The sequence below is a fragment of the Polynucleobacter sp. MWH-Jannik1A5 genome (assembly GCF_018881795.1).
In the GTDB taxonomy this organism is placed as follows: domain Bacteria; phylum Pseudomonadota; class Gammaproteobacteria; order Burkholderiales; family Burkholderiaceae; genus Polynucleobacter.
In genome coordinates, this window is record NZ_JACVPQ010000001.1 from 340946 (window position 1) to 396179 (window position 55234).

Consider the following 55234-nt stretch of genomic DNA (forward strand, 5'->3'; position numbering starts at 1 on the left):
AGCCAAAAGGAATTCTTAACCCAACAGCAACTGATTGCTGATACGGAACGCCATAGACTTCACGGCCCTTAGTAGTCCATATTTGCAATTGTGGGGAAGCCCGAGTTTGAGACTTTGCTAGGTCAACTGCTTTTTTAGCAACCTCTAACTGATCTACAAGGGCTGCAACGATTGGCAAACTAGAATCTAGTCCTGACAGGTTTTCAGGAACCTTAGGTAGCGGTTCAATATTTTTAGCAATGTCACCGAATTGAATTTTCTTGAGATACTCACTTCCTAATAAAGTACGCACCCTTTGCTCAGCATTAATTACGTTGGCCTGCGCTTCGACCAAAAAAGCTTCTGATGATGCGAGGGCACCATTGGCCTGATGAAGATCAGCGCGAGATAAGTCTCCAGCCTTAAATCTCTTTTCAACATCAAGAGCTAAGCTCTTTGCATTCTCATTTCTGCGTAGCGCTAAATCAGACTCAATTTTTGATTTCTGGTAATTCCAATAGGCATCCCTTACTTCAGCTGCAATTCTCAATTGGGATAGATAGTATTGAGACAAAAGCTTTTTATATTCAGCATCCGCTAAATTAATTGAGCTTGACCGCTCATTCCATAACCACAGGGGGATATCTAAACCCAGTATGGTTTCACTAGCGCCTTGATTGCTGTTAGTTCTATCGGTCTTTTGCGACACTTCAACCGAAGCTGGGCTTACCAAAAGGCTGCTAGCAATTTTTTGCTTAGCAAGCGCGGCCTCTACTCGATACTGATAGGACTTGTAGTCAGGTTGGCGCTCCCATGAAGATTCATAGAAGGACTTTAAGGTCGATCCACCTTTGAGCTCGGCATTAGCCAGCGCTATTGGCGATCCCAATATAAATACCAATCCAGTAAATTGAATGACGCAGCGACGAACTACGCCCGAATACTCTCGCAACATAAAAACTCCATTTGTTTGTTCAAAACAGAGTTAGCGAGAGGAGAAGAATTAGGTTAAGGCTCTCGCTAACTTAGGCGAGAGCGAGCCAATTGGGTTTTTCGGGGCGGTGAGGAGAAATATCGACTAAAAACTCTACTCGTGCATCTTCATAATGAAAGATGGTAGAGGTAACTGAAATGCTAAAAGTGGAATGCAATGCTGGAGAATGCGTCAAATGACAGACCCCACAATCAGAATCGTAGCTTGCAGAATCGCTAGCAGAGGCAATGCTGACTGGCTTCTCATGCTCGTGATGTGAAACATGAGAAGCTGCTGCCTGCTCTTCTTGGCAGTAAGCAGAAACCGTAGCATAGGATGTTTGTATCGATAAAGCTAGCAGGGCCAGAATTATCAGGATTTTTCTCATTAGCTAATTACAGCATATTTCTTCGTATTTTGCATTTAGAGCTTTTCCATACAAGTCAAATGGATTAATCACTCACATAGCTGCTGTAATGCCACAACCCCCTGAATACCCAATGACTTGGTGGAAGAGGCGGCTCAACAACTTCAGAAGGTCTCTTAGTGGCCGATAGCTCCCATTCCAAGTGTCGGTTAACCCGACAAACCAAGTGTCCGGAAACGCGACACTCCAACAAGACGCTGTCGAAACCAATTGATCTCCACCTTACGCCAACCAAACCCGCTAGACCAACCGCCGATATCACATCACTTTCTAAGCAGGTTTAAGCTAATGTTTTGATTACTGTTCAGCACAATTCTTAAGTCTTTTAATCCGTTGGTCGCGAGTTCGAATCTCGCCCGACCCACCAGTAATACCAAAAGCCACCTTCGGGTGGCTTTTTCATCTTCATATAGTTGCATAGCTAATCAATATCAGATATACTGCCCCCATGTTTGAACAATGCCTCTATTTCAACACTACTAGCCTAGCTCGTCAGCTAGAGCGGGAATGGACTAGCGCATTCAAACCATTTGGACTTACCCCGTCACAAGCCTTCATGCTCAGGGTCGTTCTGGATAAAGCCACGTTATTGCAAAGTGAATTGGCTTTGGAGATGAATATCAGCCGCCCCACTGCTACTAGAGGTTTAGATGGCTTAGAGAGATTGAGCTTAATTAAGCGGGTTGCCTCTGAGAAGGATGGCCGTGAACAAGAAATTCATCCAACCAAGAAGGCTGTGGATATGAGGGATGCGATTAATGCTGCCAGTGGTGCCGTTACCAAGCGCCTGAAGAAAACGTTAGGGACTGGGCATTTTGAAGATGTTGTCGGACAGCTTCGGGGTATTAGCTCTGCCCTGAAGGAATAGGGAATTTTTTATTTCCCTAATAGTTGCATAGCTAATTAGTTTTATTGAATTGATTTATTTACAAAGGAGAATTACATGCCAATCTTGAACGTAAAAGTCAGCGGACAAAAGAATATCGAGACCACTAAAGCCATTAATGAACTACTACTAGACCTTACACACCGTATTCTGGGCAAGAAAAAGGAGGTTACTGCTATTGCGATTGAATATGTAGATTTGGACTGCTGGTTTGTGGGTGGCAAGCTATTAAGCGAACAAGGCAAGAACAGCTTTTACTTTGACATCAAGATCACCGATGAGACCAATACAAAAGATGAGAAGGCTCAGTACATTAAGGAAGCATTTGAAGGTTTTGAGCGCATTCTAGGCAATCTTCATGAAGAGAGCTATATCTACGTACAAGATGTTAGGGCTGCTAGCTATGGGTATGGCGGTAAGACTCAGGAATATCGATATCATCAATAATTCAGCAAATACACTCATAACCCTCTGTAATATCAGGGGTTTATGACTAGATTATTGAGCATAATTCTCTAGGAAAATAGACCTAGAGTCACTAAAATAGATCCATGCCAACAAAGTTTTCAACCCAATCTCAGATCCGCCAATACAACGTTTCTAATGCTGTAGCTTCTGCTCGGATTGAAGGCATTGTTCCTACTAAGCAGTTAGAGCAAAACCTTACTGATTACGTTACTGGCAACAAGAGTATCGGACAAATACTGAAAGAAACCAAACAACGTTATGCCGCAAATCGACCCAAATGATGTCCGCAATAAATAAAAAAATTATCATCATTGCGGGACCTAATGGGGCTGGTAAAACTACTTTTGCCAAAAACTTCTTACCGCAAGAAGCTCATACATTTCGTTTTATTAATGCTGATCTTATAGCGGCTGGTTTGGCACCATTTAATCCTGAATCTGTTGCATTCAAGGCGGCTCGCTTGATGCTCAATGAGTTGGATGAATACACCAAAGCAGGTGAAAGTTTTGCATTTGAAACCACGTTATCCGGCACCCATTATCTACAACGCATTCAAGAGTGGAAAGACTTGGGCTACACAATTAAGCTCTGGTTTATTGCCCTAAGTTCTCCTGAGTTAGCCATCTCTCGAGTAGCAGAGCGAGTTGCACAGGGCGGACACAATATTCCTGAAGAAGTCATTCGTAGGCGCTATCGAGCAGGATTAGAGAATCTCCCAAAGTATCAAAAAGCTGTAAACTCATGGGTATTGCTTGATGGTGACTTAACGGAATTAGAAAAGATTGCTCAAGGCTAGAAATGATTATTCCAACTCCAGATATCCTCAATTCACCAGATCCTGACATATCAGGCTCCTACTTCGCTATTAAACGTGCTAGAAAAGCAGCGATAGACTTGGCAATCCAAACCAATACCGCAATCGTGACCACAGTTAATGGCAAGATAGTGCGGATCCCTGCCGCAGAACTCATTAAGCAGCGGCAACTTACGGCCTAAACACCGTTGGTCGCGAGTTCGAATCTCGCCCGACCCACCAGTTATACAAAAGCCACCCTCGGGTGGCTTTTTCTTTTACCGGAATCAATATCGTGACTGTTTGACGCAATAAGCAATCTATTGGACCGTAATGCGTGGTGGGGGGTGGCACACGCTGCAGAATCGTAAGCAACTTTGCATTGTTTATAGAATAAAAAATCATTTTTTTAAGCCATTATTTGTATATTATTGGCTAAAGCCTTCCCAAAGAATCAACTTTTGTCTTGCCTGTACGCAATTGAAAAGTCTAAGTTTCAGCTCTATTACTAAAACCCAAAATGATCCAGAAAGAAAATTTTTCGTGAATATTTTCAAAAAAACACTTAGTCTGTTCACGGCTACATCTTTGATGGCAGCTTCCATTGGCAATGCCATAGCTTGTACGTCTCTTGTCATCACCGACACAAATGGCAATGTGTATCACGGACGAACACTTGAAAACTCTGCACGGCCACCAGCATTGCTGACGTATATGCCTGCAGGCACAAAAATTGATTCAACTACCCCCACAGGTCAGCAAGGTATGACCTTTAATACAAAATATGCATTTATTGGTGCGGGCAGCTCTAAAGGCTATGGTGTTAAGCAGCAGCTATTTCTAGATGGTCTTAATGACCAAGGTCTCAGCTTATCTGGTAACGAGATAACTCCAACCACCTCGATGACTTTGGGATCGGATAATTCGAAGATTCTCTCCGGTCAACTTTTTAGCACTTGGGTGCTTGGAAACTTTAAAACGGTTGATGAAGTTAGGAAAGTTTTATCTAGTGGTGCCGTACAGGTTTGGTTACCAGATGTTAAATTGTTTGACAACCTTCCCGTCCCACTTCACTATGCAATTCACGATAAAAGTGGCGGCGCAATTGTGATTGAGTTTGCAAATGGCTTGGCCAATATCTATGACAACCCTGTTGGCGTTTTAACTAATGGACCTCATTTCCCATGGCATCTCGAAAACCTGAACAACTATACATTTAATAATGTTGATAAAAACACAGGGCAGTTAGGGAAACTGAAATTAGCCACAGCGGATTCCGGCAATGCAATTGCAGGCCTTTCTGCTGCGAATACCTCACAGGGACGCTTTGTTAAAGCAGCTTTTTATGCAAACTACGTAACAAAAGGCACAACACCGGATCAGGCCATCAATCAACTTGGCCACATTATGAATAATTTTGATCGTCCTGACGGTCTTACTGTTGATCCTGCAGGCAGCAAAGGCGATGGTGGTGCTAGCAGCAGTAAATCATCAAGCGAAGTTTCTGATTTCACTGTAATGAAAGATCTTTCACGCGGTAAATATTACATTCGTAGTATTAACAATTCCCTGAATTGGGCTGTAGTTGATCTAGCTGCATTGAAGAATCTAAAAGAGATTAAGGCACTCCAAGCGTATGGAATAAATAATGCCGGCCCTCAGGATTTATCTTCTTCATTTTTGAAATAATTCAAATTTAGGTGCATTAATAAAACCCGCTACGGCGGGTTTTATTTTGTCCACAAGGACTAGAGCAAATTTTGCAATGCTAATATGAGGCCTTGAGCAACCCATTGCAAACCAAACCTTATGATGCCTTTGAATAACACCCTACACTGCTTAAATGCCAACCTGATGCGGGGCGTTTATTTAGTACTCGCAACTCTTCTAATCTCGTTTGGCCCTAGCTTTTCAGTGCAAGCTCAAGATAAACCTGAAATTAAATACGCGCCTGTGAATGGCGTGAAGTTAGCCTACTACCTAAAAGGTAAAGGCGATCCTATGATTCTCATTATGGGTTACGCAGCCACCATGAGTGCTTGGGACCCCGCCCTTCTTGGCGAATTAGCAAAAAATAATCAACTAATCATTTTTGATAATCGCGGTGCTGGACTATCTACTGATACCAAAGAAAACAATACAACCATTCCTCAGATGGCAGATGATGCCGCGGGTTTAGTCAAAGCACTGGGCTTCAAAAAGGTAAACGTATTCTCATGGTCAATGGGCGCTCGAATTGGACAACAACTTGCAATCAGACACCCGGATTTGGTCAGCAAGCTTATTCTTTGCGCCCCAAATCCAGGTGGAAAGTATCAGATTGCTATTTCTAAAAAGGCTGGGGAGGAGCTCAATAACCCAAGCCTTTCCCCAATGGAAAATTTCGAGTTATTGTTCCCAATTACGCCAGAAGGTAAGGCAGCTGCCAAGGTTGTATATGAAAGGTTTATGGCAGCAAAAACAGCAGGAACCATCCCCGATGATTTTGTTATCTCCAAGGAAACCAAGGAGCGCCAAGTTCGTGCTCGCATCGCCCTTTGGAATGCCGATAACCAAAATTACAAGGACTTAAAGAATATTAAAGTTCCCGTTCTAGTTGCAGATGGTCGTGAAGACATCATCGACAACCCCAAAAACTCAGTTGTTATTGCCAATCAAATTCCTTTTGCTTGGTTGGCGTTTTATGAAGGTGGGCATGCCTTCTTATTCCAAAGTTACAAGAAACTTTCTGAAACTGTGAATATCTTCCTGCAAAAAGACTAACCAAATTGCCATGTCCAGGACAATCCAACATCTTCAAATCCGTTGGTCGCGAGTTCGAATCTCGCCCGACCCACCAGTTATACAAAAGCCACCTTCGGGTGGCTTTTTCTTTTCCTAATTAATCAAGCCCTAAGTTTTCGGAAAAATCACAGCGTATTTTTATAAATCTTGCCATCTTTCATGATGATGCGGAAATTCTTGGCAGGGTCAGCAATGATGTCTAAGTTTTGCGTAGGATCGCCGTCAACCAATAATAAGTCAGCATAAGCACCCTCTTGAACTACCCCTAGTTTTCCAGGATAGGGATTACGGATACCAGACATTGCCATCAATTGTGCGTTGTCATGAGTAGCCATTTTTAACGCCCTAGCCGGTGACATCCATTTTTTCAACTTAGCTAACTGTTTATTTTGCTCAACACCATAGGTTTCGAAGAAAAAATCAGAGCCCCACGCCATTTTGACGTTGTATTTGATTGCCCATTTAAAGACATCGCTTTCACCCATAACAACCTGATGTTCTTTATGACGCTGAAGTGGTGAGTATGTATTATCGAACTCCTCAAATACTTGGGTGCTAAGCCATACATCTTTATTTTTTAAATACTTTACTGTTGCTTCATCGAGCAGCTGCCCATGTTCAATAGACTTGACCCCAGCATCCACAGAGCGACGAACAGATTTTGTGTTGTATGCATGGGTTGAAACATAAGTACCAAGATCAGTAGCCGCCTCTACTGCAGCCTTAATTTCATCGGCCGTATATTCTTGCACTGTTACAGGATCACTTGGAGAAGCAACACCGCCTCCCGTTGCTAATTTAATTTGCGAGGCGCCATTGCGAATATTAAAACGAACTGCGGTTAGGACTTGATTTCGGCCATCAGCTAAAGTGGAAATTCGGTATACCTCTCCTATAGAAAGTGGACCACCAAAACTTCTTGGCAGAGCCTCAGGTGCACTATAGTCTCCATGACCCGATGTTTGGATAATCATGGTGCCGCTTGGGTAAACACGTGGACCCGGTGCTTTAGCAGCATCAAATTCACTTTTAAATTTAAACATCGGTCCACCCATATCTCTTACAGTGGTAAATCCAGACATGAGAGTAGCTTTTGAAGATTCATAAGCCTTTTGATCAAGCAATGCTGGTGTAGTGGCTGGATCAAAAAGCAGGCTTTGAGGCACACCGAGATACAAGTGAGCATGAGCATCTATAAGACCAGGCATTAAAGTACGACCATCACCAGCAATACGGGTGGCAACTATGCCCTGCGGAATTTCAATTGGCTTGCTAGATATAGTTTTAATGGTATTGCCAACAACCAGGACATTGGTTGGTTGAGTTAACTTATTGGCAGTGCCGTCAAATACTCGAACATTTTCATAGAGGGTTGCTGTCTGGGGCGCTGTTTGAAGATTGGTTTGAGTGAAACCCAAATTTGCATAAAGGGTGGCACAAACCGCGAGTAACTTAATTGAGAGATTCATAATTTAGCTATAAATTTAATGGTGAATACGTAATAATATCTGCAAATGTATACAATAAATTTATGATAATAAATACATAGATTAACCGGATGACCAATCGCGCACTCAATCGCACAGTCATTTTTTTGACTTTCAGGCTATTGATTTATATAGAGTTTTAAGAGCCATAACCTCTTTTAATCCGTTGGTCGCGAGTTCGAATCTCGCCCAACCCACCAGTTATACAAAAGCCACCTTCGGGTGACTTTTTCTTTTCTTCAATTTAAGGGGCAACCCATTGTTTTTTTAAGACCCGTCTAACTATTGGATCAAATGTAGAGAGCGGCTCACTTTTGTAATTGGGGTCAAAAGAAATTTCGTCGTACTTGGCGCAAAACTCTACCGTTTGCTCATAGGCAGGATCAGACTTGTATTGATCACGTTGATTGGGATCTACGCCAATCTTGTCACCATAAAAATATGTCTGGAATAAGCCATGCTGAACCAGCATCCAATAATTATTTCTAGAAATAAAAGGATGCAAAATTGAAGCGATCACCTCGCCATGATTAAATGGCGCCAAAGGCTCTGCAATATCATGGAATAGAGTCACTACGACATACTCATCATCGCGGTTGTCACGTAAGGCTCTGGTGGCAGCCTGGAGGCAATGGTCTTTACGTGTAATGTTATAGGCGGTATCTTTGGCTAGATCTTCCAACAAAGCATAAAGTCTGTCAGGAAGATTTGCCAAGGCTCTTTCGTGAACCCCGTTCATGACCTCAAAGTCAGCCGCAGTTCCTTGGTCCATTCTAGTGAAGTGCATTTTTTCCATGAGCGGCCTTTCAATCAATAAAATTAATAATTAGCAATATACCTAGATTCATATCTTCTGGGGAATTTTCGGTAGATTCATTCAATACCACCCCCAGTCGCCTCTTCTTCAAATCCCCATCTCTTTAAACACTTCCTTAGCCACGCGGAAACTATCAATAGCTGCAGGGACACCGCAGTAAATCGCTACTTGCATAAATACTTCGCGGATTTCTTCTTTAGTTATGCCATTGTTGATGGCACCACGAACGTGTAATTTCAATTCATGCGGACGGTTTAAGGCAGCAATCATTGCTAAGTTTAAAAAGCTGCGGGTTTTTCTCTCAAGTCCAGGTCGATTCCAGATTTCATTCCAGCAATACTCTGTGACCAACTCTTGCATTGGCATATTAAAGTCATCTGCATTTTTTAATGAAGTCTCTACATATTCAGCTCCCAAAACCTCTTTGCGTGTTTTTAGGCCTTTTTCAAATAGTTCGCGGTTCATGTGTTCTCCTATGTTTATCGATGAATTTAAAAACAATATACCCTAATCAAAGCAATCCTTTTACACGGAAAGCGGCAGCCATGCTGTACATAAAAAAGCCCCCAAACTTGCATTCGGGGGCTTTATTGAGAAATCTCATCTCCTTATTTCTATCGAAGCATCCAACTATTAGTGCTTATGGCTTTGCTTTCCCATGGGCATTGGAGAAGAGGATGCGCTTCCATTAATCATTTTTTGATGATCGCCCATCATCTGTTGGTGCATGGCGGGATCACAATGCTCATAGTCTTTTAATCCACCCATTTGATGAGTGTCGGCACCCTTATAACCAAGAATACTAGGGTCAGCCATGCCGGCAATCATAGCGATATGCCCAAACACCAGGAATAGAGCTACACATATCGCATGGATTTTCAGTCTACCCATTTGATCAAGCGCCTTATTAACAAACCCTAACTCTTGCAAGGCGATCCAAATTAATGGCAAGCCAGCAATCACATAAGTAAATACTGCAATGACATCAATCATCGTTCTCCACTCACCTGCTTTAGTAATGGGAATGATGGCATTGGTCACAATGTAGTAAATGATGCCAATAAAGTAGATGCCTACTGCTATCCCCGCAAATCGATTGAGGTAATAGACTGCCCCATCAAACTTACGGGTAAACAGTAGATATAACTCCGTAATGGCTAAGGTCTCAGCCAAAATGACCGGGATAGCCATAAAGATAATTAAATTCCAAGGCTGGTTAACAGCCAATAACTCCATGTAGTGAGTCATGTTCATTGTATTTCTCCAAAATAGGTGTGTGACTAGATGTCACAGATCAAGCTATGCGTGATGCAAAAAAATAGCTTAGGCTTTTGGAGGCTTATAGATGTAATTGATCATCGACTGAAGCGCCAATGAAGAATAATTTAAGGCGGAGCTTGCAGTGAAATCCACTGGGATCATTATTGCCATGGGTGCAATAAAGACCAATCCCAAGCAACATTGATAGCTATCTCCGTTACAAAGCGGCTTGCTATTGCTATCCGATGTATTGCTAGCCACTTCATCACAATGGTGTGCTGAGTTATCAACTGCAGCAACTTGATGATGGGCCTGGGAAACTGATGATTGAGAAGCAGGTTGCTCAATAGGCATCACTGCCGCATGAATCAAGCTGGCAAATAAGCTAAAGCAAAGAGCGATACATATCTTTCTCATTCTTTGATTCTATGCCTATTTGGTAGTTTTGTCGCTTGAGTAATATCGTCATAGCAGGCAGATAGAAGATCTATTACTCGCTTACTGGGTCAAACTAGGAACGGCTCCAGTAAGAATCACATAAAAACAATAGGCTGATCCCAGGATAAGCAACAGCCCAATCAAATACTGAGGAAACCGAATGGCTTGTTCAGGTAAGCCCTGTTTTTTGCCGGTCACCATTGATCTGACTAGATTCTCTTTTTGCAGCAAGCTCATGATGATCGCAGCAGCAATGTGGATGACAACTGCTGCTAAGGCTAAGCTAGCAATCGCTTCATGTGCTTCACCCATCAAATCTCCCAAAAACTCCTTCACACTGAAGTAGCCTGTGAGACCGATCAATAGAATCAGCAGCATGAGACCAACCATCACAATGCCGCCTACTGGATTATGCCCAACCGTGTTGTGCGGGTTGCTACTCAATAATCCCTTAGCATGACTCATCATTTCTGCTGGGCCCTTAAGAAATTGGGTAAAGCGCGCATATCGTGTGCCTATGAAACCCCAGACCACTCTAAAGATCACCAAAACGCATGCTGAATAACCAAACGCGTAGTGAATCATCTGTAGGCGCTCGCTCTCAGAAGTTAGCCATGCACCAGCAAAACAAATAACTAATAGCCAATGAAAAACACGCGTGGGGATATCCCACACTAAGATGGATTGTTTATTACTCATTTAGCGGGAATGGAAATACTTTTTTCGCTGAAGATACCCTCAGCTGCTGTGGTGTGACAGGCTCCGCAGTTGGCCGCGCTCTTAATGCCTGCCCTTTTCCAGACATCGGCTTTGATCTCATCATGCTCACGAATAAACCAGGGTGTTTTGGTAATGCGATTGTCTGGCGCCACTACGTTATATTTTTGTTTAGTGGCGGCATTCTTCTGCAGCCAGGATGAGATTTCTTTTTGATCCTTTGCGTCAAGACTTGCATCAGCCCCGAAATGTTTATTCAGTCCGCTCATGACGTTTTGCCAACTCTTCTCGCCAAGCAATCCTGGAGGGTAGGCCATATGACAACTAGCGCATTCAGACTCATAGGATTTGGGCGCATCAGATGGCATGGGCATCTTCGCTGCTATAGCTGGTGTAATTGCCAAAATAGCCATCATTAACGTAAAAAGTTTCTTCATTGGTATCTCACTTAACCGTCATTAGCCAGGCAAGGACATCTGCTTTTTCTTGAGCAGTGCAGTCACGCCCCAGGACATCATTACAGTTCCGCTTAAACCACTTATCCGCTTTCGCTTCGTCAGTAAAGCGCGCTGGATTAGCATTGGGGGATAAAGGCTTAATGACCTTGCCAGTCACAATGTGCTTAGTGTCGTGATTCGGTGGATTGTCATGGCAGGAAGCACAGCTCCACTCTTTGCCATGCTTCGCATTGAAAAACTGCTCACCTCTGACTGGGGAAGCTTTGCCAGATTGCGCTTCATAGGTCTTTAAAAGCTCCTGCGGAGTAGCTGCCTGTACTAGTCCGCTCAAACCCAAAGTTAAAGCTACTGTTAAAACTCTTAATATCGTTAATTCTGTTCTCATCCCTCAAGTATGCGCTCTTAAGATGACCGCCCAGAATACATCAGGAAATTACTCGGGTTTAGTAGGGCCCAGTAAAAAGCCACCCGAAGGTGGCTTTATTAAGCAACTAGGCACTGCTCAATCTAACTTACTTGATGTAGCGTGTATAGATCACTTGCGTACCATCACGTGAGCAACCTTTAGCAACCAATTCATCGTAGAGCTTCTTCGCTAAGGCTAAGGCAGGCAATTCTAATTTCACTTTGTCGGCCTCTTCCAATGCGATACCTAAATCTTTCAAGAAGTGCTCTACATAGAATCCTGGAGCATAGTCACCAACAATCATCTTCGCACCCAGATTGAGCAACTGAAAGCCAGATGCAGCACCGCCACCAATCGACTCCATCACCGTCTCAGGATTAAGACCTACTGATTTAGCGTAACCCAGACCTTCACCCACGCCCATGATGGTTCCAGCAATCACGATCTGGTTACACATCTTGGTATGCTGTCCAGCACCAGGGCCACCCTGCAAGACCACATTGGCACCCATGATTTTTAGAATCGGGAGCACTGCGTCAAAGTCAGCCTGCTTGCCACCAACCATGATGGAGAGCTTGGCATTACGTGCACCAATATCACCACCAGATACAGGTGCATCCAAACTATGGCAGCCACGCTTTTCTGCTTCATCGGCAATTTTCTTAGCCAAGGATGGGCTAGAAGTTGTCATATCAATGAGATAGGCATTCTTGGCGCGATCCAAAATATTACCAGCCCCGAAGTACACTTCTTCAACATCAGATGGGTAACCCACCATCGTGATGATGACATCAGACTCAGCAGCAAGATCACCAATGGTGTCAAACCACTTGGCACCCTTAGCCACCAAACCATCAGTCTTAGCTTTTGAGCGATTAAATACATTTAAAGGGTGGCCAGCAGCCAATATATGCCCCGCCATGCTTTGACCCATAATGCCAAGGCCAATAAAGCCCACTCTTAACTTATTACTCATTGATGTCATCCCTTAGTAGTATTTTTAGGTAATTTCTATACCTGCTAATTATATTGTTCTACTGGGAATTCGTGTTTATTCATCCCAAGGGAATCGAGCACGTGATAGCTCTTCCATGATTTCACGTTTACTGAGATTTTTCTTTCGGGAGTCGTAAGAGCTCACTTGAGCCTCATCTACTTTTTTTGGGGGTTCTGGCAAAGAACTCTCCTTTTGGAGCTCTTCCCCATCTTTAGAGTCTCTTTCAGAATGATTGGTCATAACTCAGTATGCAATATTGATTTATAGGCAATTAGATTAACTCAGAAATTTCAATCAGGTTTTGATCTGGATCTCGCACATATACCGAGTTAATCTTTTGTGTCGCACCAGTGCGTATTACTGGGCCTTCAATAATGGGCCAAGCTTCGGCTTTGAGTTGTTCAATCACCTTTGTCAATGGGCGATCAGCAATAAAACAAAGATCTAATGCTCCAGACGTCGGAATATCGGCCTTAGGCTCAAACTCTTTACCCTTAATGTGTAAGTTGATTTTTTGATTTCCGAACTTAAATGCCTTGCGCTCTACTGGTGGTGTACCGCCAATAAAAGATTCCAATTTCATACCCATGACTCGGGTATAAAAATCTACGCACTCTGCTTCCTTGGCAGTGGTGAGTACTAAGTGATCTAAATGGTCAATCATGATCTATCCCCTATTTATTGAGCGCGACGTAATTCATCTACGTAACTTGGCTCTGGATGCAATGTGTAAGTACTACCTGCCTTAGCCACTTGGCCAGGAACCTCATGCCCGACAATCTTTGGCAACTCTTTTGCGAGCTGTAACAACTTAGGAATGTTCATGCCAGTGTCATACCCCATGGCATCAAGCATATGAATGGCATCTTCACTGGAGATGTTGCCGCTGGCTCCAGGTGCATATGGACATCCACCTAAGCCACCTAAGGAACCATCAAAGCGGACAATGCCAGATTGCACTGCGGCCAGCACATTCGCTAAACCCATTCCTCGAGTGTTATGAAAGTGCAAAGTGAGCTGTAGATTAGGAAAACGTTTTTGCAATGCCTCGCTCATCTTTTTCACTTGCTCAGGATTGGCCATTCCCGTTGTATCGCAAATGGTTAGCCCTCTCACGCCCAGATCGGCAAAGCGTTGTGCAAATTTCTCAACTACCGTTTGAGGAACTTCGCCTTCCATGGGGCATCCAAAGCAAGTTGATAGCGAAACATTAATAGGCGTTCTGCCGTCAACATATTGAATGACTTCGGCGAGTCCGGCAAAGCTTTTTTCTCTACCCATTCTGAGATTAGCTAAGTTATGTGTCTCAGATGTAGACATGACAAGATTGAATTCATCGGCTTTAGATTCAAAGGCGCGTTCTGCACCTCTTAAATTAGGAACTAGCACGGTGTACTCGACTCCCGGTACTCGTTTAATACGACCCATCACCTCTTCAGCGTCACGCAGCATAGGAATTGCCTTGGGAGAAGTAAATGAGGTCACTTCAATTTTGGCAAAACCACAATCACTGAGCTCATTGACTAACTTCACTTTGTCATCGGTCGGAATAAAGTGAGGCTCAATCTGAAAGCCATCTCTGGTTACTACGTCATTAAAATAAATTCTGGTCATATTTTTCTCTTTGCTTATCTATTTCTTCATTGCTTTTTGGTTTTTGGTTTTTACTTTGTTTTTTGTTCTTTTATTTCGTAAATGCAATGCCGCGCTCTTTTAAAGAAGCGACCTGATCGTTGGTTAGGCCGATACTCTTTAAGATCTCATCAGTGTTCTGACCAATATCCGGAGCAAGCGTCTTAATGGATCCTGGTGTGCGAGATAGCTTGGGAATGACCCCAGGCACATCAAGCTTCGAGCCATCTTGCATCTGAATAGTCTGAATATTCTCTCTGGCTTTGTAATGTGGATCGCTAGCGATATCAGCAACGGTATAAATCCGCCCCGCCGGCACAGCCATTGCATCGAGAGCCTCTAATGCCTGCGCAGTGCTTACTGTTTTAGTCCATTCACCAATTGCATGATCCAACTCAGCTACTCGCTTCACGCGACCATCGTTATTCTCTAATTGCGGATCATTACCCAAATCATCGCGGCCAATCACAGTCATCAAGCGTTTGAAAATACTATCGCCGTTCCCAGCAACCAATACGTAGCCGCCGTCTGCGCACTGATAGGCGTTGGTTGGAGCTATACCTGGCAAGGCACTGCCTGCTGCCTGGCGCACTTCACCAAACGCACTGTACTCAGGTAGGAGGCTCTCCATGCAGTTAAATACCGCCTCATATAAAGCGATATCAATAATTTGACCTTTGCCACTATTGTGTCGCTCTTGCAGCGCCAACAAAATACCAATCACGCCATGCAAAGAGGCCAAGGTATCGCCAATACTGATGCCTACACGAACTGGCACCCTGCCAGGCTCAGCAGTGAGGTGACGTAAGCCACCCATGGCTTCCGCTACAACACCAAAGCCCGGTTTATCCTTATAGGGACCAGTCTGACCGTAACCGCTAATACGAAGAACAATCAACTTCGGATTGAGCTCAAGTAATTTTTCCGGATCAAGACCCCAACCTTCCAATGTTCCAGGACGAAAGTTTTCAATTAACACATCAGCTTCTTTAACTAAAGTTCTAACAATGTCCTGCGCTTCTATTTGCCTTAAGTCCAAAGAGAGGGAACGTTTATTGCGTGACTGCACTTGCCACCAAACAGATGTGCCATCTTTTAATAGTCGCCACTTACGCAATGCATCTCCAACTTTAGGTGGCTCGATCTTAATGACATCGGCCCCAAAATCTGCCAATGTTTTAGCGGCAAATGGCCCAGCAATAAGCTGCCCCATTTCCACCACCTTTAACTTTGCTAATGGCTCCATTACTTCCCCTCAAATCGGTTTTATAGAAAGTTACCCCTCTTCAATAGAGCTGAAAATTGCTATTTTGAGGTCTAACCTTCTCATTTTGCGAAGGTATGGGTAGAATTACCCCATGAAATCGCCGCTAAACCCCGCCAGAGTTGACTTTGTTACCCTAAAGCTCTTCTGCGCCATTGTTCAATCTGGCAGCATTACCAAGGGCGCGAATGAGTGCAACCTAGCCCTGTCAGCAGCCAGCAGACGGATATCTGAGTTTGAAGAAACTGTCGGTATGGCGCTTCTGGATCGATCCGTCAAAGGTGTCACCCTGACGCATGCAGGCCACGCCGTAATGCAACATGCTTTGCGCTTGTTTCAGGGTTTTGAGCAACTCAGTAATGAATTGAGTGAATACTCCAAGGGCATTAAGGGTCATGTAAGACTTTGGGCCAATATGTCCGCCTTAACGGAGTTTCTGCCATCCGCTTTAGCAAGCTTCTTAAAAGACTATCCAGAAATACAGGTTGAAGTGGAAGAGCAACTCAGCGGCGATATCGTAAGAGCACTCATGGATGGTATTGCGGATATTGGTGTATTTGCTGAGGGCCCCATTACCACGGGATTAGAAACTCACATCATGGGCAAAGATCAACTGGTAATTGCCTGCAGTAAGGATCATCCTTTAAGTAAAAGAAAAAGCATTTCATTTGAAGAATGTCTTAAATATGATTTTGTAGGACTCAATCGAGGCAGCTCACTTCTTGAGCTCACTTCACGTAGCGCCGAGAAATTAGGCAAGCAAATGAGTTTACGTATCCAGGTTCGTAGCTACGATGCTATGTGCCAGATGATTGCTGTCAATCTAGGAATTGGTGTGTTACCTATTCAGGCATGCGCTGCTCAAATCAAGGCTATGGGCTTGAAGACTGTTGAATTGGGAGATGCATGGGCAAAACGCAACTTATTAGTAGCGACCAAGGCGGGAATTAACCATTCTCCGGCAACCAAACTACTCAGCCAGCACCTGCTGGGGTAATAGAGTTCCTTGTAAATGCTTGAGTGAATTTATCAAGCGCTTATTTTCAGGGCGCTGCCATTAAATAGGCATAAGATGAAGTCATGACCATTCTTTTGTTATTGCTCTCTCCCGCACTATTTGCCTTATTTTGGATCATCCGCTTTCAGATCTGTAGTGCTCGTCGTAGACGTCTCGTGGACACTTATGGCATTGACTCCAAAAAGCTCAGAAAGTTGAGCTGCAAGGAGGTCACCAAACTCCGCAAGCAGATCCAAACGCTGGAGGAAAAGCAGGATACCCATGGACTTGAATCGATTGTTCGGCCATACAGGCCATAAAACAGCCCACAATCATTGTTGGCATGCTCTATTTGACTTAAACTGAGCAAAAGTAATTTAAATAAAGAAAGGGTAAAAATGAAAGTACTACTTCCTGTGGATGGCTCTAAATCCTCATTGAACGCCGCTAAGTATGTTGCCAAAATGGCAAAGAACTCTCGCAGCCCGGTTACAGTCACTTTGGTTAGCGTCCATGACGATATTGGTCTTGGCCACGTTAAACAATTCGTAGCTAAAAGCGTAGTTGATGACTACCTACGCGAAGTAAGCGAAAAAGAGTTAAAGCCAGCGCAAAAAGTATTGGATGCGGCTGGGGTTAAACACAATATGGCTATTAAACGTGGTCAGATCTCAGCAGAGATCATTGCCCTAGCCAATAAAGATAAAGTAGACATGATTGTGATGGGTGTTAAAGGTCGCAGCGGTATTTTGGATGTTCTAATTGGTTCAGTTGCTCAGCGTGTTTCTAGCTCAGCAAAGCAACCTGTTTTATTAGTAAAGTAATTTCTGCTTGTTGAATGTCTAGCTTAGTTGGTCGCCAGTGGCGACCAACTGCACTGACCGCACCATTCATCTACAGCGCTAGCCCCTCAAGAAACTCTTACGCGCATAGCAGATGGTGAAAATCTCCCCAATCCGTTCAACGCTTGTTTTCATTGACTTACAAAGTCGATTAATGCCCGCTATTCATCTAGGGGAAGATGTTCTCAAACAATGCATCAGGATCGCTCAGATCGCCAAGCTATTAGACATCCCCATCATTGGCACTGAACAAAGCCCCCAAAGCCTGGGTCACAACGTTGATGCAATTACCCAATATTGCGAAACGACAGTAGCGAAAGAGCATTTTGATGCTTGCCAAGACGGACTAATCAATGCGCTATCCAAAAATAGAGAGCAGCTGATTTTGGCGGGATGTGAGACTCACGTATGCGTCATGCAAACTGCTCTAGAACTCTTGCGACAGAACTTTAAGGTTTCGATTTTGGTTGATGCAATTGGCTCACGTCGCTCTCTTGATCGAGATATTGCTTTGCATCGACTTGGTTCGGCCGGAGCATCTCTTCTCACGGTTGAGATGCTGGCTTTTGAATGGCTAGGAAGTGCCTCTCATCAATCATTTAAAAAAGCATTAGAGATTATTAAATCGTAAGCTTAGGTTTGATTGAGTCGGTCGATTTAGCCAGTTGACTTAGCAATAAAGAATGCTTTTGGTACTGGAGTGCACCACACGACACCATCACCCACTTGGCCCGTCTGACATACTGTGACGATACGATCCATAAGTACTTCAGCAGCTTCATCATTGCAAATAATCTCTACTCTCACTTTTGCTGAGTAGTCAGTTAACTCATCTTTGATATTCGCCTTACTGGTTTTTGAAGGCGCGCTACAGCCCTCTACCTTAGTAACTGTCATCCCCGGAAACCCAGGAGTCTCCATGAGAGCTGTTCTGAGAGCAGGTAATTTATTTGGGCGAATCACCGCCTTGACTTCCATCATGCTTCCACCTCTTTATCTTCAAACCATCTATACAGGACAGGCAATACCAATAAGGTCAAGGCTGTTGAGGTAATTAAACCTGCAATTACCACGGCCGCCAAGGGTCGAGTCACCTCTGAACCAGGGCCTCCAGAAAACAGCATAGGAACCAGCGCAAGCATTGCTACTGAAGCCGTCATCATGACTGGTCTAAAGCGATGACCGCAACCATGAAGCAAAGCATCTTCCATGCTGTATCCGTCTTCACGCAGCTGCTTAATAAAGGAGATCAAGACTACGCCATTAAGCACAGCGATACCCCATAAATTAATAAATCCTACCGCCGCTGGAACCGATAAATACTCGCCAGTAATAAACAAACCAAATACACCGCCAATCGATGCAAATGGCAGAACCAAAATAATGAGGCCCGCCAAACGTATCGACTTAAACAACATAAATAACAAGAAGAATATTGCCAAGACCGTTAAAGGAATGATGATCATGAGGCGTGCCATCGCTCTTTGCATGTTTTCAAACTGACCACCCCATTGCAAGGTATAACCCTGGGGCAATTCCACATTCTTCGCAATCAACTCTTGAGCTTCTTTTACAAAGCCGCCCAAATCACGACCCTCAACGTTCACACCCACTACAAGGCGACGTCTACCGGACTCGCGAGAGATTTGGGCCGGGCCTTCTACCAAGGTCACTTCAGCCAAGTCTCGCATCAATACCTGTGCCCCGTCAGGTGAATGCAAAATAATATTTTCGATTGCATCTATATTATTTCTATAGGAACTCGGGTAGCGCAGTACCAAGGGGAAGCGACGCTCTCCCTCGTAAATAGTGCTGGCCTGCTTACCGCCAATTGCCGTTTCAATCACTTCATTCACATCTGAAACATTAATGCCATAGCGTGCAATCGCATCACGATCAATTTTGATGTTGAGATAGTTTTGACCAGAGGCTTGCTCAATACGTAAATCGTTACTACCTTTCATCTTGGTCAAGATTTGACCAATTTGCGAGCCCAGCTTTTGCAAGACAGGCAGCTCATCACCAAAGATTTTGACCGCTACTTGCGAGCGCACACCAGATACCATCTCATCCACCCTAGCTGCAATCGGCTGAGAAATTGCTAACTCAATTCCGGGTAAAGTTTTGAGTTTTTCACGAATTTGTTGTGCAATTTCTTCCTGGCTCAGATCTCGATCACCTAAAGGTTTGAGTGTCACGATTGGGTCTGATTCATTTGGCTGACCCGGATCTGCTGGTGACTCGCCTTTACCCAGTCGAGATACCGCCATCTCTACACCAGGAATAGTCATGATGCGTTTAATTGCCTCAAACTCTAATTTAATAGACTCGTCTAAAGAAATATTGGGCGCACGGACAATCACTGGCGTAATGGAGCCTTCTTGCATCACCGGAATAAATGCTTTACCAAGCAATACAAATCCAACCATGCTAATACCTAGTGCAATGATGGCGCGTTTGACTACTAATTTAGGATTTGCCAAACACCAATGCAACCAGCGCTCATATGGTGCGCGCATTTTTTTGACGATCTTCGTATCGTCCTCGCCACCACCCTTCAAAATATAGGAGCACAGGACTGGCGACAGTGTGAATGACAGAATCAAAGAGATGGTTAAGGCGATAGCAATCGTAATCGCCATCGGTGCAAACATCTTGCCTTCCATACCCTCAAGCGAAAGTAGCGGCATAAAGACCAAAATAATGATGCCAACACCAAAGAGCACCGGTTTACCAACTTCAGATGCCGCTTCCAAGATGATCCTGTTTTTGGATTCGCCGCTTTTGAGACGCTCGCCTAATTCGGCAAACGTGTTTTCTACAACCACGACAGAGCCGTCCACCATAATGCCAATCGCGATGGCAAGACCACCCAAAGACATCAAGTTTGCTGAAATACCATAGCGATTCATCACCAAAAAGGTTAATAGTGGCGTCAGCAGCAAGGTGGCAACCACAATTAGTGATGAGCGCACATCCCCCAGGAAGAGGAAAAGCAAAATAATGACCAGAATGACGCCTTCAACCAAAACTTTTGCCACATTAAACATGGCGGCATTAACTAAATCTGTGCGGTCATAGAAAGGCACAATCTGCAAGCCATCTGGCAACAGCTTACCTTCGTTAATTTCTTCAACCTTGAGCTTGATGCGATTCACTACATCTCTTGCATTACCACCACGAATCATCTGGATAATGCCGGCAACACTTTCGGTATAACCATTCTTAATGGCAGCACCCTGACGAATCTCGCTGCCAATCGTAACTTCAGCCACGTTCCTCACGTATACCGGAATACCTTTCACTTCTTTCAGAATAATCTTGCCAATATCTTCTGGCTTAGTAATCAGACCTAAACCACGAATGAGGTAACGCTCTGCATATGTTGGTAACTGACCACCACCAGAGTTGGCGTTATTTCTTGCAAGCGCTTGATAAACCTCTTGCAAACTAATTTGATAATGGCGTAAGCGCTCAGGATTCACCAATACTTGATATTCTCTGGCATAACCACCTTGCGTATTAATTTCAGCCACCCCAGGAATAGAGCGGAGCATCGGACGCACAATCCAATCTTGTACAGCACGGCGATCAGAAAGCTCATCCACCGATAACTCACGATGACGATCTGATGGGTGATCTAAAGTGTACTGATATACCTCACCTAGACCTGTGGATGGAGGGGCTAAAACAGGCGTGATGCCAACTGGCATTTTGGAGGCCACTTCAATCAGTCGCTCTGTTACTAATTGACGGGCAAAGTAAATATCAGTTTTTTCTGTAAATACTAAAGTAATAACAGAGAGGCCATTGCGGTTTAAAGAACGCATTTCTGTTAAACCTGGTAAACCAGTCATCGCTAATTCAACTGGAATTGTGACAAAGCGCTCTACCTCTTCTGGCGATTTTCCTGGAGCCTCAGCAGCCACCTGAACCTGTACGTTGGTGACATCCGGAAATGCATCAACGGACAATCGTTTAGTAGCTAATAGTCCAGCAACAAGCAATACGATGGCAATAATGACCACCAATAAGCGCTGCTGTAACGAGAGACGAACAATTCTTTCAATCATTTACTTATCCGCCACTAAGCTGACGCTTACGCTCTGTGTTTAAGTGATAAGCACCTTCAATAGCAATCTCTTGGCCTTCTTTGAGTCCTGAAATCACAGGGCGATAGCCTTTGCCTTCTGGACCAAGCTTAACGGGGACCATGCGATAAGTATCATCATCTAGCCTCACGAAAACGTGATCATGATTATCTTCGCGAACAATAGCGCCCAAAGGCACTACTAATTTATCCACCGGCTGACTCTCAATCAACATGGTTGCCAACATGCCAGGTTTAATTTGCCCTTCTTTATTTGCCAGCTCCATCCGTACCACCACAGTACGGGTTTGTGGATTAACAATCGAATCTACATGAGCGACCACACCTTCAATATCTTGATTGCGCAGCGCTGGAATAATGACAGAAGCTTTTTGACCCTTACGGATTAAATATGAATTACTTTCTGGCACCTCAGAGATTGCCCAGAGCGAGCTGAGATCAGCAACGGTAAATAAGGCGTCAGCAGGTTGCACTACCTGACCTTTATTAATCTTGCGCTCTACAATTTCTCCAGGAATTGTGGCAATCACATTATTAATAGATTCAATCACACCCGATTTAGCAAGTCGGTCGATGCTTGCTTGATCCATGCCCTGCACTCGCAATTGATCATTGGCGGCACGGAACTCTGCTTTGGCGCTACTCGCCTCAGCTTCACGCCTTTGCAACTCAGCCAGAGCAATCACGTCCTCTTTATAAAGAATTTTTGCACGATTGGCAGCTTGATCAGCCAGCTGACTGGCGCTCTTCGCTTTCAAATACGAAAGTTGCGACTGAGTCAATTCAGTAGAGGTAATTTTTGCCAAGATATCGCCCTGCTTCACGATCTGACCAGGTACGGCCAGAATCTCTGAAACTCGGCCAGTAACGTTAGCGCCAATTCGAGAAAGATAGAGCTCATTAAAATCAATTCGACCTGAGGCGCGCAACTCCTCAACAAATGGAGACACTTGAGCTTTGCCGTCCGTAATCATCTTATGCAAATCTTCATTGACGATAACCACATTGGGATCTTGCACAGATTTAATGGCGGGACTTCTATCAAATACGTTGAAGTAATTTAGAACAATGATGAATGCGCAGAACCAAGGCAGATAAAACAACCCACTTTTAAACCATGATGGGGATTTGTCATAGCGACCAGTAATAGCAGGCACATGCTCGCCAAGCCATTGATGGGCCTGAGCATATAGCTGGTTTTGGGTCTGAATAACTTGGCCGAATAATTCCTTTGAGTGGAATTTAATCTTTCGGACCAAAAAGGTTTTCCAGACCTTGATCTTTTTCAGAATCGCCGCTAACTCTTGGTTCATTGCATTCCACTTTCTATCTTCGCAAGCCACTCAGGACTTGCTCTTAATCTTTGGATCTCAGTGACTACAGAAGCTAAATCAAAACGTGCCTTAATCAAATCATTTCGTGCCGCCCGAAAGGTTCTTTGGGCATCCAAATACTCCAACATGCCGCGCTCACCATAGCGATAAGACACCTCAGCAATCCTTTGCGCACTGCCCGCCAACTGCACTACTTCCTGACTTAAAACTTTTACTTGGTAGCTAGTCATTTGATATAGCTTGTAAGCCGTTTCCATCTGCTGATCCAAGGTTTGGCTTTGCGCATTCAATTGATTTTTAGCTTTGGAAGCATTTGCTTCTGCCTCAGCAATCTGTCCACCCTTGAAGTCCCAAATCGGAATGCTTACTTGCAAACCATAGAGACGATCAGTAAAGTTTGGGTCATTGTATTGAGAGGCTTTGAAAGCTAAACGAGGTAAGCGAGAATTTTTTTCAAAGCTCAACTTAGACTCGGAAGCCTCTACTTCTGCTTTTGCCTTTTGCAGTTCTGGGCTCTGGCTTTGAACCTCATTCAATAGCTGAGTTAGTGAAGGCAACACCTCAGGCTTTGGTTGCTCTGCTATCACCGTGTAATCTGCAGGCAACTGATGACCCACCGCTTGGCGCAATTGACTACGAGCCTGCTCTACCCGCAACTTACTAGACTCCGCTGTAATTTGTGCGTTAAGAAATTCAGTTTGCACCCGAATCAATTCAAAGCGCGCTGTCTCACCAACGTCATACCGAATTTGCATACGATCCCGAATCTGCTTCGTGAGACTCATATCTTCTTCTGCGGCTTTTTGCTCTGCTTCACGGCGCATTAATTCATAAAAGCGCTGTTGAACTCTGGAAATCGTCTCGACCTCAAATGCAACACGTGTTGCCTCGGCTGCGCGTAAATTTGCTTCCGCTGCATTCACTCGAGGGAAGCGGGTGTAAGGCATATCCAATGGCTGAGTAACCGCCCATGAAGACACGCTGCCTACTGTCAAAGGGCCCGTAGCGGATCTTTGCTGACCAGTACTGATCTCAAACTCTGGGTTTGGGATGGCTCTTGCAGTAGATAACTGTCCTTTAATCGCCTTGGACTGATCTCGGGCAGCCAAGACTTGAGGGCTGGACTCTAAAGAGATGGAAATCAAGTCGTTAATAGTGAATGACTTTTTAGATTGTGCGCTGACATTTGCCACCATCAGGGTGCTAACAAAAGCAATCGCTATCCATCGGTACCGCGTCATACGCCCAACTTGCAAAGAGTCTAAACGCAAATTATCCAACCACCCATGTGGAAGAGCAAGGAAATGGCCCCAATTTGGGGCGCAAGAGTGCAAAACAATGCCAGAACGAAAGATTTTGAGATGGAAAGTCAATATTTAGCCATTTAGAAAATAGTAAATGGTCTTGCCTTAAAAATTACTCACATACCGGGCTTGAAGGCCGTAATGACGATATGTGAGACCCATTGCTGGGCAGGCTACTCCCCGTTTATTCATCTTATTAGATCACAGTTAGCAATAACACTCTGTTCGCACTCACGCATACACATGGTTAGAGAGGCGACCATATTTTTGAGCCTTATGAAGCGCTTTTTGCATGTGCTTATAAACCTTCTTTAAGCCCATCTCTAGCGCAGTTCTTCGGTCTCTGGCGGTAAAGCTCACCTCTATCTGACGATTATCAAAAGTTTGCAATTCAATAATGCAGTTTTGATTACAGCCTGTTTTTGCCTGGGCCACAGAGGAATACTTCACTTTAATTTTTCGCACCAACCAAAAGAGTCGCTTGAGAGAAAATTTCACGCGATTCTCAGTGAAGGTTTTGAATTCTGGCTCGATTTGTTCTTTTGCTTCCAATATGACATTCATGTCTCGTCTCCTTAGTTGAACAACATAGGTTTAATATAAGGTGATCTTTAGTCTTAATAAAGCAGATATTAATTGATTTTAATTCTGTTTTTTACTGAGTATTAGCCTAAAAAAATGCCCTCGGGTAGAGGGCATAAAGAGAACCGCAGGTTGTAAAACTAGTCAATCACAGCTGCCATTAAGGCAGTTGCTGCACCCGCCCCTAAGGCAGGGATGCCCCAACGCTCGAGCGTAGATAAAGACTTGCCAGTCACTACCTCAACAGGAATATCACTGATTTCCAGTAATTTTGCTGTCGTCGAGTTTTCAAATAAGCGGCTGAGCGTATTTTTCTTAGAGGTTCCAATCACAATTCGATTGCAATCTAAGCGCTGCGCTTCATCTCGTAAAGCCTCTCCCTTATCGCCAGTCACATATGTAAAGGAGAAATTCACGCCTGCTTTTTCTAGAAATTCGGATGCTGACTTCGCCGCAGTTTTAGCGCGCTCTGCTTGCCACTCGTTGATTGTTTGCTTACTCAAAAACTTACGTATGTGCGTATACAGGGTAGGCTGCACATTACAGATATGAAACTGTGTTTGACGATCGTTGCCATACATGTTCACCGCATGTTTTATGGCCATCAAAGCATTATTCGAATCATCAACCGGGATGAGAACTTTATTCATTACTTCACCTCCTACGTTATTAGACTGCTTATCGGATACTTCTGTATCAACTACAGCTGGCGCAATTGTCTCCTCCAACGCCAACCTACTCTTCATGAAACCACCAAACAAAACACCAAATATCACAAGGGCTTGGACGGCATACCCAAATGCAGGGTTTTGGAATAACTGCATTTCCTTAACTATCGGCTCTGACATCATCATTTTGGCCGCAGTCCATGCCAATACGCCAGCACCTATATAAGTGATCGATGGATAGCGTTCAACCAACTTCAGAATTTGTGTTGAACCCCAAATTACGATTGGAATACTAATGAGCAAACCTAATACAACCAATACATAGCTACCATGAGAGGCGCCAGCCACAGCCAAGACGTTATCTAGACCCATAACTGCATCAGCAATCACAATGGTCTTCATTGCACCCCAAAAACTAGTAGAGGCATTGTTATGACCACCATCTTCATCTTTTGCAGGGGTTAGAAGCTTGTAAGCAATCCACACTAGGAGCAGGCCACCAATCAACATCAAGCCCGGTATCTTAAGTAGATACACCACTACCAGCGTCATTGCGCTTCTCACTGCAATTGCACCAACCGCTCCCCAGACAATCGCTTTCTTTTGCAAATGGGCTGGCAAATTTCTGGCGGCCATCGCAATGACGATAGCGTTATCGCCAGCCAATACCAAATCAATCACCACAATTGCTAGTAGTGCCGAAAAAAACTCAGGGCTAAATAGTTCCAATTGAATACCTCTATCTGTTTAAATTAAATAAGCAGCACATGAAATGCCATGACTAACTATGGGGTTAATGTAGGCTTATTTGTATTTAGCTAAAAGCAGATATATATTGATAGTAATTTCGGAAAAAACTGAATATGGCCAATACCTATAATTACCGTCACCTCTACTACTTCTGGGTAGTCGCCAAAGAGGGCAGCATGTCTAAAGCGGCAGAGCGCCTGGATATGGCTATTCAAACCATTAGCGCCCAAGTACATGAATTAGAGAAATCACTGGGCTACATGCTATTTAAACCTGCTGGGCGAGGGATTGCCCTCACAGAGTCCGGGTTTGCAGCCCTAGAAATTGCCGATCAAATTTTCTCTATCGGAGAGAAGCTACCCGAAGCAGTTCGCGATGCAGCCAAATCTCCTAGAACCAAAATTACTGTTGGTGTTTCTGATGGTCTTCCCAAATTTGTTACCAGACAAATGTTGGAGCCTATCCTGAAACACAAAGATGTTCAATTGATTGCTCATGAAGGTGAGTTTGATGATTTATTAGCGGACCTTGCGCTACATCGATTAGATATCGTCTTAGCCGATCGCCCTGCCCCAAGCAATAAAAACCTGAACGTCTACAGCGAAGAGTTAACAAAAAGTGTTATTGCTTGGTATGCCCCTAAGCAACTTGCCAAGAAGGCAAAAGCGAATTTTCCTGATTGCTTAAAAGATCTGCCCGTTCTGTTACCTACAGCACACTCCACGGTACGTCCACTCATTGATCAGTGGCTAAAAAAGCATGACATCCTTCCTAATATTGTGGGAGAGTTTGAGGATAGCGCCTTACTTAAGACCTTTGCAGCTAGTGGGCTGGGCGTCTTTCCTGCGGGCAAGTTAATCGAGAAAGATCTTAAGGACACCTATGGCATTGAACTTCTGGGTAGTTGCGATGACATATATGAATACTTTTATGCCATTCGCTCAGAAAAGAAAATTCAGCACCCTCTTGTTCAGGCCATCATTAAGCAACAAAACCAATAGATTCATTAACTATGACTAATTTTCTAGACCCTGCGATTCTATTTTTTATTTTTGGTGTATTTGCAGGATCCGTAAAGTCCAACCTCGAAATTCCTCCGCAGATTTCTCGGTTTCTATCGCTTTATTTATTAATGGCTCTGGGACTGAAAGGCGGCTTTGCACTTCATAAGTCCGGGTTTACCGCTGAGATTGCTTTCTCATTAGGCTTGGCAGTATTTCTTGCCGTCATCATCCCTATTATTGGCTACTGGATTTTAAGAAGAAAGCTCAGCGCATTTGATGCTGCTGCAATTGCCGCCACCTATGGTTCGGTCAGCGCTGTTACCTTTATTACCGCCACACAATATTTAGATCAGTTCAATATTGCCTATGGCGGCCATATGGCAGCAGCGATGGCGCTCATGGAGTCCCCTGCCATTATTTTGGCCATAGTCCTTGCCAATAAAGCCAGAGCATCTATGGCAACAGGTTCAACAGCTAAACATGAGCCTGCTGGAATTTCTAAAATATTGCATGAGTCCTTTACCGATGGCGCGCAACTACTATTGCTGGGATCCATGGCGGTGGCATTAGTGAGTGGAGACTCAGGGCAAAAGTTAATGGCCCCTTTTTCAATTGATCTCTTTAAGGGGATGTTGGCTTTCTTCTTGCTAGACATGGGACTCATGGCTGCAAGAAACTTCAAGGGCTTAAGAGGTAAGCCACCAATTACTTTGCTCTACGCAATTGGCTCACCACTATCACATGCTCTATTAGCGCTTGCGCTCTGCAAATTAATTGGACTCCCGTTAGGCAACACTATATTGCTGATGGTGCTGGCATCTAGCGCATCATATATTGCGGTACCAGCGGTTTTACGTCATGCCTTACCTGAAGTGAACCCTGCCCTCTATATGGGAATGTCCTTGGGGATTACTTTCCCGTTCAACATTATTTTAGGCATTCCGCTTTACACCCTGATTGCCACCCAATTGTTATAAAAGCTCTCTATAGGTAACCGAGATAAGCTATGGGCATCTTTTCTAAACGGTCAGTTAGTCTTTTAACGAAGCATGGTAAAGAAAAAGTAATTGCTGAGGTACTCGGCACTCAAGCCTCTTGTTTTGTAATACAAACAGACGCCTATGACACTGATTTATTGGGTACCTTTACACAAGAAACTCCTCGATACGGCTCACAGCTTGATGCCGCTAGAAAAAAGGCAGCTATCGGAATGGAGTTACTGAAGCTTGACTTAGGTTTGGCAAATGAAGGCGCGTTTATTAATGATCCCTACGCTGGCATCATGCCTTGGAATAATGAATTGATAGTTCTAGTAGATCAACAGCACCAGTTAGAAATTACTGGTTTTTCTAGTGGTCCAGCACAAAATGAGAATGGCTATATAAGCCACTGGGAAGAGCTCGCAAAGTTTGCCGATTCTGCACTCTTTCCTTCGCATTATTTAGTAGTAAAGCCAACCGATGAATATCACCCCCAATCCAGAAAAGGGATTCAAGATTTAGTGGAGCTGAAAGACGCCTTTGAATGGGCGAAAGGTCTGTCTTCAAAGGGTATTGTGTATGTAGAAAATGATTTACGTGCGTTTGCCAATCCAACCCGCATGGAAAACATACGCAAAGCTGCGATTGATTTAGCAAATAAAATGAATTCAGTCTGTCCCGAATGCAGTACACCCGGATTTTGGATTACGGATGTGAAACGGGGGCTTCCATGCAACGCCTGTGGACTAGCAACAGATGAAGAAATAGCCAAAATCTGGAGCTGCCTTAAATGTGGCTATCAAGAAACTGAGGGAATGAAAGTTCTGAGGTTTGCAGACCCCTCAAAATGCAAGCGCTGCAATCCTTAGACCCCTCTTAAGTCAAGCTAATCCCGCCAGACTGGGTGCTTGTGCATAACCGAATTAAATAATTCAGATTCAAGATGTTGAGCCAACCATCTTTTAGTGGATGGTATCGGCAATTGCTCAAATCGATTTACATCCACCATGGAAAACTGTCTCACAAAGGGAAAGATCGCGATATCTACCCAGGTCATCTGATCGCCCAGCAAGTATTGAGTCGCTTGCAAGGATTGCTCCATGGGCAGTAGCATAATTTGCAGCGCCTGTTCTAAAACCGCTTCTTGGTTTAGCTCTGGAAAGCGATTAGGATACTTATATTGATCAAGCAGGGCTTTAAACGGTCCATCATTTTTTTCAATCCAAGCTTGTGCAATAGCATCATCAACATTTCCCCATCCAGCAGGGTCAGATTGATCGATAGCCCATCGCATAATATCGACACTTTGATCCAGAACCTCGTCACCCATACAAAGAACTGGCACCGTACCCTTGGGAGACACCAGCAACATGGATTGAGGCTTATTGCGCAACTCAATTTCACGATGTTCAAACTCAATGTTCGCGTACTTTAAGGCCATGCGAGCACGCATTGCATAAGGGCATCTGCGATAGGAATACAAAATCATTAAATGATGTTCCTATGAAATTTTTTTGTTTCTACAGGCATCTGAACAATACTTTACTGATTCCCAGTTTTTTGCCCAAGACTTTCTCCAGGTCATTTCTTTTTTGCATACAACACAAACTTTGCTTGGGAGAAAACTTTTATTTCCTTTGAATGATGTCTTAGTCATCGCTTTTAAAGGTCATTAAGCTGGTTTAATATTTTCTGAGCATGGAGCGTAATTTCTTTTTGATCTTCATCACCAATTCGTTTCAGATTAGCCGTCATTAGCCGCGTTCTTGGGCTAGCCTCAAACTGATCTCGATGCTTGATCAAAAAATTCCAATATAAAGTGGTGATTGGGCACGCCTCTTCTCCATAGCGTACCTCAGGCTTATATTTGCAGGAGCCGCAATAGTTACTCATGCGCTTGATATAGGCACCACTGGCTATATACGGCTTACTTGTAAATCGACCCCCATTAGCAAACAAAGCCATACCTGCTGTATTAGGAAGCTCAACCCATTCGATCGCATCGACATAAATTGCTAAATACCACTCACATACTTCCTGCGGCAGAATTTCTGCCAAGAGTGCAAAGTTACCCGTCACCATTAAACGCTGAATATGATGCGCATACCCGTATTGCAGGGTTTGGCCAATCGCATCTTTCATGCAAGCCATTTGCGTCTGCCCGGTCCAGTACCACTTTGGTAGTGAACGCTCATGCCGATAGAAGTTATCTTGCGCCATCTTTGGCATATCTAGGTAATACATACCGCGTACGAATTCACGCCAGCCAAGTATCTGGCGTATAAAGCCTTCGATCGTCGAGAGGTCAAGAGAATACTCTTTCCAAGCAAGCAGAACTGCGTCTACTACTTCACGAGGATTAAGTAACTTAAGATTTAATGCACTCGATAAAATAGAGTGCCATCCAAATGGCGTATCCGTCCACATTGCATCTTGATAAACGCCAAAGTTTCTTAAGCGGTATTCCACAAAATATTCCAGAGCCTGGACTGCTTGCTCCCTCGTCACAGCCCAATTAAATGACTCCAGGGACCCTGGATGATCTGGGTAAGTCTTTTGAACCCAGTTCAGCACTTCTTGCGTAATGGCATCTACTGCAAATGATGCTGGAGCATCAATAATGCCGGGGCCTTTTTTAGGATAGGGCTTGCGGTTATCTTGATCAAAGTTCCACTGCCCGCCATCAGGATTACCCTCTCGGTCCACCAATATATTGTGCCGCTTACGCATCAGGCGATAGAAATACTCCAGCCTGAACTCTTTTTTATTTGCTGCCCACTCTACAAACTCTTGGCGGGAACAATAAAAATGCTCATCCTCCCGCATTTCTAATTCAATGCCAAGTTCTTTAGCTAATGCCTCAAGCTCCTGCTTGAGACGCCATTCGCCGGGCTCAATACAAACCAAGCGCTTCACTTTATTTTTTAGGATTTGCTCTCTCAGAACCTCAACAATTGGCAGTGGGGAACTTTTAATATAAGTGAGTGGATAGCCCTGCTTTTCTAGCTCAACTGCAAAGTGACGCATTGCAGATAGAAATAAGGCAATTTTGGCTTTATGCGACCAAACATACTGCGCCTCGTTAGCCGACTCGATCATGATGATTTGATCTGCTTGTGAATCGAGATCCCTCAGAGCAGAGCTCTGCAAATCGAGCTGATCACCCAAGATCAAAATGAGGCGCTTAGGATGCTTCATTTACTTTTATATTGCGTTGGGCAATAAGCCCGTGTGACATCTTCATTACGCAAAGCACTATGTTTGGTTGCTCGCCCAGTCACTCTTTTGCGCCAGAGCTCAAATGAGCTGCGTTTGAGCTCTCTTCGCATAATGGCAATCACTTGGGGCTCACCAAGGCCAAAGCTTTTCTCAATAGCGTCAAATGGGGTGCGATCCTCCCAGGCCATTTCAATCAGGCGAGATAAATCAGGTTCGGAAAGGGTTGCGGATTTTGACACTCAGCAAGTTTAAGACTTATTTACTAAACTAGCTTGAGCCCATGACTTTGCACTACAACGCATCCAAAACCCTCATATGATTGGAAAAATTCGTCAAAAATTGATTGCCTTGGATCGGCCTGTTGTACAAAAGTCCCCGGAAATTATTTGCCCCATCTGTGACCGCCCAATCCCAGCCTCCCAGAGGGATGCACATCATCTCGTTCCCAAATCAAAGGGCGGCAAAATAACTGAATATCTACACCGCATTTGCCACAAGCAAATACACGCTTTATTTACCGAATCTGAATTAGCCCAGCAGTACCATCACGCCCAGATCCTAAGAGAGCATCCGGAGATGAAGAAATTTATTCAATGGGTGGCAAGCAAGCCCAATGACTTTTATGAAAAGACACGTAAAAGTGCCCGCCTAAAGTCAGGCAAATAGATATTGCACCGCTTCAGTGCAAGTTGTTACACAAGGGTATCAAGAGCAATCCTCTTTTGGTGCATGTGATTTTGAAACTGTGCAAACTCAAATATCGTTCCTATTTTTAAAACTTAAGATAAAGCATGCGTATCAAAATTACAAAGAGTCTGGTATTGCCAGCCCAAATACTCGAGACTGAAAGCATTCCTGAAGCCCTGTTTCCGGAAGGGGACTATCTTGCTAACCTCACGCCAGAGGGAAAGATTGAAGTAATTAACACCAGAAAAATTAAAGCCCTTTTCTCTTTCTCCCAATTTAGGGAGAAGGTATCGCTAGGGGAATTTATTGTGATGGAGGCCTAATCCAAGAAATCAATGGGTCAAATCCAAACTTTCTACCACTGACGTCAAAGCAGCAACCGAAGTGAAAGCTTTTGCACTGGCTCCACTTAAATCTAAATCCTCCCAATTAAATTCGAGGGAGAAATGAGCAGACTCCACAATTAACTCATAACTGGTTGAGGGTTTATTGCTACTCTCCTTATGCTCTTCGCTAACTGGTACCCTCAAAGACTCAATGGCGGCAATTAAAGTGCTGACCTCATTTCCCGTTAACTCTCTTGTTCGCAGCACATCGTCTGTTCTCTTGATGGAAATCTTAGAAACCTCATCAATCGTCACTTCATATTGATTTAGACCAAGCTCCATCCATACGGTTAATTCAAGGGCAATAGGATATGTCTTCATTAATCCACCTCATCAATATGCGGTTCATCAAAATGTTTTTGGGTTGGCTTGAGGCTTGCCTCTAGCTGAGCCCATCTACCTTGGTTTATTCGATAGGCGCAATCTTTAGCATGATTCTCGAGTAAGCCAAAAATAGTAGTTGTAGGGATTTTGCAATGAAGGCATCGATAAGCATGCTGGTGCTCTTCAATTTTTTCTTGTGGGTAATCGATATAAAACGGTCGCATAACAAACCCTTCTATCAAGATCAAGCTATGGAATGATCTTACACCTGCATTCTGTGGTTTGTGTACACAATTAAAGGCCTGATGCTAAGCCCTCCCTCGTCACCTAGTGAAAGTGCCGATAGGCTTAATCTCTACTTTGGTTAGACTAGGTCTTTATCTATCTTAGCAACTTAATACAATATGATTTGGTTAGGCCTTGCAGTAGCTATTTTTCTGGGCGCATTCATTGCCAGCCCACCCCATATATTCAAAAACTCGCCCCTAACCTGGCTGGCACCTACAGTCATTCTGTTTTTAGCAATCGCCTGGAACATCTCACCAAGTCTTCCAGGCCAACCTGCTGGAAAATTTTATGGCTTGATCTTTCACTTTTACGGAGCCTCATTATTAACAGCAATGTTTGGGCCAGCCATTGCTCTTTCCATATTATTTCCAGTAGCATTTCTAGGGGTCTATGTAGTTCAAGGAAATTATGAGGCAGCATCTCAGCACTACTTAATGGTCTGCGTATTGCCGACTTTCTTTGCCTATCTATCCATACAGATTATTCAACGCTTCATACCAAAGCATTTATTTGTTCTCATTCTAGGAAACGGCTATGTGGCTGCGTTTATGAGCGTCATTCTGTCTGGCACTTTCTTGCTGGTCGCCAAAATGTTAATGGGAGAAGCGGGTCAACTAGATATTGAAGGTTGGTTACTTGGTCTAATTATTATTGCGTTTATGGAAGGTTCTTTGTCTGGCATGCTTTTAGCAATCATGCTTATTTTCAGGCCACACTGGGTTTCCACCTACAATGAAGAAGCTTATATGAGTCGATAGTTGTCGATTTAAATTTATCGAGAGAAGATCAATATGCTCCCATGCATTGAAATAGAAACCAGCCCAAACCCAACAGCAGCGGTAATCTGGCTCCATGGCCTTGGTGCCGATGGCAATGATTTCGTTCCTATCATTCCTGAATTAAAACTCACCGGATGCCCAGGGATTCGCTTTGTATTTCCTAGTGCACCCAGTATGCCCGTCACCGTCAATGGTGGCTATGTGATGCCAGCTTGGTACGACATCATCGGCAGAAATCTCATGGATCAAGAAGATGCAGCAGGTATTCAAAAATCAGCAGCATCCATTGTCGAGCTCATTGATAAAGAAGCGAGCCGAGGCATTGCATACGACAAAATTGTGATTGCGGGCTTTTCACAAGGCTGTGCGATGGCTTTACATATTGGTTTACGTTTTCCACATAAGTTGGCAGGCATCATCGCTTTGTCAGGTTACTTGCCTCTTGCAATGAGTGCCAATATAGAAAAGCATTCAGCCAATTCCAATACCCCTATTTTTATGGCGCACGGGACTTATGACCCAGTAGTGACCCTGGATCGGGCACAAGCATCTCATGCTCTGCTTGAAACAATGGGATATCAAGTTGACTGGAACGAATATCCAATGGAGCACTCCGTCAATCATGAAGAACTCATGGATATCTCGCGCTTTTTACAGCAAGTTCTAAAAACTACATAAGCCCATCAGCAATCAACTTAATACTAGCAATCAGCAAAAAGAATCTTACGGTTCGGTAATACCATTTCATAGAGATTTTTTTTGCTAAATAGAAGCCAAAGTAGACGCCAATAGGCACGCAAGGCAATAAGATGATGGAAGTTGCTAGCTGCGGGTAGTTCAGCAGATCCAAATATGCATATGGCCCCAACTTCCCAAAATTAATAATGGTGAAAAAGATTCCCAAGGTTGATGTGTACGCCATTGGCAATAGCTTCTCTCTCAACATGTAGACCGTAATTGGTGGCCCACCGATATGCGCAACAAAAGAAGTAAAGCCAGAGATCAACCCCATTGCGCGCCCAAGCCAGGGATAAGGCTTGGTCTCTTGCATATCCATGCGCGACATAGCTAGGTTCTGAATTAAAAAGAGTAAGGTAAAAATACCGATTGAGAGCGTCAGAACCTGCGGAGTAATAGCAGTAAAGAAAACCATTCCCAATAAAAGTCCCACAATCGCTGGTGGAGAAATAATTTTCAAAATCCGCCAATTAGCATTGCGAATAAATCTGCGCATACCAACTAAATCGATTGCAATCAGCAGTGGTAGCAAAATAGCCAGTGCTTCATTAATACTGGATTGACTTGCCATCAAGGGTAGCGACAGAATACCAAGCCCAGCTCCAAAGCCACTCTTTGATATCCCAACAATAATCACGCTCATGACTGCAAACACAAAAAATGTGAATGAATGTGCATGAAACGATTGAATTATCGAAGGTAGGATCACATCAAACATGGCTTGATACCAACAAAGGTAGGCGCCTTAAAAAGAAACAGGGCTCACTAGGAGCCCCATCGCGGCAAGATACTCTTTTCAAAGTTTCTTATTAAAACTGTATTGTGAAAATGCTTGTTCAGCCACATTAAACCATTGAGCTTCCATGTTTCTGAAGGCGCGATAGTCTTCAAAAATCTTTTTGAATTGTGGATTCTTTGCGGACTCTTCCGCATAGGTTTCTTGACTCGCTTTAAAGCAGGCGTCCAAGATCGAAGTATTGAACTTACGGAGTACTGCCCCATTCTGTAGTAGACGTTGTAATGCTGGTGGATTGAGCGCATCATACTTTGCGCACATATCAGTGTGCGCCTCAAAACAGGCTGCTTCCCATGCCGCTTGATAAGACGGTGGCAATGAATCCCACTGCTTCTTATTCACCAGGAAAGATAATCCGGCAGCACCTTCCCAAAAAGCAGGGTAATAATAATTTTTAGCCACTTTGGCTAGGCCCAACTTCTCATCGTCGTATGGACCAACAAACTCTGCAGCATCAATGGTTCCTTTTTCTAGAGCAGAATAAATCTCACCAGCAGGCAACTGCTGTGGAACAACCCCCAGTTTTGCGAGTACTTGCCCGGCAAAGCCTGCGATGCGGAATTTCAGACCCTTTAAGTCTTCTGTAGATTTAATTTCTTTACGAAACCAACCGCCCATTTGTGTACCGGTTTGACCACCGAGGAAATTGACAATGTTGTAGCTAGCATAGAGTTCACGCATTAACTTCATCCCATTGCCATGCAGCATCCAAGCCGTCTGCTGTCTAGCTGTCATGCCAAAAGGAGCCGCTGTATCAAAGATAAACGCACTATTCTTACCAAGATAGTAATAACTCGCTGTATGTCCGCATTCAACTGTGCCGTTTTGTACCGCATCTAACACTTGAAGTGCAGGTACTACTTCGCCAGCTGCAAATACTTTGACATTAAATTTGCCATCTGTTGCTTTACGCAAAGCATTCGCAAACACTTCAGGAGTACCAAACAAAGTATCTAATGATTTAGGAAAACTCGATACTAGGCGCCAATTCAAGGTTGGCAAGCTTTGCGCGATCGATGGCGCTGCAAGTGCTGCGGCACCAGCACCAATTGTGGCTTTCTTTAAAAATGAACGTCTTTGCATCTTCGTCTCCCTCTTAAAAATCATCAGTCTGTATTAATTTATCCAGCTACTGCGTACGCTTACTCAGTTTACTTTCCACCAACCGTCATAGATCCTAGCAATATCGACCCCGTTTCCTTGGTGCCACGAATCAGTGTATCGCTACCGATAAGTTGAATATCCATCAGCATATCGCGCAAATTACCGGCAATCGTCACTTCCTCAACAGGGTATTGAATCTCGCCATTTTCTACCCAATAACCAAATGCGCCGCGCGAATAATCACCCGTCACATAATTGACGCCCTGACCCATTAGCTCAGTGACTAACAAGCCAGTACCCATCTCTTTTAACAAAGCAGGCAAACCACCCTTTGGTGTTTTTTTACTCTGCAAAGTCAGATGATGAGAGCCGCCGGCATTGCCGGTAGTCTTCATGCCTAATTTGCGGGCCGAATAGGTTGACAAGAAATAACCTTCCAGCATCCCTTTGTCTACTACAGTACGAGCGGATGTTTTGACACCCTCTTCATCAAATGGAGCGCTACCCGTCATGGACATTAAGTGCGGGTCTTCAAATAAGCTGACATGTTTTGGAAGGACTTGTTTACCAAGGCTATCAAGCAAAAAGCTGGAGCGACGATATAAAGCGCCACCCGAAACTGCTTGCACCAAGCCCCCCAATAATCCTGCAGCTAATGGGGCTTCGAAGATTACCGGACAACGTCGAGTAGTCAATGATCTTGCCTTGAGGCGTGATAGGGCTCGCTGCGCTGCATATTTACCAATCGCAGCAGGATCAGCTAACTCCTCAGGAATGCGTGAACTGGAATACCAATCATCCCGCTGCATATGCGCTTTCTTGCCGCCCTCACTTGCTATGGGCGCACAAGAAATGTAGTGGCGTGAGAATGGGTAACCACCCATAAAACCGTGAGACGTACCCATCATAAAATGCGCATGATGGGCAGATACAGATGCGCCATCACTATTTTGTATTTGCTTACTGACAGCGAATGCCGCACCTTCTGCAGAACGCGCGATCTCAACAGCCGCAGCTGCATCAATTTTCCATGGATGAAACAAATCTAAATCTAATGGGTTTTTTTCTAGGAGCTCAGCTTCTGCAGGACCAGCGCAGACATCTTTTGCCGTGTGTTGAGCAATATGGAATGCGGCATCCACCGTTGCTTTCAGGGACTCTTTAGAAAAGTCACTCGTACTAGCATTGCCACGATGGTGGCCCAAAAATAATGTCACGCCCACTTGCTTATCTAGACTTTGCTCAATGGTCTCAACCTCGCCCTTGCGAACGGTTACAGAGAGGCCCTGGCCTTCTGACACCTCAGCAACGGCATCTGAGGCACCCCTTCTTTTGGCCTCTTTAAGCATGAAATCGATGATTTCTTGAAACTGATTGGATGTGTATGTAAACATACCCTAATAATAGCTAGAATAGAAACATGAAGCATACCGAAGCCCTAAAACGAAATAGCCCAAATGAGGTCAAAATTGGCCTCATTTCCATCTCGGATCGCGCCAGTAAAGGCGTATATCAAGATGAAGGCATCCCAGCACTACAAGCCTGGCTGATGAAAGCCATCACTAATCCATGTGTCTTTCATGAACGCTTGATTGCCGATGAATCTGAAGTCATTACGGAAACCATTGTTGAGCTGGTGGATGAGCTAGGTTGCGATCTAGTGCTAACAACAGGCGGCACAGGCCCCTCAAGAAGAGATGTCACCCCTGAGGCTACCCGCGACGCTGGAACCCGCGAAATGCCCGGTTTTGGTGAGCAGATGCGTCAAATTAGCTTGAACTTTGTACCCACCGCAATTTTGTCCAGACAAACTGCCGTTCTCAGAGAAATTGATAGTCACGCAGCTTTGGTAATTAACCTGCCCGGCCAACCTAAAGCGATTGCCGAAACCCTAGAAGGCCTTAAAGATGAGAACGGCAAGTCGATTGTTCCTGGTATCTTTGCTGCCGTGCCTTACTGCATTGACCTCATCGGTGGACCTTATATTGAAACTGATGAAGCGGTGATTAAGGTCTTTAGACCTAAGAGTGCCATTAAAAAGTAAGAAGAAAAATATCTGGCTGTTAGCAAATAAACAAAAGGTCCGCAATGCGGACCTTTTTTATTCCTGCCTTAGATCTTCTTATTGAGGCAGCGGTACGATAAATTTCTCACGGTAGTACTTGAGCTCTTCTATCGACTCCTCGATATCAGCCAAGGCTGTATGCGCTTGCTTCTTAGTAAAACCTTTGACTAACTCGGGATGCCAACGCTTACATAACTCTTTTAAAGTAGAAACATCGATATTCCGATAATGAAAGTAAGCCTCTAACTTCGGCATGTACTTAGCCATAAAACGTCTGTCTTGACCAATCGTATTGCCACACATTGGCGCAATACCCGCTTTAATATATTTCTTCAGAAATGCAATGCATTGCGCTTCGACAGTAGCCTCATCCAAAGTAGATGCTTTTACCTTGTCGATTAAACCGGAGCGGCCATGGGTACCTTTATTCCAAGCGTCCATCGCATCCAAAACCGCATCCTCTTGATGTACGACCCAGACGGGTGCCGTGGCGATGGTATTGAGATGGGCATCCGTAACAATGATGGCAATCTCTAAAATTCGCTCAGTTTCAGGGTTTAGACCCGACATCTCCATGTCCACCCAAATGAGGTGCTCATTGGCTGGCGCCACTTTGGCTCCAGGTGTTGCTGCTGTGTTAGTTTGCTCGCTCATATCTATAATGATCTCATGACATTCACAATTATTTTTCTAATCGCCTTTATTGCTAGTTTTGGCTTGCGCCACTGGCTGTCCCAACGTCAAATTCGCTACGTGGCAAAGCATCGAAATGCCGTGCCCGCTGAATTCGCTGAAAAAGTGACTTTAGCCGAACATCAAAAAGCCGCTGACTACACCATTGCTAAATTACGTCTAGGCATTATAGAAAATGGGGTCAGCGCCATCATTTTAATTGGCTTCACCCTCCTGGGCGGTTTGCAAATTCTGAACATGGCATTACTGCAACTTTTGGGTGAGGGCATCCCCCAACAAATGGCCCTGCTTGTTTCAATTGTGCTCATCTCCGGAATCCTCGATATCCCATTCTCTTGGTATAAACAGTTCCACCTAGAAGAGCGCTTTGGCTTTAATCGGATGACTAAAAAACTATTCTTCTCGGATATGTTTAAAGGTATATCGGTTGGCAGCGCCATTGGCGTGCCCTTGCTTTGGGTCATCTTATCCTTGATGGAAAAAGCAGGAGATTTATGGTGGTTGTGGGCATGGGCAGTATTAACTGTATTTAGCCTGCTCATGCAGTGGGTCTTCCCTACTTTTATTGCACCAATGTTTAATAAATTCCAAGCCCTCGATGAAGGTCCATTAAAGACGCAGATTGAATCGCTCCTGAAGCGCTGCGACTTCGCAAGCCAAGGTCTATTTGTTATGGATGGCAGTAAGCGTAGCGCTCATGGCAATGCATTTTTTGCTGGTATGGGTAAAGCCAAACGCATTGTATTTTTTGACACCCTCATTGAGAAACTCAACCCAGGCGAAGTAGAGGCAGTACTCGCTCACGAGCTTGGTCATTACAAATGCAACCATATTCGTAAGCGACTCTTGGTTTCCTTTGCGCTGAGCTTTGCTATGTTTGCCCTCTTAGGCTGGATTAGCACGAAAGTCTGGTTCTATACAGACTTAGGTGTTATGCCTAACCTGAATGGCTATAACGGTGGACTTGCATTAGCACTCTTTATGTTGGTCTCACCTGTATTTAGCTTTTTCTTCACACCACTCTCTAGCCTAGCATCGCGCAAACACGAGTACGAAGCTGATGGCTTTGCTGCTGAAAAATCTTCTGCAAAAGATTTAGTGACCGCACTAGTGAAGCTATATCAAGATAACGCATCAACCCTTACGCCAGATCCGATCTACACCGCTTTCTACAGCTCGCATCCGCCTGCGCCATTACGCATTGCCAACTTGCAACGGTTTAGCTCATAACGATGGAACAGTTTCACGCGCTACTGATCGCCTCCTACGGAAGGCATTATTTAGCGCAGCGTTTGATTGCAGACGCCCATGGTAATGAGTCGCCTGATGGTCCACTCATTCAGGTTAGTACGCCAGCCAAGCAACATATCGGCGCAGTGGGTGATCGCATGTTGCTAGAAATGACTTCGGCAGATCAAGCGCGCATTATTCAAATTAAGCCTCGAGAAAATCTTCTCTATCGCTCAGATGCTTTTAAGAGCAAACTCATTGCTTCAAACGTGGATCAAATCTTGGTAGTGCTTGCAACTCAACCTGCTTTCTCACCAGATTTGTTGGGTAGAGCAGTTGTCGCTGCAGAAGCCAATCAAATTGGCTTACATATCCTACTTAATAAATGTGATCTCAAAGATAACTTGGAGCATGCTCGAAAAATTATCGCTCCCTATGCTCGCATGGGCTATCAAGTAAGTGAGGTATCTGCTAAATTTGATCCAACCTCAATTGATGCATTGCGCACAACCTTACAAGGCAAGGTTTCTGTTTTTGTTGGTCAATCCGGAATGGGTAAATCCAGCCTACTCAATGCCTGGATTCCTAATGCAGCGGCGTTGACCCAAGAATATTCAGTGCGCTTGGATACCGGCAAACATACCACCACCGCCTGTCGTTACTTTGAGCTGCCAGAAGCCTGGGGTAGAGATGAGACGGGTAAGTTGGGTGCCCTAATAGATTCGCCAGGCTTTCAGGAGTTTGGTTTAGCACATATGTCTGTGAGCGAATTACAGCACGCTTTTAGAGAATTTAAAGACTTACTGGGAAAGTGCCGCTTTCTTAATTGCGCGCATTTATCTGAGCCTGAATGTGCGGTGCGAGATGCAGTAGACAGAAATGAAATAGCGCCAGAAAGACTGGCGCTATTTAGACAACTACACTCCGACTCAAAAACAGCGGATGTTCAAATTCAGGGAATTAGCCAAGCCAAAGAGCGATGGTCAGCATTAGCAACAAAGCCATCCAAGCGATAACTAGGCGCCATACCAATCCCACTGCAGAGCGCATTGTGCGTTCGGTAGGCTCAAGACCCACCTCATAAACTACTGGCTCACCTGCCTCCGCCATACGCAATGCTTCATCGCTATCAGGCTCACTCATTGGCTCACCTAGACGAACACCCAGCGCTCCGCTACCGGCAGCCAAGATCACTGCGGATAAAGAGTCAGACCATTTTTGTGTCAGGTAACGCCAACCATAAACCGCACCTTCGAAGTTACCGACAATCGCAAAGCCCATCGCAGTAATACGAGCAGGCACCCAATCTAATACATAGAAGAAATGGCGTGCCGCTTCACTCAAGTTGAAGTCGCCGCGCTCAGACCAACGCTGTGCAGCAATATCTGCCAAGCGATAGAGAACAACACCTGCAGGACCCATTGGCATCATGAACCAGAACAATACGCCAAAGACATGGTGATGTGAGCCGATGATGGCGCGCTCTAAGGCCAAAGAAATCACCTCAGTCTCAGTGAGGTTAGAAGTATCTAATTCGGGGCCGTACCACTCACCTAAGGCAGCACGCGCTCCTGGCAAGTCATGCGCTTCAATCGCTTCATGCACAGCAGTAAAGGAATGGCTGAACTGACGAAAGCCAAAAAACAAATACGCAATGACGATGTTCCAAATAAATCCGAGGATGGGGTAAGTCACCATGCAAACGACATACACCATGAACACTAGGAAGGTTGGCAAGATGAAGGCAACCAAACAGGCCATACGTGCGCCTACAGGGCTTGCGCCTTCTTCAGTCTTGCCACCGAATTCAGCGGCAACCCAATCTAACCAGCGGGCACAAACACGCGCAATCCAATGGCTTGAAGTTACTGGGCGATATTGCTCAGCAATGAGGGCGAAGAGAATAGAAAAGAAAGTCATACTTTTAATAAATGATAAAGGTTACGCAACATTCCCGCAGTAGCACCCCAAATAAAGCGGTTCTCATAAGGCATCGAATAAAAACGTCGTCCGCCCTGCTCACTTTGCCACAGTCTAACCTGATGATTAGCAGGATCAAGCAAAAAACTCAGGGGCACTTCAAAGACATCAGCTACTTCAAACTCATCCAAGACATATTCTGCCTGAGCCTGGACTAATCCTACTACTGGGGTCACGCTATAGCCAGATACCGTCAAATACTGAGGCAAGTGCCCAATAATCTCCACTCGATTGGGGTCCAAACCAATTTCTTCCTGACTCTCCCGTAAGGCAGTGTCATTTGGACTCCGATCTTCAGGATCCATCCGACCCCCTGGAAAACTAATCTGCCCCGCGTGATCATGCAAATGATTGGTTCTTTGAGTAAGCAACACTGATAATCCCTCTTCTTTTAGTAGGAGAGGAATTAGCACTGCTGCTTGAGTCACTTTTCCGGCGGCCTGTCGCTTGGTAATAATGTCTGCCGCAATGACATGACGGTTTTCATCGGTAATCTCTGGCCGCCACTCTGGTGGAGACTGCAAACGAGCCCTTAAACCAGCCGGCTCAAGAAATTCTTTTGCCACCCTCTTTTCATCAGCACACACTTGATGAATCGGAACTGCTTGCGCATCAAATCCTGGAGGCGCAGCAACATTCATTGCGTAGTCTTCAGGGCTTGGTGTCTTGGGCATATTCATATTCTAAGGCAACAAAAAAGGCGACCGAGGCCGCCTTTTTTACTTCAAGCCGACATTTATTCTGCGGCCGGAGCTGCTGCTGCAGTCTTACGTGCAGGCAACTTCTCTTTAATACGTGCAGACTTACCTGAACGATCGCGCAAGTAGTACAACTTCGCACGACGTACATCACCGCGTCGCTTCACTTCAATACCAGCGATCAATGGTGAGTAAGTTTGGAATGTACGCTCTACACCTTCGCCAGATGAAATCTTGCGAACGATAAAGCTGGAATTGAGTCCGCGATTGCGCTTAGCAATCACAACGCCTTCAAAGGCCTGGGCACGCTTACGTGTACCCTCAACTACGTTTACGCTAACAACTACTGTGTCGCCAGGAGCAAAGCTTGGCAATACTTTGTTAGCACTTAAGCGAGCAATTTCTTCTTGCTCAATTTTTTCAATTAAATTCATTTTTAATCCTTAAACATCGTATTAGCGTTTAATCCCGAAACCAAAGTTAACGGACCTAATAGAGGATGCAGTTAAAACAATTTCACTAAACCAAAAACCAAACCACCTATTCACTACTGCACACTAAAAGTATTTACAGAGAGCGAAGAAATTGTTCATCTTCTCGGGTTAGTAACCCTTTGGCTCTAGCCGATTCAATTAAGTCCGGCCTTAACCTGAACGTCAGCTCTAAAGACTTCTGCCGACGCCAATCCGCTATTTTAGCGTGATGTCCGCCTAAAAGCACGTCCGGAACCGATAAATTTTCATATATTTCAGGTCTGGTGTAGTGCGGGTAGTCTAAAAGACCATTCATAAAGCTATCTTGGGTAGCAGATTCACCGTCTCCGAGAGCTCCAGGAATCAGCCTAATCACCGCATCCATCATGGCCATAGCGGGTATTTCGCCCCCAGAAAGCACAAAATCCCCAATAGAAAGCTGTAAATCGACGTTTCGGTCAACAAAACGCTGGTCTACAGCTTCATATCGACCACAAATGAAGCTTAAATTGCCGTAATTGAGGATATCTGTCGCTATCTTCTGAGAAAAACGCTCGCCCTGGGGTGCCAATAAGCAAATTGGGCCGCTTTTAATGCCAGCAGCCTCATGGGATGCCTTGATTCCAGCAACAGTATCTTCCAGTGGTTTGGCCATCATGACCATTCCAGGACCGCCGCCATAGGCGCGATCATCCACGGTCTTGCGTGGATCCGAGCAAAAGTCCCGGGGATTCCACAGATGAACGCTAGCCAGGGATTGTTCACAAGCACGACCGGTAATGCCCCACTGCGTTAAAGCAGAGAACATCTCTGGGAACAAGGTCACAACATCAAAGCGCATATTCGTAACTATTTTTGAATTTCTACTGCCAGTCAGATTGCCAGTCAAGCGTAATCGTTTTATTTGGCAGGTCGACGTTTTGCACTACCTCTTTTACAAAAGGCACTAAATATTTAATTGTCTTTGTTTGTGCATCGCCAATTGCAATCACACCATGAGCACCGTTCTCAGTGACATCAATCACTTCACCAAGAATTTCATCTTGCAAATTGATGGCGTTACATCCAATCAGATCCACCCAGTAATACGAATCACTTTCCACTTTTGGAAAAGCATCACGTGCAACCAATATTCGGGCGCCCTTTAATGCAAGCGCTTGATCGCGATCACTGATACCCTCAAGCGCCATCACGACATTACCGCTGTGCATCTTGGCGCTCTTCACTTTGTATTGAGTCAAAGAGGCTTGTTCAGTGGACGCAGAAACACCTGCATCCCTACGCGGGATCAGAGAAAGCCAAATCAATTTTGATGAGAGAAGTGCTACGGGCTCAGAAGAGTGAGGCCTAACCTTCACTTGACCCTGCAAGCCTTGTGCCTCAGATATGGCACCAAGTTCAATCAAATCATTCAGGGAAGGTGCGCTCATTTGTAAGACACCTTGTTTTCCCAAAATAAAACTACTAGAAATCCTGCCACTAAAAACTCCACCAACTAGATGAAGTCTTTAGCAATCGAATATTAAACAGCTGGATTGTTTTTAATCAAACGAACTACTGTTGGAGAGATTTGCGCGCCAACACCAGTCCAGTAAGTTAAACGGTCTTGAGCAATACGCATTGCTTGCTCAGTAGCCGCTGCTTGTGGATTGAAGTAACCAATACGCTCGATAAAGTTCGAGTCACGACGGTTGCGCTTATCAGTAGCAACGATGCTGTAAAAAGGGCGCTTCTTAGAACCGCCGCGTGCCAGTCGAATGACGACCATACTTATTCCTTAAAATCTAAAATGAAAACAGGTTGATTACAACCCAATGAAATTTCTACAAAAAATCTTGGGCTCCAGCTCACCAAATACAGATACGGTAGAGCGGAAAACCTCATATTCTAGACGAAAACCCCTACTTCTTCCACCTATTTAAGCAGTCAAGCCAGTAGAATAGAATTCAGCCAGATGTAAAAAATACTTTAAAAACAATAACTTAGATAAATATGCCCTTTAAATATAGCTTTTCAGCCCCTCTCAGAGGCCGTCTAAATAGACTGTTTCTAGCGCTTTCTTGCTTGGGCTTAGGTCTTTTAACTGGCTGCGCCAATGTCATCCCCCCTTGTGGCGCTAAAACTAGCCCGCCAAGTAGTGAGCTCAAAAATACTAAATGGGAGCTTACTCGCTGGAACTTGCCTCCTAAAGACAATGGCGAGGTACGTGCGCGCCAAATTCCTCAGGGCGATGCCAGCAACCCCATTCAAATCATTTTCGATGCCAATGGTCAGCGCCTCAGTGGGTCGACGGGCTGCAATCGCTTCACTGCAACACTCGACGAAGATGCCCGTGGTTTCACCCTCAAACAAATCGCCAGCACCAAAATGGCTTGCAGTCCGCAGCGCATGGAATTAGAAAATGATTTTCTTTATCAGCTAAACGACTATCGCAGCATTGTGCGCAATGGTGACCAACTACTCATGATTGGCGCTGATCGCGAAGTATTGAGCTTTACTCAAAAACCAATTAAATAACTTTCAGCATCGCTACTGACATTCATATGAAAAAATCGAAACTCTTATTTTGCGCACTCGGATTAATCCTACCTGGAAGCGGGCTCAACTGCTTTTACCTTCAGGGCTTGAAATCCTTTTGGGCATGGGTACAGCTATTTGCATTCATTGGCGGCGCTGCTGGCTGGGTGATTTTAAAAAATGCTCATTTTCATTCTGCGCCAGGATGGGTTCTTGTGACTTTTGGATTTATCGCGATTGAAGCAAGTTGGTTAACGACGATTGCTTTCGGTCTTCGCCTAGATGAAAAGTGGGATGCACAATTTAATCCCGGTATTGAAGAGCATCGGCGCAGTCGCTCTGGCTGGTTGGTAATCTTGACGGTCATCTTCTCCCTTGTATTTGGGGCTGGTGTCATGATGACTTTTTTTGCCGTTGCTTTTGAGCAATTTTTCATCTCACAGATCTATGAAGCAAAAAAGCTATCCCAATAATTGCAGATAGCTTTTCTTTTGCAAGAGCCGCTCTTAGGAGCGGTTTTTTATTCTCTTTTAACTCTCTTTAGAACTGCTCTACTTCTAATGTATTTGTAGAGTGGCCACTTTCCACAATTGAGGTAGCGAGTGCCTGGGCTTGGGGCATTAGATTTTCTGCAAAGAAGCGCGCAGTTGCAATCTTGGCATCATAAAAGCTAGGATCGCCATCACGCAAACGCTCAGCCACCAAAAGCGCTCTAGCCATTTGCCAACCACCCAATACCAAACCCGATAAACGCAAATATGCAAAGCTGCCAGCATAAACAGCCTTGATGTCAGTCTTTGCATTCGCAACAATATAAGCAACAGCCTGCTCAAAAGCTGCGCGGGCTGCAGTCAATTGTTTAAGCACCGCTTTAGCATCAGCAGACCCGCTTGCTGCTAATTCTTTTTCGGTAGCAGCAATGCGCTGAGAAAGCTCTTTTGCAACAGCTCCACCATCACGCACTGTTTTTCTGCCAACTAAATCATTTGCCTGTATTGCAGTAGTGCCTTCATAAATCGTCAAGATACGGGCATCACGATAATGTTGGGCGGCACCGGTCTCTTCAATGAAGCCCATACCACCATGCACTTGAACACCCAGACTGGCAACCTCAATCGACATTTCTGTAGAGAAGCCCTTAACAATTGGCACCAAGAACTCATAAATGGCTTGATTAGATTTACGATCAGCCTCACCAGGCGCTGCGTGTTGTGCATCATATGCAGAGGCGGCATAGTAAGCCAATGCGCGTGACGCCTCTGTGTAAGCACGCATTGTCATAAGCATGCGCTTTACATCAGGCTGATGAATAATGGCAACCGGACCAGGTGAGCCCGCTAGATCACGACTTTGCACACGGTCTTTCGCATATTGAACTGCCTTTTGATAAGCGCGCTCTGCTACAGCAATGCCTTGCATGCCTACCGCAAAGCGAGCTGCATTCATCATGACAAACATGTATTCCAGGCCACGATTTTCTTCGCCGACTAAGTAGCCAATAGCACCACCATGATCGCCAAACTGCAGAACTGCTGTTGGGCTAGCTTTAATGCCAAGCTTATGTTCAATCGAAACGCAATGCACATCATTGCGCTCACCCAATGAACCATCAGGCTTCACCAAAAATTTAGGCACTACAAATAAAGAAATTCCTTTGACGCCCTCTGGGGCATCAGGTGTTCTTGCCAGCACTAGATGAACAATATTCTTGGCCATATCGTGCTCACCATAGGTGATATAAATTTTGGTCCCAAAAATCTTATAAGTACCATCACCCTCAGGAACGGCACGAGCACGCACCATCGATAAATCAGAGCCCGCTTGTGGCTCTGTTAAACACATTGAGCCAGTCCACTCACCAGAAATCATATTCGGCACAAAACGCTCTTGAAGTTCTTGGTCAGCGGCTGTCAAAAGCGCTTCAATCGCCCCATCGGTAAGCATTGGGCACAATGCAAATGACAAGCTAGCTGAGTGAACCATCTCAAAGCACGCAGTAGCAATTAGCTTAGGCAGGCCTTGACCGCCAAATTCTGCAGGATGTACAACGCCTTGCCAACCAGCTGCGCCAAACTGTTCAAAGGCCTCTTTGAATCCTTTAGTGGTGGTGACCACACCATCTTTTAAAGAACTTGGATTTTGATCACCAACCCAGTTCAGGGGGGCGACTACATCTTGATTAAATTTTGCAGACTCTTCCAAAATGGCAGGCGCCAAATCCACATCTGCACCCGCTTCTGCATAAGAGGGGTAGGCAACAACATCTGATAGCCCAGCTAGTTCATTCATCACAAACAACATATCTTTCACTGGGGCTACGTATGGCATTACAACTCCTCTTAATTCAAATTGAATACTTCTAATGTTTGACTAGCATTGCTGCCAACCACTTATCCCAAAGCTTTAGTTAACTCTGGAACAGCGGTATTTAAATCTGCAACCAAACCATAATCTGCAACGCCAAAGATTGGCGCTTCTGGATCTTTGTTGATAGCAACAATCACTTTGGAATCTTTCATGCCAGCTAAATGCTGGATAGCACCAGAGATACCCACAGCAATATAGAGCTGTGGTGCAACTATCTTGCCGGTTTGGCCCACTTGGTAGTCATTTGGAACATATCCCGCATCAACGGCTGCGCGAGAGGCGCCCAAGGCTGCACCAAGCTTGTCAGCCAAAGGTGTAATGAGCTCTTGATATTTCTCGCCAGAACCTAAACCACGACCACCAGAGACAATGATCTTGGCAGCAGTCAACTCTGGGCGATCCGATTTAGTTAACTCACGACCAACAAAAGAGGATTGAGCTTTGCTATCAGCGGCTGCCGCTTTCTCAATGGCAGCTGAACCACCAGTCGCAGCCACTGGATCAAAACCGGTAGTACGTACAGTAATCACTTTAACTGGATCGGTAGATTGCACAGTGGCAATCGCATTCCCTGCATAAATTGGACGCTCAAAAGTATCTACTGAAACCACTTTAGTGATGTCAGATAACTGAGCCACATCGAGCTTGGCTGCAACGCGAGGCAATACGTTTTTACCATTTGCAGTTGCAGGAGCAAGGATATGGTCATAGCCATTTGCAATTGAGAGAATTTGTGCCGCCAATGGTTCAGCCAATTGATCAGCTAAATTTGCCGCATCAATTTGAATGACCTTTCGTACACCAGCAATTTGTGATGCCGCAGCTACTGCGGCATCAGCACCACTACCAGCAACGAGCACATCTACCTCTGGAGAGCACTGCAAAGCAGCTGCTACAGCATTCAGCGTGGCAGCCTTTAAAGATTGATTGTCGTGTTCAGCAATAACAAGAGCAGCCATTTAGATCACCTTCGCTTCATTTTTAAGTTTTTCTACCAAGGCTGCCACATCGGCAACCATCACACCTGCGCTACGCTTAGGCGGCTCTTCAACTTTAATTGTTTTCAGACGTGGGGCAATATCAACACCCAACTCTTCAGGTTTCACAATATCGATTGTCTTTTTCTTGGCCTTCATAATGTTTGGCAAAGTGACATAACGTGGTTCATTCAAACGTAAGTCAGTAGTAATGACTGCAGGCAAGGTGAGAGCAACTGTCTCTAAACCGCCATCCACTTCGCGTGTCACGGTAGCTTTACCGTCAGCCACAACTACCTTAGATGCGAATGTTGCTTGTGGAATATCCATCAGGCTTGCCAACATCTGACCAGTTTGATTGCTATCGTCATCAATCGCTTGTTTGCCAAGAATGATGATTTGCGCCTGTTCTTTATCAGAGAGTGCCTTGAGAATCTTTGCAACCGCCAAAGGCTGCAAGTCGGTATCAGGAGCTGTTTCAACCAAGATAGCGCGATCAGCGCCAATAGCTAAAGCAGTACGCAGTGTTTCTTGGCATTGAGTGGCACCTGCAGTCACCACCACCACTTCAGTTGCTACGCCTGCTTCCTTTAAGCGTACCGCCTCTTCAACAGCAATTTCATCAAAGGGGTTCATGCTCATTTTGACGTTAGCCAAATCTACGCCAGAGTTATCTGACTTCACTCGAATTTTGACGTTGTAATCAACAACGCGCTTTACAGCTACTAAGATTTTCATTTGGAATTCTCAATAAAGATTAATGGTCTATTTTATCCGTCCTAGAGCGCCCTACCCTAGACATCAATAGCAGTGGCAGATCCAGCCTGCTTGCGTAACTCAAACTTCTGAATCTTGCCAGTAGAGGTCTTGGGTAGCTCGCAGAACACAATCGCCCTAGGAACCTTGAAGCCTGCCAAATGTTGCTTGCAATGGGCAATGATCTCTTCTGGAGTCACCTCTGACCCTGGCTTAATCTCCAGGAAGGCGCAAGGGGTTTCGCCCCACTTTGGATCTGGTTTAGCAACCACGGCAGCTGCATTCACTGCAGGATGGCGATAGAGAACATCTTCCACTTCAACAGAGGAAATATTCTCCCCACCAGAAATAATGATGTCTTTGCTACGATCCTTCATCTTCACGTAGCCATCGGGATTCATTACAGCCAAGTCACCTGAATGGAACCAGCCACCCTCAAACGCTTCTTGAGTGGCTTTCTCATTCTTCAAGTAACCCTTCATGGCAATGTTGCCCTTGAACATAATTTCGCCCATGGTTTCACCATCAGCAGGAACTGGTTTCATCGTTTCTGGATCTAGCACTGCAATTGCTTGTTGCATGTGATAACGCACGCCTTGACGAGCATTCAAACGAGCACGCTCACCGATATCCAAATCATTCCACTCGTCTTGCTTGACGCATACTGAGGCCGGACCATAAACCTCAGTCAAGCCGTATACGTGAGTTAAGTCAAAGCCTAACTTTTCCATGCCCTCAATAATGGATGCAGGTGGCGCAGCGCCTGCAATCAAGCCCTTGACGCCCGCAGGCACGCCGGCCTTCAGCTCATCAGGCGCATTGACCAAGAGGTTATGAACAATAGGAGCAGCACAATAGTGGGTCACGCCATGCTCTTTAATAGCAGCAAAAATATGCTGTGCATCGACACGACGTAAGCATACGTTTACACCAGCACGAGCAGCAATGGTCCATGGGAAACACCAGCCATTGCAGTGGAACATAGGGAGAGTCCACAAGTACACCGGATGCTTATTGATATCCCAGTCCAACACATTTGAAACGGCATTGATTGCAGCACCACGATGGTGATAGACAACCCCCTTAGGATTGCCAGTAGTACCAGAGGTGTAGTTCAAGCAAATTGCCTGCCATTCATCGGCAGGCACTTGCCATGCAAAACTAGGATCGCCCTCAGAGAGAAATTTTTCATAAGTCAGTTTTCCCAACTTCTCACCAGGAACATCAAACTCTTTTTCTTCTACATCGATTACCAATAATTCACGCCCTGATTCTTTTTTTGCAATCTCCAAAGCCTTCTTCATTACAGCTGAAAACTCAGGGTCAACGATGACTACTTTTGCTTCGCCATGGTTGAGCATAAAGGCAATTGATTCGGCATCTAAACGGGTATTGAGAGCATTTAATACCGCGCCCGCCATCGGAATACCAAAGTGAGCCTCTACCATTGGAGGGGTATTAGGCAACATCACCGCTACCGTATCGCCCAAGCCAATGCCATGCTTTTGCAAAGCGCTTGCTAAGCGACGGCAACGCTCGTACGTTTGCTGCCAAGTCTGGCGCAACTTGCCATGAATAATGGCGGTTTTATTAGGGTAAATCTCTGCTGAGCGCTCTAAAAAGAGGAGCGGAGTAATTGGAGTGTAATTGGCAGGATTGCGATCCAAGCCTTGTTCATAAATATTTGCCATCTTCAGCTTTCGATTTCGTTTTACTAAATTACAGTTACTGCATTAAATGTCTGCCAATGCCTTAACGTGAGCCACAACACTTCGCCCTAATGCTGAGAGGTTGTAACCCCCCTCTAGACAGCTCACGATGCGACCCTGCGCATAATCATTCGCAATTTCTTTTAAGCGCTTGGTGATCCAGGCATAGTCATCCTCAACTAAACCCATCTGACCAAGATCATCTTCGCGATGAGCGTCAAAGCCTGCCGAAATAATAACGAGCTCGGGCTCAAAGTTACGCAAAGCAGGCAACCATCTCTCTTCCACGATCGAACGAACTACATCGCCACGAGTGGAGGCTGGTAAAGGCACATTAACCATATTATTGGCATGATCAAGCCCACTATAGGGATAAAAAGGGTGCTGGAAAAAACTGCACATCAATACATTAGGGTCATTGAAAAAAGCAGCTTCAGTACCATTACCGTGATGCACATCAAAATCAATAATCGCTACGCGCTCAACGCCATAGGTTTCCATGGCATATCTTGCGGCAATCGCCACGTTATCAAATAAACAAAATCCCATTGAACGGGTTGGCTCGGCATGATGCCCTGGCGGTCTTACCGCACAAAAGACATTCTCAACTTCGCCCTTCATCACAGCATCAACACCAGCAATCGCTGCGCCAGCAGCTCTGAGCGCCACTCTATAAGTATGGGGATTCATGATGGTGTCACCATCGAGCATGAAATACCCACTCTCAGGAGCGCGATCTCTCACAAAAGAAACGTGATCAGGGCTATGCACTAACTCAAGCTGATCTTCGGTTGCTAATGGTGCATCCAAGTGATGCAGGAGGCGATCAACACCGCTACGAATTAACTGGTCATTAATCGCTTGAATTCGTTCTGGACACTCTGGATGATGGCTTCCCATCTCATGTTTCAGAAAGTCTGGATGAGTTATGTATCCTGTTGTCATTACTCAAAATCCTTAATCACAAATTTATAATTTTTATAATCTGATAAAACGTGCTCAACACTCGAAAATCCAATACCTTTAGCATGAACTTTCGCATCTCCCTCTTACTCTTAATTCTTGCTCTGGCGGGCTGTTCCAGCACCCCCACACAGCCTACACAGCCTATACAGCCACACCAGCCTATCCTAAACCAGACTGATGATGCAGTCACTGAAGCGCGTTTTAGTCAAAACCTCAACGAATTACTGGGGCAGATCTCGCAAACCCAAGAAATACCGCTTTCAGCACTAGAAATGGGCTTCCTTGATGCTAAAACGATTCCCTCGATTCGCAAATTGGTATTACCCCCATCGGGAACCTTCAAGAAAAATTGGCTGGCTTACCGGAAGCGCTTTATTGAGCCAGTCCGCCTCAAGGCTGGCAAGGCATTTTGGGACCAAAATCAGGCCTTTTTGAGTCAAGTCGAGCAAGACTCAGGGGTGCCTGCTGAAATTATTGTGGCCATTATTGGGATCGAAACTATCTATGGGCGCCAAACCGGTAACTTCAGGGTGAAAGATGTACTTTCCACTCTCGCCTTTAGCTACCCCGAGACCCCTAACAAACCATCACGTGAACAGCTTTTTAAGGACCAACTCAAAGAACTCATTTTGCTTTGCTGGACCGAGGCAGGCGGCAAACTACCTTCTAAAAATAGCAGTCAAGGTGTCAATAGTGCGCGCTTTAGCAGCTGCTTAAACCAAAATAGTTCTTATGCTGGTGCCATTGGCCTGCCGCAGTTTATGCCTGGCAGCATTCGGAGTTTTGCAGTCGATGGCGATGGAGACGGGCGCATCGATCTTAAAAATAGCCCAAAAGATGCCATTGCTAGCGTAGCCAGTTTTATGAAGAAACATGGCTGGCAACCAGGTATGCCGATCTCGTTTCCAGTTCAAGTCAATGGCATTGAAGCCGCTAAGCAGTTGGCTGATGGCGAGCCGCAATTGAAATTCACTGTGCAGGAATTAATTGATAAGGGCATCCTAACCAAACAACAAGGCGACCTACAAAGTGGTGGCGTAGAACCGCAAAGCAAAGCCTTCATTATTGACTTGCCCTACCCTGATAAAGATGGCACTGATCAAGTCCAATATTTTGTTGGCTTAAATAATTTTCTGACGATTGTTCAGTACAACCGCAGTTACTTCTATGCGCAAAGCGTTGCTGAATTTGCTGAAGCCTTGGGGTACAAGAATCAAAGTGTTGTGCCAGCAGAAAGCCTAAGCAAAAATGGAGGGGCTAAAGCTGCTACCGAAAAATCCAAGACTAAGAAATCAAGCCAAAAGAAAAAAGCTAAATCTACTTAAGCAGGAAACACCCCAGTAGATAGGTAGCGGTCGCCGCGGTCGCAAACAATAAATACGATCGTGGCATTTTCAACTTGACGCGCAATGCGTAAGGCGACTACTAGGGCGCCGCCGGCAGAGATACCACAGAAGATTCCCTCCTCAACAGCGAGACGACGCGCCATCTCTTCAGCATCAGCTTGAGATACGTATTCAATAAGATCAACCTTATCACCTTGATAGATCTTGGGTAAATACTCAGGAGCCCATTTACGAATTCCCGGAATTTGCGATCCATCCTCAGGCTGTGCTCCGATGATCTGAATCGCAGGATTCATAGACTTCAGATAAGTTGACACCCCAGTAATGGTGCCGGTAGTCCCCATCGCTGAAACAAAATGAGTAACTTGACCATCGGTATCGCGCCAAATTTCTGGGCCAGTAGTTTCAATATGTGCTCTTGGATTATCTGGATTAGCAAACTGATCAAGCAATCTGCCTCGACCTTCTCGTTGCAATTGCAAAGCGTAATCTCTAGCAAATTCCATGCCACCAGAAGCTGCCGTCAAAATGAGTTCAGCACCATAAGCCGCCATACTTTGACGGCGCTCAATGCTTTGATTTTCTGGCATCACTAAAATCATTTTGTAGCCAAGCATGGCAGCAGTCATTGCCAATGCAATACCGGTGTTGCCGCTAGTGGCCTCGATTAATGTATCGCCAGGTTTAATTTCGCCACGCTCTTGTGCGCGAGAGATCATCGACAGCGCAGGTCGGTCTTTAACCGACCCTGCTGGATTATTCCCCTCTAACTTACCTA

The 55234-nt window shown here is 44.8% G+C and carries 67 protein-coding genes and 1 pseudogene (2 of these 68 cut by a window edge); 24 read left to right on the top strand and 44 right to left on the bottom strand.

Annotation, left to right across the window (positions count from 1 at the left end; translation table 11 throughout):
- Together ICN23_RS01600 and ICN23_RS01605 are read right to left on the bottom strand one after the other, a co-directional pair.
- Positions 1-934, bottom strand: the 5' portion of a protein-coding gene (locus ICN23_RS01600) for a TolC family protein (RefSeq protein ID WP_015421833.1). Its footprint begins 350 nt before the window's first position; the window shows 934 of its 1284 coding nt (coding positions 1-934); its start codon is at positions 932-934; its stop codon lies off the left edge, out of view.
- A 70-nt stretch (positions 935-1004) separates the two neighbouring features.
- Positions 1005-1340: a hypothetical protein gene (locus tag ICN23_RS01605; protein ID WP_216230618.1), complete on the bottom strand. Its 336-nt coding sequence runs from the start codon at positions 1338-1340 to the stop codon at positions 1005-1007.
- A 487-nt stretch (positions 1341-1827) separates the two neighbouring features.
- Here ICN23_RS01605 and ICN23_RS01610 point away from each other — a divergent pair, with 487 nt between their 5' ends.
- The 7 genes from ICN23_RS01610 (at position 1828) to ICN23_RS01640 (ending at position 6289) form a co-directional block, all read left to right on the top strand.
- Positions 1828-2247 (top strand): MarR family winged helix-turn-helix transcriptional regulator, encoded by a 420-nt coding sequence (locus tag ICN23_RS01610; protein WP_216230619.1) that lies wholly within the window; start codon positions 1828-1830, stop codon positions 2245-2247.
- A 75-nt stretch (positions 2248-2322) separates the two neighbouring features.
- Complete coding sequence (locus ICN23_RS01615; RefSeq protein WP_216230620.1) at positions 2323-2712, top strand: 4-oxalocrotonate tautomerase family protein; 390 nt, start codon at positions 2323-2325, stop codon at positions 2710-2712.
- 104 nt (positions 2713-2816) lie between these two features.
- Positions 2817-3014 carry an antitoxin VbhA family protein gene (locus ICN23_RS01620; protein WP_216230621.1) on the top strand — a complete coding sequence of 66 codons (198 nt, stop codon included), beginning with the start codon at positions 2817-2819 and terminating at the stop codon, positions 3012-3014.
- Positions 3011-3529: a zeta toxin family protein gene (locus tag ICN23_RS01625; RefSeq protein ID WP_216230622.1), complete on the top strand. Its 519-nt coding sequence runs from the start codon at positions 3011-3013 to the stop codon at positions 3527-3529. The genes ICN23_RS01620 and ICN23_RS01625 overlap by 4 nt, the downstream gene beginning before the upstream one ends.
- A 2-nt stretch (positions 3530-3531) precedes the next feature.
- Positions 3532-3729, top strand: a complete 198-nt coding sequence (locus ICN23_RS01630) for a hypothetical protein (protein ID WP_015420586.1) — start codon at positions 3532-3534, stop codon at positions 3727-3729.
- 340 nt (positions 3730-4069) lie between these two features.
- Complete coding sequence (locus ICN23_RS01635) at positions 4070-5215, top strand: linear amide C-N hydrolase (protein WP_370624744.1); 1146 nt, start codon at positions 4070-4072, stop codon at positions 5213-5215.
- 120 nt (positions 5216-5335) lie between these two features.
- Positions 5336-6289 carry an alpha/beta fold hydrolase gene (locus ICN23_RS01640; protein ID WP_216230623.1) on the top strand — a complete coding sequence of 318 codons (954 nt, stop codon included), beginning with the start codon at positions 5336-5338 and terminating at the stop codon, positions 6287-6289.
- Between the two features lie 146 nt (positions 6290-6435).
- Here ICN23_RS01640 and ICN23_RS01645 read toward each other — a convergent pair whose 3' ends face one another.
- From ICN23_RS01645 to ICN23_RS01700, 13 genes are all read right to left on the bottom strand, one after another.
- Positions 6436-7779, bottom strand: coding sequence for an amidohydrolase family protein (locus ICN23_RS01645; RefSeq protein ID WP_216230624.1), 1344 nt, complete (start codon positions 7777-7779; stop codon positions 6436-6438).
- A 262-nt stretch (positions 7780-8041) separates the two neighbouring features.
- Positions 8042-8569, bottom strand: a complete 528-nt coding sequence (locus tag ICN23_RS01650) for a hypothetical protein (RefSeq protein ID WP_216230625.1) — start codon at positions 8567-8569, stop codon at positions 8042-8044.
- A 132-nt stretch (positions 8570-8701) separates the two neighbouring features.
- Entirely contained in the window at positions 8702-9079 is a 378-nt protein-coding gene (locus ICN23_RS01655) for a carboxymuconolactone decarboxylase family protein (RefSeq protein ID WP_068324166.1), read from the bottom strand.
- Positions 9080-9247: 168 nt separating this feature from the next.
- Positions 9248-9868, bottom strand: a complete 621-nt coding sequence (locus tag ICN23_RS01660) for a DUF6803 family protein (protein ID WP_216230626.1) — start codon at positions 9866-9868, stop codon at positions 9248-9250.
- Between the two features lie 69 nt (positions 9869-9937).
- Positions 9938-10291, bottom strand: a complete 354-nt coding sequence (locus ICN23_RS01665) for a hypothetical protein (protein WP_216230627.1) — start codon at positions 10289-10291, stop codon at positions 9938-9940.
- Positions 10292-10372: 81 nt separating this feature from the next.
- Positions 10373-11011, bottom strand: a complete 639-nt coding sequence (locus tag ICN23_RS01670) for a cytochrome b/b6 domain-containing protein (RefSeq protein WP_216230628.1) — start codon at positions 11009-11011, stop codon at positions 10373-10375.
- Positions 11008-11466, bottom strand: coding sequence for a diheme cytochrome c (locus ICN23_RS01675; RefSeq protein WP_255532672.1), 459 nt, complete (start codon positions 11464-11466; stop codon positions 11008-11010). The genes ICN23_RS01670 and ICN23_RS01675 overlap by 4 nt, the downstream gene beginning before the upstream one ends.
- Positions 11467-11473: 7 nt before the next feature.
- Positions 11474-11872: a DUF1924 domain-containing protein gene (locus ICN23_RS01680; protein ID WP_216230629.1), complete on the bottom strand. Its 399-nt coding sequence runs from the start codon at positions 11870-11872 to the stop codon at positions 11474-11476.
- Positions 11873-11999: 127 nt separating this feature from the next.
- The gene (locus ICN23_RS01685; RefSeq protein WP_255532673.1) at positions 12000-12869 is read right to left on the bottom strand and encodes an NAD(P)-dependent oxidoreductase; all 870 of its coding nucleotides are present in this window, start codon (positions 12867-12869) and stop codon (positions 12000-12002) included.
- Between the two features lie 75 nt (positions 12870-12944).
- A complete protein-coding gene (locus ICN23_RS09970) occupies positions 12945-13070 on the bottom strand; it encodes a hypothetical protein (protein ID WP_255532674.1) in 126 nt (41 codons plus the stop codon).
- A gap of 91 nt (positions 13071-13161) precedes the next feature.
- Entirely contained in the window at positions 13162-13554 is a 393-nt protein-coding gene (locus tag ICN23_RS01690; protein ID WP_216230631.1) for a VOC family protein, read from the bottom strand.
- A 14-nt stretch (positions 13555-13568) separates the two neighbouring features.
- Complete coding sequence (locus tag ICN23_RS01695) at positions 13569-14504, bottom strand: hydroxymethylglutaryl-CoA lyase (RefSeq protein WP_216230632.1); 936 nt, start codon at positions 14502-14504, stop codon at positions 13569-13571.
- 70 nt (positions 14505-14574) lie between these two features.
- Positions 14575-15768, bottom strand: a complete 1194-nt coding sequence (locus ICN23_RS01700) for a CaiB/BaiF CoA-transferase family protein (RefSeq protein ID WP_216230633.1) — start codon at positions 15766-15768, stop codon at positions 14575-14577.
- A 112-nt stretch (positions 15769-15880) separates the two neighbouring features.
- Here ICN23_RS01700 and ICN23_RS01705 point away from each other — a divergent pair, with 112 nt between their 5' ends.
- The 4 genes from ICN23_RS01705 to ICN23_RS01720 all read left to right on the top strand — a co-directional run bounded on the left by ICN23_RS01705 (position 15881) and on the right by ICN23_RS01720 (position 18256).
- Complete coding sequence (locus ICN23_RS01705) at positions 15881-16783, top strand: LysR family transcriptional regulator (RefSeq protein ID WP_216230634.1); 903 nt, start codon at positions 15881-15883, stop codon at positions 16781-16783.
- An 83-nt stretch (positions 16784-16866) separates the two neighbouring features.
- Complete coding sequence (locus tag ICN23_RS01710) at positions 16867-17103, top strand: hypothetical protein (protein ID WP_216230635.1); 237 nt, start codon at positions 16867-16869, stop codon at positions 17101-17103.
- Between the two features lie 78 nt (positions 17104-17181).
- Positions 17182-17607: a universal stress protein gene (locus ICN23_RS01715; RefSeq protein WP_216230636.1), complete on the top strand. Its 426-nt coding sequence runs from the start codon at positions 17182-17184 to the stop codon at positions 17605-17607.
- A 112-nt stretch (positions 17608-17719) separates the two neighbouring features.
- Positions 17720-18256 carry an isochorismatase family protein gene (locus tag ICN23_RS01720; protein ID WP_216230637.1) on the top strand — a complete coding sequence of 179 codons (537 nt, stop codon included), beginning with the start codon at positions 17720-17722 and terminating at the stop codon, positions 18254-18256.
- Between the two features lie 26 nt (positions 18257-18282).
- Here the strand turns inward: ICN23_RS01720 and ICN23_RS01725 are convergent, their stop codons facing one another.
- The 7 genes and pseudogenes from ICN23_RS01725 to ICN23_RS09980 form a co-directional block, all read right to left on the bottom strand.
- Positions 18283-18606 (bottom strand): P-II family nitrogen regulator, encoded by a 324-nt coding sequence (locus ICN23_RS01725; protein WP_216230638.1) that lies wholly within the window; start codon positions 18604-18606, stop codon positions 18283-18285.
- Positions 18603-21698, bottom strand: coding sequence for an efflux RND transporter permease subunit (locus ICN23_RS01730; RefSeq protein WP_216230639.1), 3096 nt, complete (start codon positions 21696-21698; stop codon positions 18603-18605). The genes ICN23_RS01725 and ICN23_RS01730 overlap by 4 nt, the downstream gene beginning before the upstream one ends.
- Before the next feature lie 4 nt (positions 21699-21702).
- Positions 21703-23049 carry an efflux RND transporter periplasmic adaptor subunit gene (locus ICN23_RS01735; RefSeq protein ID WP_216230640.1) on the bottom strand — a complete coding sequence of 449 codons (1347 nt, stop codon included), beginning with the start codon at positions 23047-23049 and terminating at the stop codon, positions 21703-21705.
- Entirely contained in the window at positions 23046-24311 is a 1266-nt protein-coding gene (locus ICN23_RS01740) for a TolC family protein (protein ID WP_216230641.1), read from the bottom strand. Before ICN23_RS01740 ends, ICN23_RS01735 begins: the two co-directional genes overlap by 4 nt.
- 294 nt (positions 24312-24605) lie before the next feature.
- Positions 24606-24938: a hypothetical protein gene (locus tag ICN23_RS01745; protein ID WP_216230642.1), complete on the bottom strand. Its 333-nt coding sequence runs from the start codon at positions 24936-24938 to the stop codon at positions 24606-24608.
- Between the two features lie 158 nt (positions 24939-25096).
- Positions 25097-25702 carry a universal stress protein gene (locus tag ICN23_RS09975; protein WP_370624774.1) on the bottom strand — a complete coding sequence of 202 codons (606 nt, stop codon included), beginning with the start codon at positions 25700-25702 and terminating at the stop codon, positions 25097-25099.
- Positions 25685-26353, bottom strand: a pseudogene (locus ICN23_RS09980) (TerC family protein); the annotation flags it as partial. The pseudogene ICN23_RS09980 and the gene ICN23_RS09975, both read right to left, overlap by 18 nt.
- A gap of 134 nt (positions 26354-26487) precedes the next feature.
- On the opposite strand from ICN23_RS09980, the gene ICN23_RS01755 reads away from it, so the two are divergent.
- The 3 genes from ICN23_RS01755 to ICN23_RS01765 are packed head-to-tail and all read left to right on the top strand — an operon-like array spanning position 26488 to position 29227.
- The gene (locus ICN23_RS01755) at positions 26488-27375 is read left to right on the top strand and encodes a LysR family transcriptional regulator (RefSeq protein WP_216230644.1); all 888 of its coding nucleotides are present in this window, start codon (positions 26488-26490) and stop codon (positions 27373-27375) included.
- An 11-nt stretch (positions 27376-27386) separates the two neighbouring features.
- Complete coding sequence (locus ICN23_RS01760; RefSeq protein WP_216230645.1) at positions 27387-28355, top strand: sodium-dependent bicarbonate transport family permease; 969 nt, start codon at positions 27387-27389, stop codon at positions 28353-28355.
- Between the two features lie 29 nt (positions 28356-28384).
- Positions 28385-29227: a DUF6671 family protein gene (locus ICN23_RS01765; RefSeq protein WP_216230646.1), complete on the top strand. Its 843-nt coding sequence runs from the start codon at positions 28385-28387 to the stop codon at positions 29225-29227.
- Between the two features lie 17 nt (positions 29228-29244).
- Here the strand turns inward: ICN23_RS01765 and ICN23_RS01770 are convergent, their stop codons facing one another.
- The 4 genes from ICN23_RS01770 to ICN23_RS01785 are packed head-to-tail and all read right to left on the bottom strand — an operon-like array spanning position 29245 to position 31816.
- Positions 29245-29847 carry a glutathione S-transferase gene (locus ICN23_RS01770; protein WP_216230647.1) on the bottom strand — a complete coding sequence of 201 codons (603 nt, stop codon included), beginning with the start codon at positions 29845-29847 and terminating at the stop codon, positions 29245-29247.
- 12 nt (positions 29848-29859) lie between these two features.
- The gene (locus tag ICN23_RS01775; protein ID WP_216230648.1) at positions 29860-30015 is read right to left on the bottom strand and encodes a DUF2256 domain-containing protein; all 156 of its coding nucleotides are present in this window, start codon (positions 30013-30015) and stop codon (positions 29860-29862) included.
- Between the two features lie 5 nt (positions 30016-30020).
- On the bottom strand, positions 30021-31556 hold the full coding sequence (locus ICN23_RS01780; RefSeq protein WP_216230649.1) for a cryptochrome/photolyase family protein: 1536 nt from the start codon (positions 31554-31556) through the stop codon (positions 30021-30023).
- Positions 31553-31816, bottom strand: coding sequence for a TIGR03643 family protein (locus ICN23_RS01785; protein WP_216230650.1), 264 nt, complete (start codon positions 31814-31816; stop codon positions 31553-31555). The genes ICN23_RS01780 and ICN23_RS01785 overlap by 4 nt, the downstream gene beginning before the upstream one ends.
- Positions 31817-31892: 76 nt before the next feature.
- Between ICN23_RS01785 and ICN23_RS01790 the strand changes: the two genes are divergently transcribed.
- Positions 31893-32243 carry an HNH endonuclease gene (locus tag ICN23_RS01790; RefSeq protein ID WP_216230651.1) on the top strand — a complete coding sequence of 117 codons (351 nt, stop codon included), beginning with the start codon at positions 31893-31895 and terminating at the stop codon, positions 32241-32243.
- A 125-nt stretch (positions 32244-32368) separates the two neighbouring features.
- Positions 32369-32587 (top strand): hypothetical protein, encoded by a 219-nt coding sequence (locus ICN23_RS01795; RefSeq protein ID WP_216230652.1) that lies wholly within the window; start codon positions 32369-32371, stop codon positions 32585-32587.
- A 9-nt stretch (positions 32588-32596) separates the two neighbouring features.
- Here the strand turns inward: ICN23_RS01795 and ICN23_RS01800 are convergent, their stop codons facing one another.
- Positions 32597-32971, bottom strand: coding sequence for a hypothetical protein (locus ICN23_RS01800; RefSeq protein ID WP_216230653.1), 375 nt, complete (start codon positions 32969-32971; stop codon positions 32597-32599).
- Positions 32971-33198, bottom strand: a complete 228-nt coding sequence (locus ICN23_RS01805) for a hypothetical protein (protein WP_216230654.1) — start codon at positions 33196-33198, stop codon at positions 32971-32973. Before ICN23_RS01805 ends, ICN23_RS01800 begins: the two co-directional genes overlap by 1 nt.
- A 180-nt stretch (positions 33199-33378) precedes the next feature.
- Between ICN23_RS01805 and ICN23_RS01810 the strand changes: the two genes are divergently transcribed.
- Together ICN23_RS01810 and ICN23_RS01815 are read left to right on the top strand one after the other, a co-directional pair.
- Positions 33379-34020, top strand: coding sequence for a hypothetical protein (locus ICN23_RS01810; protein WP_216230655.1), 642 nt, complete (start codon positions 33379-33381; stop codon positions 34018-34020).
- A 33-nt stretch (positions 34021-34053) separates the two neighbouring features.
- Positions 34054-34719, top strand: a complete 666-nt coding sequence (locus tag ICN23_RS01815; protein WP_216230656.1) for an alpha/beta hydrolase — start codon at positions 34054-34056, stop codon at positions 34717-34719.
- Here the strand turns inward: ICN23_RS01815 and ICN23_RS01820 are convergent.
- The 3 genes from ICN23_RS01820 to pmbA form a co-directional block, all read right to left on the bottom strand.
- Entirely contained in the window at positions 34712-35497 is a 786-nt protein-coding gene (locus ICN23_RS01820) for a sulfite exporter TauE/SafE family protein (protein ID WP_216230657.1), read from the bottom strand. The genes ICN23_RS01815 and ICN23_RS01820 overlap by 8 nt on opposite strands.
- A gap of 78 nt (positions 35498-35575) precedes the next feature.
- A complete protein-coding gene (locus ICN23_RS01825) occupies positions 35576-36658 on the bottom strand; it encodes a TRAP transporter substrate-binding protein (RefSeq protein ID WP_216230658.1) in 1083 nt (360 codons plus the stop codon).
- A gap of 68 nt (positions 36659-36726) precedes the next feature.
- Positions 36727-38073, bottom strand: coding sequence for a metalloprotease PmbA (gene pmbA, locus ICN23_RS01830; protein WP_216230659.1), 1347 nt, complete (start codon positions 38071-38073; stop codon positions 36727-36729).
- 26 nt (positions 38074-38099) lie between these two features.
- Here pmbA and mog point away from each other — a divergent pair, with 26 nt between their 5' ends.
- Positions 38100-38723 (top strand): molybdopterin adenylyltransferase, encoded by a 624-nt coding sequence (gene mog / locus ICN23_RS01835; protein ID WP_216230660.1) that lies wholly within the window; start codon positions 38100-38102, stop codon positions 38721-38723.
- A 78-nt stretch (positions 38724-38801) separates the two neighbouring features.
- Here mog and orn read toward each other — a convergent pair whose 3' ends face one another.
- A complete protein-coding gene (gene orn / locus ICN23_RS01840) occupies positions 38802-39398 on the bottom strand; it encodes an oligoribonuclease (RefSeq protein ID WP_216230661.1) in 597 nt (198 codons plus the stop codon).
- A gap of 15 nt (positions 39399-39413) precedes the next feature.
- Between orn and ICN23_RS01845 the strand changes: the two genes are divergently transcribed.
- Both ICN23_RS01845 and rsgA read left to right on the top strand, forming a co-directional pair.
- Positions 39414-40667, top strand: coding sequence for a M48 family metallopeptidase (locus ICN23_RS01845; RefSeq protein WP_216230662.1), 1254 nt, complete (start codon positions 39414-39416; stop codon positions 40665-40667).
- Positions 40668-40669: 2 nt separating this feature from the next.
- A complete protein-coding gene (gene rsgA, locus ICN23_RS01850) occupies positions 40670-41683 on the top strand; it encodes a ribosome small subunit-dependent GTPase A (RefSeq protein ID WP_216230663.1) in 1014 nt (337 codons plus the stop codon).
- Here the strand turns inward: rsgA and ICN23_RS01855 are convergent.
- The 6 genes from ICN23_RS01855 to rpsP all read right to left on the bottom strand — a co-directional run bounded on the left by ICN23_RS01855 (position 41628) and on the right by rpsP (position 45586).
- Positions 41628-42587 carry a CobD/CbiB family protein gene (locus tag ICN23_RS01855; RefSeq protein ID WP_216230664.1) on the bottom strand — a complete coding sequence of 320 codons (960 nt, stop codon included), beginning with the start codon at positions 42585-42587 and terminating at the stop codon, positions 41628-41630. The genes rsgA and ICN23_RS01855 overlap by 56 nt on opposite strands.
- On the bottom strand, positions 42584-43321 hold the full coding sequence (locus tag ICN23_RS01860) for a CoA pyrophosphatase (protein WP_216230665.1): 738 nt from the start codon (positions 43319-43321) through the stop codon (positions 42584-42586). The genes ICN23_RS01855 and ICN23_RS01860 overlap by 4 nt, the downstream gene beginning before the upstream one ends.
- Before the next feature lie 62 nt (positions 43322-43383).
- Positions 43384-43779, bottom strand: a complete 396-nt coding sequence (gene rplS / locus ICN23_RS01865) for a 50S ribosomal protein L19 (protein ID WP_068324277.1) — start codon at positions 43777-43779, stop codon at positions 43384-43386.
- A gap of 133 nt (positions 43780-43912) precedes the next feature.
- Positions 43913-44659 (bottom strand): tRNA (guanosine(37)-N1)-methyltransferase TrmD, encoded by a 747-nt coding sequence (trmD, locus tag ICN23_RS01870; RefSeq protein WP_216230666.1) that lies wholly within the window; start codon positions 44657-44659, stop codon positions 43913-43915.
- Positions 44660-44681: 22 nt separating this feature from the next.
- On the bottom strand, positions 44682-45248 hold the full coding sequence (rimM, locus tag ICN23_RS01875) for a ribosome maturation factor RimM (RefSeq protein WP_216230667.1): 567 nt from the start codon (positions 45246-45248) through the stop codon (positions 44682-44684).
- Between the two features lie 92 nt (positions 45249-45340).
- The gene (gene rpsP, locus ICN23_RS01880; protein WP_011902362.1) at positions 45341-45586 is read right to left on the bottom strand and encodes a 30S ribosomal protein S16; all 246 of its coding nucleotides are present in this window, start codon (positions 45584-45586) and stop codon (positions 45341-45343) included.
- Between the two features lie 224 nt (positions 45587-45810).
- On the opposite strand from rpsP, the gene ICN23_RS01885 reads away from it, so the two are divergent.
- Together ICN23_RS01885 and ICN23_RS01890 are read left to right on the top strand one after the other, a co-directional pair.
- Positions 45811-46335: an META domain-containing protein gene (locus ICN23_RS01885; RefSeq protein WP_255532675.1), complete on the top strand. Its 525-nt coding sequence runs from the start codon at positions 45811-45813 to the stop codon at positions 46333-46335.
- A 107-nt stretch (positions 46336-46442) separates the two neighbouring features.
- The gene (locus tag ICN23_RS01890) at positions 46443-46808 is read left to right on the top strand and encodes a hypothetical protein (RefSeq protein WP_255532676.1); all 366 of its coding nucleotides are present in this window, start codon (positions 46443-46445) and stop codon (positions 46806-46808) included.
- A gap of 67 nt (positions 46809-46875) precedes the next feature.
- Here the strand turns inward: ICN23_RS01890 and ICN23_RS01895 are convergent, their stop codons facing one another.
- The 5 genes from ICN23_RS01895 to ICN23_RS01915 all read right to left on the bottom strand — a co-directional run bounded on the left by ICN23_RS01895 (position 46876) and on the right by ICN23_RS01915 (position 53089).
- Positions 46876-48663 carry an acyl-CoA dehydrogenase gene (locus ICN23_RS01895; protein ID WP_216230669.1) on the bottom strand — a complete coding sequence of 596 codons (1788 nt, stop codon included), beginning with the start codon at positions 48661-48663 and terminating at the stop codon, positions 46876-46878.
- A gap of 62 nt (positions 48664-48725) precedes the next feature.
- Entirely contained in the window at positions 48726-49661 is a 936-nt protein-coding gene (locus ICN23_RS01900) for an electron transfer flavoprotein subunit alpha/FixB family protein (protein ID WP_216230670.1), read from the bottom strand.
- A complete protein-coding gene (locus ICN23_RS01905; RefSeq protein WP_216230671.1) occupies positions 49662-50417 on the bottom strand; it encodes an electron transfer flavoprotein subunit beta/FixA family protein in 756 nt (251 codons plus the stop codon).
- A gap of 56 nt (positions 50418-50473) precedes the next feature.
- Positions 50474-52126: an acyl-CoA synthetase gene (locus ICN23_RS01910; protein ID WP_216230672.1), complete on the bottom strand. Its 1653-nt coding sequence runs from the start codon at positions 52124-52126 to the stop codon at positions 50474-50476.
- A 42-nt stretch (positions 52127-52168) separates the two neighbouring features.
- Complete coding sequence (locus ICN23_RS01915) at positions 52169-53089, bottom strand: histone deacetylase family protein (protein WP_216230673.1); 921 nt, start codon at positions 53087-53089, stop codon at positions 52169-52171.
- Positions 53090-53172: 83 nt separating this feature from the next.
- Between ICN23_RS01915 and ICN23_RS01920 the strand changes: the two genes are divergently transcribed.
- A complete protein-coding gene (locus tag ICN23_RS01920) occupies positions 53173-54435 on the top strand; it encodes a lytic transglycosylase domain-containing protein (protein WP_216230674.1) in 1263 nt (420 codons plus the stop codon).
- On the opposite strand, the gene cysM is transcribed toward ICN23_RS01920, so the two are convergent.
- Positions 54432-55234, bottom strand: partial view of a cysteine synthase CysM gene (cysM, locus tag ICN23_RS01925; RefSeq protein ID WP_216186269.1) — the 3' portion only. Its footprint extends 109 nt past the window's final position; only the last 803 of its 912 coding nucleotides appear in the window; its start codon lies off the right edge, out of view; it ends in the stop codon at positions 54432-54434. The two genes, ICN23_RS01920 and cysM, sit on opposite strands and share 4 nt — an antisense overlap.

Coding starts and splice junctions, on each gene's coding strand:
- ICN23_RS01605 (WP_216230618.1), bottom strand. CDS start 1,340: ATGAGAAAAATCCTGATAATTCTGGCCCTGCTAGCTTTATCGATACAA.
- ICN23_RS01610 (WP_216230619.1), top strand. CDS start 1,828: ATGTTTGAACAATGCCTCTATTTCAACACTACTAGCCTAGCTCGTCAG.
- ICN23_RS01615 (WP_216230620.1), top strand. CDS start 2,323: ATGCCAATCTTGAACGTAAAAGTCAGCGGACAAAAGAATATCGAGACC.
- ICN23_RS01620 (WP_216230621.1), top strand. CDS start 2,817: ATGCCAACAAAGTTTTCAACCCAATCTCAGATCCGCCAATACAACGTT.
- ICN23_RS01625 (WP_216230622.1), top strand. CDS start 3,011: ATGATGTCCGCAATAAATAAAAAAATTATCATCATTGCGGGACCTAAT.
- ICN23_RS01630 (WP_015420586.1), top strand. CDS start 3,532: ATGATTATTCCAACTCCAGATATCCTCAATTCACCAGATCCTGACATA.
- ICN23_RS01640 (WP_216230623.1), top strand. CDS start 5,336: ATGATGCCTTTGAATAACACCCTACACTGCTTAAATGCCAACCTGATG.
- ICN23_RS01645 (WP_216230624.1), bottom strand. CDS start 7,779: ATGAATCTCTCAATTAAGTTACTCGCGGTTTGTGCCACCCTTTATGCA.
- ICN23_RS01650 (WP_216230625.1), bottom strand. CDS start 8,569: ATGGACCAAGGAACTGCGGCTGACTTTGAGGTCATGAACGGGGTTCAC.
- ICN23_RS01655 (WP_068324166.1), bottom strand. CDS start 9,079: ATGAACCGCGAACTATTTGAAAAAGGCCTAAAAACACGCAAAGAGGTT.
- ICN23_RS01660 (WP_216230626.1), bottom strand. CDS start 9,868: ATGAACATGACTCACTACATGGAGTTATTGGCTGTTAACCAGCCTTGG.
- ICN23_RS01665 (WP_216230627.1), bottom strand. CDS start 10,291: ATGAGAAAGATATGTATCGCTCTTTGCTTTAGCTTATTTGCCAGCTTG.
- ICN23_RS01670 (WP_216230628.1), bottom strand. CDS start 11,011: ATGAGTAATAAACAATCCATCTTAGTGTGGGATATCCCCACGCGTGTT.
- ICN23_RS01675 (WP_255532672.1), bottom strand. CDS start 11,466: ATGAAGAAACTTTTTACGTTAATGATGGCTATTTTGGCAATTACACCA.
- ICN23_RS01680 (WP_216230629.1), bottom strand. CDS start 11,872: ATGAGAACAGAATTAACGATATTAAGAGTTTTAACAGTAGCTTTAACT.
- ICN23_RS01685 (WP_255532673.1), bottom strand. CDS start 12,869: ATGAGTAATAAGTTAAGAGTGGGCTTTATTGGCCTTGGCATTATGGGT.
- ICN23_RS01690 (WP_216230631.1), bottom strand. CDS start 13,554: ATGATTGACCATTTAGATCACTTAGTACTCACCACTGCCAAGGAAGCA.
- ICN23_RS01695 (WP_216230632.1), bottom strand. CDS start 14,504: ATGACCAGAATTTATTTTAATGACGTAGTAACCAGAGATGGCTTTCAG.
- ICN23_RS01700 (WP_216230633.1), bottom strand. CDS start 15,768: ATGGAGCCATTAGCAAAGTTAAAGGTGGTGGAAATGGGGCAGCTTATT.
- ICN23_RS01705 (WP_216230634.1), top strand. CDS start 15,881: ATGAAATCGCCGCTAAACCCCGCCAGAGTTGACTTTGTTACCCTAAAG.
- ICN23_RS01710 (WP_216230635.1), top strand. CDS start 16,867: ATGACCATTCTTTTGTTATTGCTCTCTCCCGCACTATTTGCCTTATTT.
- ICN23_RS01715 (WP_216230636.1), top strand. CDS start 17,182: ATGAAAGTACTACTTCCTGTGGATGGCTCTAAATCCTCATTGAACGCC.
- ICN23_RS01720 (WP_216230637.1), top strand. CDS start 17,720: ATGGTGAAAATCTCCCCAATCCGTTCAACGCTTGTTTTCATTGACTTA.
- ICN23_RS01725 (WP_216230638.1), bottom strand. CDS start 18,606: ATGATGGAAGTCAAGGCGGTGATTCGCCCAAATAAATTACCTGCTCTC.
- ICN23_RS01730 (WP_216230639.1), bottom strand. CDS start 21,698: ATGATTGAAAGAATTGTTCGTCTCTCGTTACAGCAGCGCTTATTGGTG.
- ICN23_RS01735 (WP_216230640.1), bottom strand. CDS start 23,049: ATGAACCAAGAGTTAGCGGCGATTCTGAAAAAGATCAAGGTCTGGAAA.
- ICN23_RS01740 (WP_216230641.1), bottom strand. CDS start 24,311: ATGACGCGGTACCGATGGATAGCGATTGCTTTTGTTAGCACCCTGATG.
- ICN23_RS01745 (WP_216230642.1), bottom strand. CDS start 24,938: ATGAATGTCATATTGGAAGCAAAAGAACAAATCGAGCCAGAATTCAAA.
- ICN23_RS09975 (WP_370624774.1), bottom strand. CDS start 25,702: ATGAAGAGTAGGTTGGCGTTGGAGGAGACAATTGCGCCAGCTGTAGTT.
- ICN23_RS01755 (WP_216230644.1), top strand. CDS start 26,488: ATGGCCAATACCTATAATTACCGTCACCTCTACTACTTCTGGGTAGTC.
- ICN23_RS01760 (WP_216230645.1), top strand. CDS start 27,387: ATGACTAATTTTCTAGACCCTGCGATTCTATTTTTTATTTTTGGTGTA.
- ICN23_RS01765 (WP_216230646.1), top strand. CDS start 28,385: ATGGGCATCTTTTCTAAACGGTCAGTTAGTCTTTTAACGAAGCATGGT.
- ICN23_RS01770 (WP_216230647.1), bottom strand. CDS start 29,847: ATGATTTTGTATTCCTATCGCAGATGCCCTTATGCAATGCGTGCTCGC.
- ICN23_RS01775 (WP_216230648.1), bottom strand. CDS start 30,015: ATGACTAAGACATCATTCAAAGGAAATAAAAGTTTTCTCCCAAGCAAA.
- ICN23_RS01780 (WP_216230649.1), bottom strand. CDS start 31,556: ATGAAGCATCCTAAGCGCCTCATTTTGATCTTGGGTGATCAGCTCGAT.
- ICN23_RS01790 (WP_216230651.1), top strand. CDS start 31,893: ATGATTGGAAAAATTCGTCAAAAATTGATTGCCTTGGATCGGCCTGTT.
- ICN23_RS01795 (WP_216230652.1), top strand. CDS start 32,369: ATGCGTATCAAAATTACAAAGAGTCTGGTATTGCCAGCCCAAATACTC.
- ICN23_RS01800 (WP_216230653.1), bottom strand. CDS start 32,971: ATGAAGACATATCCTATTGCCCTTGAATTAACCGTATGGATGGAGCTT.
- ICN23_RS01805 (WP_216230654.1), bottom strand. CDS start 33,198: ATGCGACCGTTTTATATCGATTACCCACAAGAAAAAATTGAAGAGCAC.
- ICN23_RS01810 (WP_216230655.1), top strand. CDS start 33,379: ATGATTTGGTTAGGCCTTGCAGTAGCTATTTTTCTGGGCGCATTCATT.
- ICN23_RS01815 (WP_216230656.1), top strand. CDS start 34,054: ATGCTCCCATGCATTGAAATAGAAACCAGCCCAAACCCAACAGCAGCG.
- ICN23_RS01820 (WP_216230657.1), bottom strand. CDS start 35,497: ATGTTTGATGTGATCCTACCTTCGATAATTCAATCGTTTCATGCACAT.
- ICN23_RS01825 (WP_216230658.1), bottom strand. CDS start 36,658: ATGCAAAGACGTTCATTTTTAAAGAAAGCCACAATTGGTGCTGGTGCC.
- pmbA (WP_216230659.1), bottom strand. CDS start 38,073: ATGTTTACATACACATCCAATCAGTTTCAAGAAATCATCGATTTCATG.
- mog (WP_216230660.1), top strand. CDS start 38,100: ATGAAGCATACCGAAGCCCTAAAACGAAATAGCCCAAATGAGGTCAAA.
- orn (WP_216230661.1), bottom strand. CDS start 39,398: ATGAGCGAGCAAACTAACACAGCAGCAACACCTGGAGCCAAAGTGGCG.
- ICN23_RS01845 (WP_216230662.1), top strand. CDS start 39,414: ATGACATTCACAATTATTTTTCTAATCGCCTTTATTGCTAGTTTTGGC.
- rsgA (WP_216230663.1), top strand. CDS start 40,670: ATGGAACAGTTTCACGCGCTACTGATCGCCTCCTACGGAAGGCATTAT.
- ICN23_RS01855 (WP_216230664.1), bottom strand. CDS start 42,587: ATGACTTTCTTTTCTATTCTCTTCGCCCTCATTGCTGAGCAATATCGC.
- ICN23_RS01860 (WP_216230665.1), bottom strand. CDS start 43,321: ATGCCCAAGACACCAAGCCCTGAAGACTACGCAATGAATGTTGCTGCG.
- rplS (WP_068324277.1), bottom strand. CDS start 43,779: ATGAATTTAATTGAAAAAATTGAGCAAGAAGAAATTGCTCGCTTAAGT.
- trmD (WP_216230666.1), bottom strand. CDS start 44,659: ATGCGCTTTGATGTTGTGACCTTGTTCCCAGAGATGTTCTCTGCTTTA.
- rimM (WP_216230667.1), bottom strand. CDS start 45,248: ATGAGCGCACCTTCCCTGAATGATTTGATTGAACTTGGTGCCATATCT.
- rpsP (WP_011902362.1), bottom strand. CDS start 45,586: ATGGTCGTCATTCGACTGGCACGCGGCGGTTCTAAGAAGCGCCCTTTT.
- ICN23_RS01885 (WP_255532675.1), top strand. CDS start 45,811: ATGCCCTTTAAATATAGCTTTTCAGCCCCTCTCAGAGGCCGTCTAAAT.
- ICN23_RS01895 (WP_216230669.1), bottom strand. CDS start 48,663: ATGCCATACGTAGCCCCAGTGAAAGATATGTTGTTTGTGATGAATGAA.
- ICN23_RS01900 (WP_216230670.1), bottom strand. CDS start 49,661: ATGGCTGCTCTTGTTATTGCTGAACACGACAATCAATCTTTAAAGGCT.
- ICN23_RS01905 (WP_216230671.1), bottom strand. CDS start 50,417: ATGAAAATCTTAGTAGCTGTAAAGCGCGTTGTTGATTACAACGTCAAA.
- ICN23_RS01910 (WP_216230672.1), bottom strand. CDS start 52,126: ATGGCAAATATTTATGAACAAGGCTTGGATCGCAATCCTGCCAATTAC.
- ICN23_RS01915 (WP_216230673.1), bottom strand. CDS start 53,089: ATGACAACAGGATACATAACTCATCCAGACTTTCTGAAACATGAGATG.
- ICN23_RS01920 (WP_216230674.1), top strand. CDS start 53,173: ATGAACTTTCGCATCTCCCTCTTACTCTTAATTCTTGCTCTGGCGGGC.